This window comes from Pseudomonas cedrina subsp. cedrina (assembly GCF_001983175.1).
In the GTDB taxonomy this organism is placed as follows: Bacteria; Pseudomonadota; Gammaproteobacteria; order Pseudomonadales; family Pseudomonadaceae; genus Aquipseudomonas; species Aquipseudomonas cedrina.
Genome location: NZ_MNPW01000011.1, coordinates 112,428 through 167,056 on the forward strand (window position 1 = coordinate 112,428; position 54,629 = coordinate 167,056).

Genomic DNA, 54,629 nt, shown 5'->3' on the forward strand with positions numbered 1-54,629 from the left:
CGATTCCTCGGCATGGTCTTCGGCGCCGCGCGTGGCGCCTTGCTGGTCGTCGTGACGGTCGGGTTGTTGAGCCTGGGGCCGGTACAGCAGGATGCATGGTGGCAAGAGTCGGTACTCGTGCCAAAATTTCTATTGGTTGCAGATTGGTCCAAGAACCTCATTCTGGGGTGGAGCAGTCAGTGGCTGGCCAGCGGAATCAGCGTACCCGCTGATCTTCCGTTCAAGGAGCACCTCTTACCGGCCAAAACGCCTCAGTAAGCTGTGTTCAGTCAAGATTCATTAAGTAGGGGTTGCGTCGCATGTGTGGCATCGTCGGTATCGTCGGTAAGTCGAACGTCAATCAGGCGCTGTATGACGCGCTAACCGTCCTCCAGCACCGCGGCCAGGACGCTGCCGGTATTGTGACCAGCCACGACGGCCGGTTATTCCTGCGCAAGGACAACGGGCTGGTACGTGACGTGTTCCATCAACGTCACATGCAGCGCCTGGTCGGGCACATGGGCATTGGCCATGTGCGTTACCCGACTGCCGGTAGCTCTACATCGGCCGAAGCTCAACCGTTTTACGTCAACTCGCCTTACGGCATTACTCTGGCGCACAACGGTAACCTGACCAACGTTGAACAGCTGGCCAAGGAGATTTACGAATCCGACCTGCGCCACGTCAACACCAACTCCGACTCGGAAGTGCTGCTCAACGTGTTCGCTCACGAGCTGGCCCAGCGCGGCAAGCTGCAGCCGACCGAAGAAGATGTGTTCGCCGCCGTCACCGACGTGCACAACCGTTGCGTGGGTGGTTATGCCGTGGTGGCCATGATCACCGGTTATGGCATCGTTGGTTTCCGTGACCCGCACGGTATTCGCCCGATCGTGTTCGGCCAGCGTCACACCGACGAAGGCGTCGAGTACATGATCGCCTCCGAAAGCGTGTCCCTGGACGTGCTGGGCTTTACCCTGATCCGCGACCTCGCGCCGGGCGAAGCGGTGTACATCACCGAAGACGGCAAGCTGCACACGCGCCAGTGCGCTGTCGCGCCGAAACTCACCCCATGCATCTTCGAACACGTCTACCTGGCGCGTCCGGATTCGATCATCGACGGGGTTTCGGTGTACAAGGCGCGCCTGCGCATGGGTGAAAAACTGGCCGATAAGATCCTGCGCGAGCGTCCCGAGCACGATATCGACGTCGTGATCCCGATTCCCGACACCAGCCGTACCGCTGCGCTGGAACTGGCCAACCACCTGGGCGTCAAGTTCCGCGAAGGCTTCGTGAAGAACCGCTACATCGGGCGTACCTTCATCATGCCGGGCCAGGCTGCACGCAAGAAATCGGTGCGCCAGAAGCTCAACGCCATCGAGCTGGAATTTCGCGGCAAGAACGTGATGCTGGTGGATGACTCCATCGTGCGTGGCACCACCTGCAAGCAGATCATCCAGATGGCCCGCGAAGCCGGTGCGAAGAACGTGTATTTCTGTTCCGCGGCGCCTGCGGTGCGTTACCCGAACGTGTACGGTATCGACATGCCGAGCGCCCACGAGCTGATCGCTCACAACCGCTCGACCCAGGACGTTGCCGACCTGATCGGCGCTGACTGGCTGATCTACCAGGACCTGCCGGACCTGATCGAAGCGGTCGGCGGTGGCAAGATCAAGATCGACCAGTTCGACTGCGCCGTGTTCGACGGCAAGTACGTGACCGGTGATGTCGACGAGGCCTACCTGAACAAGATCGAGCAGGCGCGCAATGACTCGTCCAAGATCAAGACCCAGGCGGTCAGTGCGATCATCGATCTGTATAACAACTGAGTGACAACCGGCCCTGAGGGGCCGGTTTTGTATCTTAAATAAAGAATTGAGTAAGGAGGGGCAGCATGAGTCAGGAATGGGATGCCGGTCGGTTGGACAGCGACCTCGATGGCGTAGCTTTCGATACCCTGGCTGTGCGCGCCGGCCAGCACCGCACCCCGGAGGGTGAGCACGGTGACCCGATGTTCTTCACCTCCAGCTATGTGTTCCGCACGGCCGCCGATGCGGCTGCGCGCTTTGCCGGTGAAGTGCCGGGCAACGTCTATTCGCGCTACACCAACCCGACCGTGCGCGCGTTCGAAGAGCGTATCGCGGCGCTGGAAGGCGCCGAGCAGGCGGTCGCTACGGCGACCGGCATGGCGGCCATCCTGGCGGTGGTGATGAGTCTGTGCAGCGCCGGCGACCATGTACTGGTGTCGCGCAGCGTGTTCGGCTCGACCATCAGCCTGTTCGAGAAATACTTCAAGCGCTTTGGCATTGAAGTGGACTACGTGCCGCTGGCAGACCTGTCCGGTTGGGATGCCGCGATCAAGACCAACACCCGCTTGCTGTTCGTCGAATCGCCGTCCAACCCGTTGGCCGAGCTGGTGGATATCGCCGCGTTGGCCGAAGTGGCCCATGCCAAGGGCACTATGCTGGTGGTCGACAACTGCTTCTGCACCCCGGCGCTGCAACAACCGCTGAAGCTGGGCGCGGACATCGTCGTGCACTCGGCCACCAAGTTCATCGACGGCCAGGGTCGCTGCATGGGCGGCGTGGTCGCGGGGCGCAGCGAGCAGATGAAGGAAGTCGTTGGCTTCCTGCGCACGGCTGGCCCGACCTTGAGCCCGTTCAACGCCTGGATCTTCCTCAAGGGCCTGGAAACCCTCAGCCTGCGCATGAAAGCCCATTGCGCCAATGCCCAGGCCCTGGCCGAGTGGCTGGAGCAGCAGGACGGTATCGAGAAGGTGCATTACGCCGGCCTCAAGAGCCACCCGCAACACGCATTGGCCCAGCGCCAGCAGCGTGGTTTCGGTGCCGTGGTGAGCTTCGAAGTGAAGGGCGGCAAAGAGGGTGCCTGGCGCTTTATCGATGCGACGCGCCTGATCTCCATCACCGCCAACCTGGGCGACAGCAAGACCACCATTACCCACCCGAGCACCACCTCCCACGGGCGCCTGGCGCCTCAGGAGCGTGAGGCGGCGGGTATTCGTGACAGCCTGATCCGCGTTGCAGTGGGCCTGGAAGACGTGGCTGACTTGCAGGCTGACCTGGCTCGCGGGCTGGCCGCCTTGTGATCGAGTGGTCCATGGAAGCCGCGGCAGCCAGTAACGGGCGTGTCGCGCTGGTGACCGGCGCGGCGCGGGGCATTGGCCTCGGGATCGCGGCGTGGCTGATCAGCGAAGGCTGGCAGGTGGTGTTGACCGACCTGGACCGCGAGCGCGGCGCCAAGGTGTCCAAGGTGCTGGGCGAAAACGCCTGGTTTATCACCATGGACGTGGCCGACGAGAAACAAGTGGCTCAAGGTGTCGCCGAGGTATTGGGGCAGTTTGGCCGCCTCGACGCCTTGGTGTGCAATGCGGCGGTGGCCGACCCGCATAACATCACCCTGGAAAGTCTGGACCTGGCTTACTGGAACCGGGTGATGGCGGTAAATCTCAGCGGGCCGATGTTATTGGCCAAGCACTGCGCGCCGTACCTGCGTGCTCATGGTGGTGCCATCGTCAACCTGGCGTCGACCCGGGCACGCCAGTCGGAGCCGGACACCGAAGCCTATGCGGCGAGCAAAGGTGGCTTGCTGGCCCTCACGCATGCCTTGGCGATGAGTCTTGGGCCCGAAGTGCGGGTCAATGCCGTCAGCCCCGGCTGGATCGACGCACGTGATCCTGCAGCCCGTCGCGCCGAGCCGTTGAGCGACACCGATCATGCCCAGCATCCGGCAGGCAGGGTAGGTACCGTGGAGGACGTGGCGGCGATGGTGGCGTGGCTGCTGTCGCGCCAGGCGGGGTTTGTCACCGGGCAGGAGTTTGTCGTGGACGGCGGCATGAGCAAGAAGATGATTTACAGCGAGTAGGGCAGGGAGCGGTGCCGAAGCAATTTTGTCTTTTTCAGAAAAACTTCAAGCGGGCTATTGACTTAGGTCCGGTACCTGCGTAAATTTCGCGGCCTCAACGAAGCAAAGGGTGATTAGCTCAGCTGGGAGAGCATCTGCCTTACAAGCAGAGGGTCGGCGGTTCGATCCCGTCATCACCCACCACTTCTTGAGAGTTTTGCCTCAGGGCAAGACGCAACGTTAAAGGTTGCACCGACGCGCAGCGGTAGTTCAGTCGGTTAGAATACCGGCCTGTCACGCCGGGGGTCGCGGGTTCGAGTCCCGTCCGCTGCGCCATATTTCCAGGTTCGATTTTTCGGGCTTGAGATCGAACAGCAAAAGCTGATCGATCAGATGTTCAAGACGGTTGAGAGTTTAGGCTCAGCCGGTCAAGCGATACGCAGCGGTAGTTCAGTCGGTTAGAATACCGGCCTGTCACGCCGGGGGTCGCGGGTTCGAGTCCCGTCCGCTGCGCCATATCTGCCTCAAGGCCCGCTGAACGCCTTGAAGCACAAAGAAAGCCATTGGCTACTTTGATCCGATAGCAAATACCCTGGTCGAGAGACCGGGGTTTTTTGTGTCCGCGATTTGAGTACAAATCAGGCGCGGTCAATGTGGGAGCTGGCTTGCCTGCGATAGCATCGACGCGGTCTCATTGGGATTCGCGTCTGCGCATCGTAGGCAAGCCCTTGCACCATCAGAACCCGAGTTTATCCCGCAACCCGTAATACCAGGCGCCCAGCGCCGCAAACGGCGTACGCAGCATTTGTCCACCCGGGAACGGGTAGTGCGGCAGGTCGGCAAACGCATCAAAGCGTTCCGCCTGCCCTCTGAGCGCCTCCGCCAGTACCTTGCCCGCCAAGTGCGTATACGTCACGCCATGGCCGCTGCAGCCTTGCGAATAGTAGATGTTGTCGCCCAGACGGCCCACTTGCGGCAAGCGCGACAGGGTCAGCAGGAAATTGCCAGTCCAGGCGTAGTCAATCTTCACGTCCTTGAGCTGCGGGAAAGCCTTGAGCATTTTCGGGCGGATGATCGCCTCGATGTTCGCCGGGTCGCGCGCGCCGTACACCACGCCACCGCCGAAGATCAGGCGCTTGTCGCGGGTGAGGCGGTAGTAGTCGAGCAGGTAATTACAATCCTCGACGCAGTAATCCTGCGGCAGCAGTGTCTTCGCCAGCTCATCGCCCAGGGGCGCCGTCGTGATCACTTGCGTGCCGCAGGGCATCGACTTGGCCGCCAGCTCTGGCACCAGGTTGCCCAGGTACGCATTGCCCGCGACGATGATGAACTTGGCCCTGACCCGGCCCTCGGCGGTGTGCACCACCGGGTTGGCGCCGCGCTCGATACGCACCGCCGCCGATTGCTCGTAGATCGTACCGCCCAGGGATTCCACGGCTGCCGCTTCGCCGAGCGCCAGGTTAAGCGGGTGGATATGCCCGCCGCTCATGTCCAGCAAGCCGCCGACGTAATTGTCGCAGGCAACCACCTCGCGAATACGGCGTTCGTCCAGCAACTCCAGCTGCGTATGGCCGTAGCGTTCCCACAGGCGTTTCTGCGATTCCAGGTGGCCCATGTGCTTGCTGTTGAGGGCGGCGAATACACCGCCGTCCTTCAAGTCGCACTGGATCTGATACTTGGCCACTCGCTCGCGAATGATCCGGCCGCCTTCAAATGCCATCTGCCCCAATAATTGCGCCTGCTGGGGGCCGACACTGCGCTCGATCACATCGATATCACGGCTGTAGCTATTGACGATCTGCCCGCCATTGCGGCCCGAGGCGCCAAACCCCACCTTGGCGGCCTCCAGTACCGTCACGCGAAAACCGTTCTCCAGCAGGAACAGCGCGCTGGAGAGACCGGTATAACCGGCGCCTATCACGCACACGTCGGTTTCAACCTCGCCTTGCAACACCGGCCGAGGTGGAACGGCATTCGCGGAAGCGGCGTAATACGACTGGGGGTAGGGGGTGTTCGCCATCCTGGAACCTCTGTTTTATATTTTTTACGAGTGCGCCGATCCTACCTGAGTTGAAAATTGCCTGCCAGCCGCCCGAAATCCACGGGCCCTCCCCACGCAAATAAAAAATTCGCATATTCATAGGGTTAGCTGCAAAAAAGATGTTGACACCCCTTCGGAATTCCGTAGAATGCCGCCTCACAGCAGGCACGTAGCTCAGTTGGTTAGAGCACCACCTTGACATGGTGGGGGTCGTTGGTTCGAGTCCAATCGCGCCTACCAAACAAAATCCGCTCTGCTGGGCGGTCTAGAAGGGCTCACCGAAAGGTGGGCCCTTTTTTGTTACCTGCGATTTGCAAAACTTTTGCAAATCGCTCATTTGGTAAATAGCGCCGATCCCAAGGGGAAGCTTCAGCCCCCGCCGCCAAAAAATACCTGCAGCAGCACCCATTCAACCACCGCCACCAACAGCAAGAACATGACGAACCCAAATGAGAACACACGTTTTCGCCGGGGTGGGGTGTAGTCGCTGGCGACCTCCAGAAACCTGAGTACCACGTCGATCAGCTTCCAGATCAGCTCGAAAAATTCGCTCATCAGAACGATTTACTTGGCTTTGGCGCTCTTGATATCGCTGATCATCTGCTTGGCAATCGCCTGCACCTGTTTCTGCGTCATGGCCGAGGCAATGCCTTCCCAGGCGGACGATGAGGTGTCGTAGGTGCGCGAGCCAAGCGGTGCGCCGGATTTGAGGTCGGAGTAGTCGGCGCGGGAGAACACCCAGGCATTACCGACCAGCGCGCCGGCCACGTACCGCGAGCCTGGCTCGATGTAGCGGAACTTGCTGACGTTGATGCTGATGCCCACGCCGTCTTCACCGCTTGGGTTCACTGCGGGACTTTCCGTGACGTTGAAGCCCGCTTGGCGCGCTTCGACCTGGAGCGCGTTGTTCCAGTCGCGCTTGAGCAGGTTCCAATCCGGATTCTGCTCCACCTGTCCTTCGCCTTTGATGCTGACCACCAGGTTGTGTTTGGCTGAGTCCGGGATGGCCAGCGCGGCGCTGCCCCCGCTTTTTACCTTGGCGGCGCAGCCACCGAGCATGGACAAAGCAACGGCGCAGGAGAGAGCGATCAGGACCTTTTGGGTTTTCATTGAATTTCCATATCCACAACAGTATTGAAGGAGGCGTGCTCAAGTCACCCGCGCACGCCTGATAAACGGGCGGCACTAAGATGCGTGAATCCCCTTTGATCTGTCCACATCTTGTTACGTGCGCACAGTGCAATCGCCGACAAAATTTATTGGTTCGCAGCAACAATTTTTCTTGTTGGACACCTCCCGCCCCCAGGCAGCAAAGTTGCCGCCACTGACGCTCGACCTTTCGGGTCAACAATAAAAAACCGAGCCGACTGCACGCCACTTCCTGCTGTGAACCCTTTGTTCACATCCTGCTGTAATGGCGCCGCAGCGCGCACTAAAGGACCTCACCGCCATGCAAACTGTTGTGAACTTATGGCCGTTGATCGGCGTACTCGTGATCGTGGTTGGCTTTGTTCTACGCATCAACCCTTTGTTGGTGGTCACCGCCGCCGCTATCGCCACCGGATTCGCCGCTCATTTTTCCTTGGAAAAAATCCTCGCCACCATGGGCGATGGTTTCCTTCAGACCCGTGCCCTGCAATTGATCTTGTTGTTGCCCCTCGCGGTCATCGGCCTGCTGGAACGCCATGGGCTGCGCCTGCATGCGCAGAACTGGATCGCACGGTTCGAGCGCGCCACGGTCGGGCGCTTGTTGATCATGTATCTGTTTGTGCGCGAGTCCACGGCCGCCATGGGCTTGACCAGCCTGGGCGGGCACCCGCAGATGGTGCGCCCGCTGCTGGCACCGATGGCTGAGGGCGCTGCGGAAAAACGCTACGGCAAACTGCCGGACAAGTTGCGCCATAAAGTATTGGCCATGTGCGCCGCGACGGATAACGTCGGTCTGTTTTTTGGTGAAGATATCTTCGTGGCCTTTGGTGCGATCGCATTGATGCACACCTTCCTGCTTGGCTCGGGGATTGATGTGGAACCGCTGCACATTGCGGTGTGGGGGATTCCGACGGCAATTTGCGCGTTTATCATTCATGCGATCCGCCTGCATCGATTTGACCGAAGACTCACCCGCGAGATGACGCCTGCCGCCGCCCGTGGGGAGATCGCGCAATGATCATTTCGATTCAATACCTGTACTGGCTGGCCGGGGTCCTGCTGCTGATCACCGCGGGCATGATCTTGCTGGACCGAACCCATCCCAAGCGCTGGTCGAGTGCACTGTTCTGGCTGTTGTTCGCCATTCCGTTCCTGATCGGTGAGCGGCTGCCGTCGGTGGCCATTGGGGCTGGCCTCGTGGTGATGGCATTGATCGCCGGTATGGGCGGTGTCGGTCGTGGCAAGCATGCCGAGCTGCATGACAAGGATTCCCGTGCCAGTGCCGGTCGGCTGGGCCATAAGTTGTTTATCCCGGCGTTGGCCATTCCCTTGGCTACCGTGATCGGCTCGGTATTGCTCAAGCACACCGAGATCGGCGGCGTACCGCTGCTGGACCCGAAGAACACCACCTTTGTCTCCCTTGGTATCGGCTGCCTGATCGCCCTGGGCCTGGCCTGTTGGCTGACCCGTGACACGCCGGTACAAGCCTTGCGCGAATCCCGTCGCCTTACCGAAGCCCTGGGCTGGGCCATGGTGCTTCCGCAGATGCTGGCAATGCTTGGCTTGTTGTTTAACGAAGCCGGGGTCGGCACGGCCGTTGCCCATGTCACTACCACCTATATCAACCTGGATTTCAAGTTGGTGGCGGTGATGGTCTATGTGCTGGGCATGGCGCTCTTTACCGTGATCATGGGGAACGGTTTCGCGGCGTTCCCGGTGATGACCGGCGGCGTCGGCGTGCCGGTGCTGGTGGGTATCTACGGCGGCAACCCGGCGGTAATGGCGGCGATCGGCATGTTCTCGGGCTACTGCGGGACCTTGATGACCCCGATGGCTGCCAACTTCAATATCGTGCCGGCGGCGTTGCTGGAGCTGCCGGACAAAAACGCAGTGATCAAGGCCCAACTGCCGACGGCTTTGATGATGCTGGTGGTTAATATTGTCCTGCTTTACCTGTTGATGTGAGGCCGAGAGTGCGCACTGTACTGCTGACGGGCTTCGAGCCCTTTGATCAAGATTCGGTGAACCCGTCCTGGGAAGCGGTGCGCCAACTGGACGGTGTGCAGTTGGACGATGATGTGCGAATTGTTGCGCATCGACTGCCTTGCGCGTTTGCCACCGCGGGTGAGTGCCTGGCCCGACTGATCGATGAATTGCACCCGGCCATGGTAATTGCTACCGGGCTGGGCCCGGGGCGTAGCGATATCTCGTTCGAGCGGGTGGCGATCAATATCAACGATGCCCGGATTCCGGATAATCTGGGCGAGCAGCCCATTGATACGGCAGTCGTGACGGGCGGCCCGGCGGCGTACTTCACGACACTGCCGATCAAGGCGATGGTCAAGGCCGTGCGCGAAGCGGGCATCGCGGCCTCGGTATCGCAGACGGCGGGGACGTTTGTGTGCAACCAAGTGTTTTATCTGTTGCAGCATGCCCTGACCGGGACCTCCGTGCGCAGTGGGTTCATCCACGTACCGCTTCTGCCGGAGCAGGTGACGGAGGCGCAGCGGCCCTCGATGGAACTGAATACGTTGGTGACGGGATTGCAGGCGGCCGTACTGGCCGCGTGGCATACAACCGTGGATGCAAAAGAGGCGGGCGGGCAGGTCAGTTGACCTGCCCGATTCACCTCAGGTTGCGAACAGGCGGGTAAGCCCGAAGGTAATGGCGCAGGCCAGACCTGTCATCGCGAATGCGGTTGCCACGTACCACTTGATGAGATTCAGTTCAGTGGTGGCCAGGTCTGCCCTGGAAGCGAAGTGCTTATCCATGGAGTCTGCCCTGCTCGAAACGGTGATCAGCTTTTCGTTCATTTCAGCCAGCCCCTTTTCCAGTAAACCTAATCGTATTTCCATTCTCGAACCTCCATTATTCCCGTTACCGGCTCTGCCTTGAACCGCTTGGGGACCGAGAATAGTGTGGCCTCAGCCCAACGTTAAGAGACAAACCTTTGCAAAATAACACCAGGCGTCTGGTGCCGCCTGTTCAGTCCTCCCGCTGCGGAAAGAACAATTCAAAACACGTCACCCCCGCGTCACTGCTCACGCTGTACCGCCCGTTATGCAACTGCATGATGGTCGCTACAATCGACAGCCCCAGCCCATTTGACTGCGCCGAGCGTTCCCGCGACTCATCGACCCGGTAAAACCGTTCGAACAGGCGCGGCAGATGCTCGGCAGCAATGGTTCCGCCGCGATTGCTGACCCTGAGGTTGATGCCGTCCGTCGTGGGCACCGCCTGGATCATCAACTCGGTGCCCGGCGCACCATATTTGATGGCATTGGCACACAGGTTGGCCAGGGCCCGGCGCAGCAGCATCGGCTCGGCCCAGATCACGCCCTCTCCGCTGGCATGAATGCGGATGTCCACATCGCCCGCCAAGCCTTCAAAGTACTCGGCGATTCGTTCCACCTCATCCGCCGCACTGAGCGCCTGGCGTTGACGCAGCGCGCTGGCCGGGTCGGTGCGGGCCAGGAACAGCATGTTGTCGAGCATCCGTGCCAGGCGTTCAAGCTCTTCGACATTCGACGCCAGCAGCTGCTGGTAACTCTCGATGCTGCGGCTCTGTTGCAGGGCGACCTGGGTTTCTCCCAGCAGGTTATTGATAGGCGTGCGCAGTTCGTGGGCCATGTCGGTGGACACCTGGCCCAGCTGTACAAAACCCTTGGCCAGTCGTTCGAGCATGGTGTTGAACGAATCAATCATCGGCAGCAGTTCTTTTGGCGCGCCTTGGCTGTCGAGGCGTTCGGCGAGGTTGCCGACGCCGATACCTTGGGCGTGGCGGGCCAGGCGTCGCAACGGCAGAAGCCCGCGATAGACGAGCAGGTAGCCGACCACGGCCAGCATGATTGCGGCGATGCCTGCCAGGATATAAACGCTCAACCGATAGCTGGCGAGCACCGCGGTGCGTTCGGTCATCAGGCGGCCGCTGGTGACTTGGAGGCTGCCAAGGTCACCGGAGTCGATGGAGGCGGCGACGGTGGAGAAGGGCACGCCGTTCACGCCAGGCAGATGGTGCACGTCGGCAAGGCTCAGCGCATGGTCTTTCGCGACGGGTGGCACGGACGGCAGGTCGATGTTGCCCGGGTTCACCAGCAGCAGGGGTGTCTGCCCCGGCGCCGCGATGCTCAAGACCGACTCGTGGTTGCCCAGCATATTCTGGAACAACTCCGGCTTGGTCTTGATCAGGTCGAGGGTGTTGCTGTCGTTGAGCAAGTTGCGCAGTTGATCGACGCGGGAAATCAAGGCGGCATCGTCACGCATGACCAATTCCCGCTCCAGCTCGCGGTACAGCGCCACGCCCAAGGTGGCCAGCAGAGTGAAAGCGAGCAAGGCGAAAATCAGCGCCAGGCGCAGGGTCATCGAATAGTGACGGCGTTTGTTCATGGCTGGGTATCGAAGCGGTAGCCGATGCCACGCACGCTGTGGATCAGTTTGAGCTGGAACGGGTCGTCGATTTTCAGGCGCAGGCGCCGCACGGCCACGTCCACCACGTTGGTGTCGCTGTCAAAATTCATGTCCCATACCCGTGACGCGATCAATGAACGGGACAGCACCTGGCCCTGATGGGTCGCGAACAAATGCAGCAGGGCGAACTCTTTGTTGGTCAGGGTGATACGGGCGCCCGCGCGGGTTACGCGGCGCTTGAGGACATCGATCTGCAGGTCGGCGATCTGCAGCTGTTCTTCTTCCCGGCTGGGGCCGCGGCGGGTCAGGGTACGCAAGCGTGCCACCAACTCGGCGAAGGAGAACGGTTTGATCAGGTAGTCATCGGCACCCAATTCAAGGCCCTTGATACGGTCGGCAATATCATCGCGGGCCGTCAGGAAAAGTACCGGTGTGTCGGCTTCCTTGCGCAGGCGGCGCAGCACTTCCCAGCCATCCATTTTCGGCATCATCACATCCAGCACGATCACATCGAATGGTGTTTCCAGCGCCTGGTGCAGGCCATCCACGCCGTCACGGGCGAGGCTGACGGAGTAACCCAGTTCCTGAAGGCCGTTGAGCAGGTAATTGCCGGCCTTGGGTTCGTCTTCGACTACGAGAATGTTCATGGCAAGTGCTCTGTCTCAATGCGTGGCGCAAGTGTAGCCCGATCAATTGTCACTGGCGCAACCGGTGTCCAGGACCTGGTAGTCCAACACATGTTCACGGCCCTGGCTGTCCAGGTAGTCGAGTCGCGCCGGGACGACGCCGCATTCGCCATAGGTGTCAGTGCTCGACAGCACTTTAGCCACGTCCAGGTGGACGAAGAAGCCGGTTTTGTCGTGGACCACGGGTTCGGCGGCAAACACGGAACCGGTAGCGAGCAAAGCGGCAAAGCCGAGGGTAAACAGTTTCATGGTGGTACCTCTCTTTATGGGTTGGCTGCCAGGTGTTGGCGGTGAGTTCACAGTAACGAGGCGCCACTAACAGCCGACCAACAGAATGATTACAAGTGTGTAATGCAGTGCTTTTGCATCGCAGGGCTCAGGGCCTGGCGGCCGGAGGCTTCAAGGATCAGGTCGGTGATCGCCTGGGCGTGGGTCACTGGCGACAAGTGGCTCAAAGGCAGCTCGATGGCGGTGGCGTTTACAAGCAGCGAGGTGATCCGTAGATTGCAACGGGCTAATTACTTGTTACCGCCCAAGAGGAAGCCTCGCAGTGTCCATCCCAGGTCCAGCCGTATTCAACCGCCGTTATCGCGCCTTTCTGTTTGATATGGACGGGACGCTGCTCAACTCCATTGCCGCCGCCGAGCGGGTGTGGAGTGTCTGGGCGGAACGCCATGGCCTGGAGGTAGAAGCGTTTTTGAAGACCATTCACGGCGCTCGCGCGATCGACACCATTACCCGGCAAGCGCTGCCCGGCGTTGATCCCGAGGTCGAGGCGCAGTGGATCACCGAGGCTGAAATCGAGGATGTGAGAGGGGTTGTCGCGATTCCCGGCGCCGTCACGTTTCTGAACAGTCTGCCGGGTGATCAATGGGCACTGGTCACCTCGGCGCCCAGGGAACTGGCGTTGCGTCGATTGCAGGCTGCCGGGATTGCGCCGCCGACGGTGCTGGTCACGGCTGAAGATGTTGCCATCGGTAAGCCGAACCCCGCCTGTTACCTGCTGGGTGCGCAACGCCTGGGCGTCCCGGTGCAGGACTGCCTGGTGTTTGAAGATGCAACGGTAGGCATACGCGCGGGCGAGGCGGCAGGGGCGGATGTAATGGTTGTGACGACGACGCATCACGCGCCTATGGTCACCGAACACCCTTCGGTTGACGGGTACCAACAGCTAAGCGTACAGCGCGACGCGCAAGGCTTGTTGTACCTGCAGAACACGGCGGGCTGAAGGGCTGAGCCCGTTACCGGTCTCGGCCTTGTCCGGAGCGGACTGGGGTGGGCGGTTGCATTCGATGATTCCTCATGCCTTGGCGTGACAGCACCATCTCCCTGAGAATTTCATTGGCCAGCCGCGCGATGGCTTCGGCGCCACGATAGTGTGCACGCACGATCCCTGTCACTGCGAAATGGTCGGTTTCCGGGCCGCTGAGCACTGCCGAAAGCGTGCCGTCGGCGTGTAATGTGCAGGTCACGCTATAGCTGGGCAGACGGGCGGCCAGCGCAGACTCGATCTGGGATTTGGTCAGGGTATCCATCGTGCTCAGTGCCTTTAACTGATAGTGCAGGCCCAAGCATAGGTCGTGTCGCAGCGGTGTAAATACCGGCGATCTGATATCGAGGAACGCAGTCTCAGCGTGTCATTTGCCGGCACAGGCGACGCTGAACGGCTTTCTGGATAGGTTTGAGGCAAAACAGAAACAGGTATCCACTCAGCAGTAGCGCCAAATCCAGCCCGGAATGGGAATCCGCCGGGCCAGTGCCTTCGATTGTAAACCTCAAAGCATAGGCCAGCCCCACGAAGATCAGCCCTATCAGTAGGGCGATCATCCAAGACATGTAGGCAAATGGTGGTGCGGTCGTAGGCCTCATCGTCGTGCTCCTGAATGCACACGGATGGCTGAGTGTCAGTCAGGAGATTTCGGCCTTAAATGAAACGACAAGTTCCTGGCGAGAACACAGTTTCATCTTTGCATGAAGATCAACGCACTGGCGACGTCCGCCACGCAATAACGGTCAGAGCAATTCGAAGGAGTTTTCGCCAGCCGTTACAGTCAACGAAAAGGCTGGCTACTGAAGGCGCTTCAAGGTGTCTGGTTTTTATCCGGGGCAGTCAGGCCTGCCTGGATGCGCTGGTAGATTTCCTCGCGATGCACGGCCACATCCTTGGGCGCGTTGATGCCGATTCGTACTTGCTGGCCGCTGACGCCCAGGATGGTGATCGTAATGTCATCACCGATGTTTATGCTTTCACCAACTTTTCGGGTGAGTATCAGCATGGACTTCTCCTTGATTACTTTTAAGGACACATGTTTCAGACAGGGCAGGTGTCGGATGTGTGTAGCTTACTGCTAAGCGCTTCCCTGTGACTGCCTCTTTTAGGACGCATAGAGGCGACATTAATTCCCATGGCGGCATCATACAGGTCTGCGATACATGATTCGCATTGTTTAAGCTAACGTTTATGACGGCCAGAATAGACAGTGGATGATAAAGTCGCCTCTTTATCTTTAGAGGAGCAGGGCAGTGCGTAAAGTAGCGATGGCAATTGCGGTGTTGGCATTGGCCGGTTGCGGTGAAGGCAAAAGCGTCGAGACACCCGCGCCCAAGCCTGCCGTGACCGAAAGCCAGCCCCAGACCGGCGCAGTTGCCGCCCAGGAATGGGACGTGCGCGTCGGCTCGCCGGACCACAAGCTGCAGGCGATCACCGACCTGACGGCCTGGTTGCTGGAGCATGGTTTTAATTTTTATATTGTGAAGGTGGACGGCAAGGACGAAGTGCTGCTGGGGCCGTTTGCGACCAAAGCTGAAGCTGAAGCCAAGCAGACGCTGCTTAATGAAAAAATGGCCCGCGCCAAGAAAACCGACACCGTGTCTGAGGTCATTGAGCACAAGGCCACGCAGTAAGCGCAAAGTGGGCGGCGGTTGCGCCCGCTTTCAGCCGCAGGCTTTCAGGTTCACCGGGCCGACAAACTCATTGCCCCGCCCCATCACGCAGGCCACGGTCTGATTGCGTTGACGCTCCCAGGCCTGCACCGGGTAGGTCTTGTTCCAGGCTTCGTACAGTTGACGATCCTGTTTCGACAGGCGCAAGCCGTATCGCTTGCTCATGTAAAAGTACGTGCGGGCGATCATGCCCCGAATGGACGGGCGCGGCATGACCTTCTTGGCCTTGAAATCCACCTGGGTCAGGCATGAGCCGTATTGTCCGCTTTGCACCGGCAGCCAGCCGAAACTGAAGTTGTTACGGTCGCCATTGACCTCGCCAATGCTCGGCACCAAGTTATGCAGGTCCGCTTCGGCGCGCTTGAACACGTCATCGTGCCGGGTGCAGTTCTTGCGCCCTCCGTTCTGCCAGCACTGGCGTTGATGCCCGATCTGCCAGGCCGGAACGATGTGCTCCCACTCGATGCGTGCCGCACGGTTGGCGTTTTTGCGTGGGATGTAGCCACAGGCTTTCAGATCCACGCGATTGCCCGTGTATTTGCACCCGCAATAGAACTCGGTGGATTGTGGGGCGTAAAGTTTCCAGGCAACTTTCTTGGCTTCGCTGAAGGTTCGGGGCGCTTGGGCCTGGGCCGCGACGGCGAAAAACAGGCTAAGCACAGCGATAAAACGGACACCCATTGACTCAATCTTCCTTCGGCACAACCCAGAAAATCTGTACGCCACCGTCGTCCCGATAGGCGAGGGTGACGTTGTCGTTCTCCGCAATTTCCTCCAGCAAACGTGCCCATTCTTCCTCTGGTTCGTCGGGCAGACGGAAGATCAAGGCCGCCTTGGCTTTTTGGGCGCCGGTTGAATTGATGATCTTTTGCACACGAATGGCCAGACGTTCGTAGGCACCAGGCGGGGTTGGCACTGCGGGAGAGGACTTTGCCACGGAGTATTCCTTAGTTAGCTGTACGCACATACAGTATTTAACTGTAGGTAATTTCGCAACTGCTTAAATTCCAAGCAGTTCGTTTGACAGCCGTTCAGGAATTTTTGTGTAAGGCGGCGTAGGAAGTGCAGAAGCGAGCTTGCCGGAAAAGGAAGCTCGCTCCTGCGGACAGTTTCAGGAATCAGTATTCCCAGAACATCCGTTGCAGCTCTTTGCTGTCCTGGGTCTTGGTCAGGGCGACCATCGCCAGGATGCGGGCTTTCTGTGGGTTCAGATCGAGTGCGGCAACCCAGTCGTATTTGTCGTCAGGTTGTTCGGCATTGCGCAGCACCATGCCGCCGGCATTGACGTGGGAAGAACGAATGATCTGTACACCTTGCTTGCGCAGTTCCACCAGTGCGGGCACCACTTTGGAGGACACCGAGCCGTTGCCGGTGCCGGCATGGATGATGGCTTTTGCGCCCGCTTGAGCCAGGGCCTTGTAGGCCGTATCGCTCACGTTGCCATAGCCATAGGCGATTTCAACATCGGGCAGGCTCTTGATGTTCTTGATGTCGAATTCCGAATCCATGGTGTGGCGCTTGGCTGGCAAGCGGAACCAGTAGGATTTGCCTTCAACCACCATGCCCAGTGGGCCCCAAGGGCTCTTGAACGCTTCGGTCTTGATATTGATCATCTTGCTGACGTCGCGACCCGACTGGATCTCGTCGTTCATGGTGACCAGCACGCCCTTGCCGCGCGCCTCTTTGCTGCCGGCCACCGCAACGGCGTTGTAGAGGTTGAGCATGCCGTCCGCCGACATGGCAGTGCCTGGGCGCATGGAGCCGACCACCACGATTGGCTTGTCGGTCTTTTCCACCAGGTTCAGGAAGTAGGCGGTTTCTTCGAGGGTGTCGGTACCGTGGGTGATCACGATGCCATCCACGTCCTTGCTGTCGGCCAGTTCGGCGACGCGGCGGCCCAGTTGCAGCAGGTTTTCGTTATTGATGCTTTCGGACGCAATTTGCATCACTTGCTCGCCGCGTACATTGGCGATCTGGCTAAGCTCAGGAACACCGGCGATCAATTGCTCGATGCCGACCTTGGCCGCCTGGTAAGTGGCACTGTTGGCCGCACTGGCGCCGGCGCCGGCGATCGTGCCGCCGGTGGCGAGTATGACCACGTTGGACAGCTTGGCCTTGGTTTCGACTTCCTTCGCCTGGACGGCAACGGGGAACAGCAGCAGGAGGGCTAACGCGCCCGGAACAAAAGTCTTCAATGCAGATTTCATTATTTTTCTCTCTGGTTTTTGATGAGTGCTGTAGCCGGTTCATCTAGAACACCCGGGCGGTTCTGAATGCCACGGGGTGAGGGGGTAGAGCAGGATCTGTACCAGGCTGTAAGTGTTTGTGGATATAAAATAACTTTCTGATTTATAAGAAATTAATTCGTTTTTATGAGCTGTTGCAGCAGGTGTATGTCCGGCTTTCCGAACAGATGGACGTATTACGTTCGGTTGTCCGAAAACCTGGTGGTTAATCCATCGAGATGCATGAGGCACGGGACGCAATCTGTCGTTTTAGAGAACGACTGAGAGTGGACGATGTTTAAGCGGGCCGTTGTTGCGGGACGAGCGAGGGACTTGGATGAAAGACTGTTTTATACCGTTGACAAATCTCGACAAGGTTCTCATAGTTTGAACAACGCAAACGTTTGCGAGATGTTTCACGGACGCTTCTTAAGTCCCGTGGCAGCTCGTATCAGCCACCCAGGTGGGAAGGCTGCCGAAGGGCTCTTCGGTGCAAGCGTTGCTCACAATAATCATAAGATCGGAGTGAACCCATGAAGCTGCCATTTGCTGGACGTCTTCTTGCTGTCGCTGTGCTTGCCGCCGCATCCGCTGCCCTGCCTCTCTCTTCTGCATTCGCTGATGACGCTGCCGCCAAACCCAAGGTTGGCCTGGTCATGAAATCCCTTGCCAACGAATTCTTCGTGACCATGCAAGAGGGCGCCAAGGACTACCAGAAATCCCACGCCGCTGATTTCGACATGATCACCAACGGTATCAAGAACGAGACCGACACCAGCGCGCAGATCGATATCGTCAACCAGATGATCCTCGCCAAAGTGAACGCCATCGTGATCGCACCCGCCGACTCCAAGGCGCTGGTCACCGTGCTTAAGAAAGCCTCCGATGCCGGTATCAAGGTCGTCAACATCGACAACCGTCTTGATCCGGACGTGCTCAAAAGTAAAAACCTCGATATACCTTTCGTTGGCCCGGACAACCGCAAGGGCTCCAAGCTGGTGGGCGACTACCTGGCCAAGCAACTGGCGGCCGGCGATGAAGTCGGCATCATTGAAGGCGTGCCGACCACCACCAATGCCCAGCAGCGCACCGCTGGCTTCAAGGACGCGATGGATGCCGCAGGCATGAAAATCGTCTCCACCCAATCCGGCAACTGGGAGATCGACCAGGGCCAGAAGGTGGCCTCCGCGATGCTGAGCGAGTACCCGAAAATCAAGGCGCTGTTGGCGGGTAACGACAACATGGCGTTGGGTGCCGTGTCCGCAATCCGCGCCGCAGGCAAGGCTGGCAAGGTCCAGGTCGTCGGCTACGACAACATCGAAGCCATCAAGCCGATGCTGCAGGACGGCCGCGTCCTCGCGACCGCGGACCAGGCCGCTGCCCAGCAAGCCGTGTTCGGTATCCAGAACGCGCTCAAGCTGGTCAAGGGTGAGAAAGTCGAGTCCAAGGACGGCGTGATCGAAACCCCGGTCGAACTCGTTCTCAAGAAGTAATCCTGGCAATGCCCAACAGCGTCCGCTCGTCCTGAGCGGGCGCCTGGAGATTTTCCTATGTCATCTTCCGCCCCGAACGCTGTCCTCTCGGTCAGCGGTATCGGCAAGACCTATGCCCAACCGGTTCTGTCCGACATCACCCTGACGCTCAATCGCGGGGAAGTGCTGGCGCTGACCGGTGAGAACGGCGCAGGCAAGAGCACCTTGTCGAAGATCATCGGCGGGCTGGTTACGCCGACCACCGGGCACATGCAGTTCAATGGCCAGGACTTCCGCCCTGGCAGCCGCACTCAGGCCGAAGAGCTGGGCGTGCGTATGGTCATGCAGGAACTCAACCTGCTGCCAACACTGACCGTGGCTGAAAACCTGTTCCTGGATAACCTGCCCAGCCATTGCGGCTGGATCGACCGCAAGCACCTGCGCAAGGCCGCGATCGAGGCCATGGCCCAGGTCGGGCTGGACGCCATCGACCCCGACACCCTGGTTGGCAGCCTGGGCATTGGCCATCAGCAGATGGTCGAAATCGCCCGTAACCTGATCGGTGATTGCCATGTACTGATCCTCGACGAACCCACGGCCATGCTGACCGCCCGTGAAGTCGAGATGCTGTTCGAACAGATCACTCGTCTGCAGGCTCGGGGCGTGGCGATCATTTACATTTCACACCGGCTGGAAGAGCTGGCCCGTGTCGCCCAGCGCATTGCGGTGTTGCGCGACGGCAAGCTGGTCTGTGTCGAGCCGATGGCCAACTACAACAGCGAGCAACTGGTCACCTTGATGGTCGGTCGCGAGCTGGGCGAGCACATTGACCTGGGGCCCCGCACCATCGGTGGCCCGGCCCTGACGGTGAAAGGCCTGACGCGTTCGGACAAAGTCCGCGACGTGTCCTTCGAAGTGCGCGCCGGTGAGATCTACGGCATCTCCGGCCTGATCGGCGCGGGCCGTACTGAATTGTTGCGCCTGATCTTCGGCGCCGACCTGGCCGACAGCGGCACCGTGGCGCTCGGTTCGCCTGCCCAGGTGGTGAGCATCCGCTCGCCGGTGGACGCGGTGGGCCACGGTATTGCCCTGATCACCGAGGACCGCAAGGGCGAGGGCCTTCTGCTGACCCAGTCCATCAGTGCCAACATCGCCCTGGGCAACATGCCGGAAATATCCGGCGGCGGCGTGGTCAACAGCCGCGACGAAACCGCCTTGGCCAAACGCCAGATCGATGCCATGCGCATCCGCAGTTCCGGCCCGGCGCAGCTGGTGTCCGAGCTGTCCGGCGGCAACCAGCAGAAAGTCGTCATCGGCCGCTGGCTGGAGCGCGACTGTTCGGTAATGTTGTTCGATGAGCCGACCCGAGGCATCGACGTTGGCGCCAAATTCGACATTTATGCCTTGCTCGGCGAATTGACCCGCCAGGGCAAAGCGCTGGTGGTGGTGTCCAGCGACCTGCGTGAACTCATGCTGATCTGCGACCGCATCGGCGTGTTGTCGGCCGGGCGCTTGATCGAAACCTTCGAGCGCGACAGCTGGACCCAGGATGAATTGCTTGCCGCCGCTTTCGCCGGCTATCAGAAACGTGATGCGCTGCTCAACGACGCAGTGCTTAGGGAAACCCCATGAAAACTTCAACTTCCCCCGGCAAGACCGGCGGCAACTTCTACGGCCTGGGCACTTACCTGGGCCTGGCAGGCGCCTTGCTGGCGATGATTGCGCTGTTCTCGGTGCTCAGCGATCACTTCCTGTCCTACGACACGTTCAGCACCCTGGCCAACCAGATTCCAGACCTGATGGTGCTGGCGGTGGGCATGACGTTTATCTTGATCATCGGCGGCATCGACCTGTCAGTAGGCTCGGTACTGGCGCTGGCGGCATCGGCGGTCAGCGTGGCGATCCTCAGCTGGGGCTGGAGCGTGTTGCCGGCTGCCGTGCTGGGCATGGGCTGCGCGGCATTGGCCGGTACCATCACCGGCTCTATCACCGTGGCCTGGCGCATCCCGTCGTTTATCGTGTCCCTCGGCGTGCTGGAAATGGCGCGTGGCGTGGCGTACCAGATGACCGGTTCGCGCACCGCTTACATCGGTGATTCGTTCGCCTGGCTGTCCAATCCGATTGCCTTTGGTATTTCGCCGTCGTTCATCATTGCTTTACTGGTGATCGTCGCCGCGCAGCTTGTACTGACGCGTACCGTGTTTGGTCGTTACCTGATCGGCATCGGCACCAACGAAGAGGCTGTACGCCTGGCGGGGATCAATCCCAAGCCCTACAAGATCCTGGTGTTCAGCCTCATGGGCCTGTTGGCCGGTGTGGCGGCGCTGTTCCAGATTTCGCGCCTGGAGGCGGCAGACCCGAACGCCGGTTCCGGCCTGGAACTGCAAGTGATCGCGGCAGTGGTCATTGGCGGCACCAGCTTGATGGGTGGGCGCGGCTCGGTGATCAGTACCTTTTTTGGTGTGTTGATTATTTCGGTCCTGGCCGCCGGCCTGGCGCAGATCGGCGCCACGGAACCCACGAAGCGCATCATCACCGGTGCAGTGATCGTGATCGCCGTGGTCCTCGACACCTACCGCAGCCAGCGCGCCAGTCGGCGGGGCTGAACCATGGCAACGATCAAGGATGTGGCAGCGCTTGCAGGTATTTCCTACACCACCGTATCCCATGTGGTGAACAAGACGCGCCCGGTCAGCGAGCCGGTTCGCATCAAGGTAGAGGCAGCGATCAAGCAGCTCGACTATGTACCCAGTGCCGTCGCGCGTTCGCTCAAGGCCAAGACCACGGCCACCATCGGTTTGCTGGTGCCCAACAGCCTCAACCCGTATTTTGCGGAATTGGCACGGGGCATCGAGGATTACTGCGAGCGTAACGGCTATTGCGTGATCCTCTGCAACTCCGACGATAACGCGCAAAAGCAGCGCAGCTACCTGCGTGTGTTGCTGGAGAAGCGTATCGACGGCTTGATCGTGACCTCGGTGGGCGGCGATGACAGTGGGCTTGCCGCAGGCTTGAACGCGGTGCGTACGCCCATGGTGATTGTCGACCGGGCGCTGGATGGCATTGACGTGGACCTGGTCCGTATCGACCACGAGGAGGGCGCCTACCTGGCAACCCGGCACTTGCTTGAACTGGGCCACCGCGACATCGCCTGTATCGGCGGCCCGGTCCATACCCGGGTTGCGCAAATGCGTCTGGCGGGTTACCACCGCGCGCTACGGGAGGCCGGCGTGGAAGTGGCTGCCGATCGCACCCAGGAAAGCGACTTCACCAGTACTGGCGGTTATGCTGCTGCCGTGAAATTACTCGCACAGAACCCGCCCAGTGCGATCTTTGCCAGCAACGACATGATTGGTTTCGGCGTGCTGCGTGCAGCCGCCGAGCGCAACATCCGCGTGCCGGGCGAGCTGTCGGTGATCGGTTTCGATGACATTCAAATGGGTCGTTACGTCTACCCGGCGTTGACCACGGTCGGACAGTCGATCGTCCAATTGGGCGAGACGGCGGCCGAGCTTTTACTGCGAAGAATTGCAACCCCCCAACTGCCGATCGATCAACGCATCGTGACGCCGAGCATCGTGTTGCGCGAGTCGACGGCGCCTGTCGCGGGTACGTTCGCCCAATACCGCTGAACCGAATTGATGAGTACTGATGTATGCCAGCAAAAGTAGTGGTAGTAGGCAGCTTGAACATGGACCTGGTTACCCGTGCCAGTCGGCTGCCGCGCGCCGGGGAAACCTTGATTGGCCAGACGTTTTCCACCGTGCCCGGCGGCAAGGGCGCGAACCAGGCGGTCGCCTGCGCGCGCCTGGGCGCCGACGTTTCGATGGTGGGTTGCGTCGGCACCGATGCCTATGGCACCCAATTGCGTGAGGCGTTGCAGGTGGAGGGCATCGATTGCCGGGCCGTCAGTACCGTCGATGGCTCAAGCGGCGTGGCCTTGATCGTGGTCGATGACAGCAGCCAGAACGCCATTGTGATCGTGGCAGGCAGCAACGGTGAACTGACGCCGGCCTCGTTGCAGGCGTTTGACGCTGTGCTGCAGGCGGCCGACGTGATCGTCTGCCAGCTGGAAGTGCCGATGGACACTGTAGGGCATGCCCTTGCGCGCGGCCGTGAACTGGGCAAAACGGTGATCCTCAACCCGGCGCCAGCCAGCGGCCCATTGCCGGCCGAGTGGTACGCCTCGATCGACTACCTGATCCCCAATGAAAGCGAAGCCACCGCACTCAGCGGCGTGACGGTCGATTCCATTGAAAGTGCCAAGGTGGCGGCGACCCAACTGATCCGGGCGGGCGCCGGTAAAGTCATCATCACCCTGGGCTCGAAGGGCGCGCTGTTTGCCGACGGCCAGGGCTTTGAGCATCTGTCGGCGCCGAAGGTCAAGGCCGTGGATACCACGGCGGCGGGCGATACCTTTGTCGGTGGCTTCGCCGCGGCACTGGCCAATGGCAAAAGCGAAGCCGAGGCCATCCGCTTTGGCCAGGTCGCGGCGGCGTTGTCGGTCACCCGTGCCGGCGCGCAGCCTTCTATTCCAACGCTGCACGACGTACAAGGTTTTGTGCCCTCATGAAAAAGACACCTCTGCTCAATATCGCGTTGTCCCGTGTGATCGCCTCCCTGGGCCACGGTGACATCCTGGTGATCGGTGATGCCGGCCTGCCGGTGCCGCCGGGTGTCGAGCTGATCGACCTGGCGTTGACCCAAGGCATTCCGGACTTCATCAGTACCTTGCGCATCGTGCTCAGCGAAATGCAGGTGGAAAGCCACGTGCTCGCCGAAGAAATCCTGCTCAAGCAACCGCCGGCGCTGGCCGACCTCAACACGCTCACCGAGCAGGCCGCCCTCGGTGAACGGCGCCTGCTCAGCCATGAAGCATTCAAACAGTTGAGCCGCAAGGCCCGCGCCGTAGTGCGCACCGGTGAATGCCAGCCTTACTGCAATATCGCGCTGGTGTCCGGCGTCACCTTTTAGAGTTCCCAACGACAAGGAGTGTTTTTATGCAACATGGTCTTCCAACCCTGAAAAATCTGTTCCGGAGTGTCCTGCTTTTGTCCGCACTCATTGCTGCAAGCGCCCAGGCGGCGGAAAAGATCGACCTGATCATCGACACCGACCCAGGCGCCGATGATGTGGTGGCCTTGCTGTTCGCCATGGCTTCGCCGGATGAGCTGAACATCCGCGCGCTGACCACTGTTGCCGGCAATGTGCGGCTGGACAAGACTTCCCGCAACGCGCGCCTGGCCCGCGAATGGGCCGGGCGCGAGGACATCCCGGTGTACGCCGGTGCGCCGGCGCCACTGCTGCGCAAGCCCATCTACGCCGAGAATATCCATGGCAAGGAAGGTATTTCCGGCGTCACGGTACATGAGCCTCAAAAGGCCCTGGCCGAGGGCAATGCCGTTGATTACCTGATCAAGACCTTGAGCACTGCCAAGCCTCACAGCATCACCATCGCCATGCTCGGTCCGCAGACCAACCTGGCGCTGGCGTTGACCCAGGCGCCGCAGATTACCCAAGGCATCAAGGAAGTGGTGGTGATGGGCGGTGCGCACTTCAACGGCGGCAATATCACGCCGGTAGCGGAGTTCAACCTGTTTGCCGACCCGGTCGCCGCCGAGATCGTGCTCAAGAGCGGCGTCAAGCTGACCTACCTGCCGCTGGACGTGACCCACAAGGTCCTGACCAGCGAAGCGCGCCTGAAGAAGATCGCCGACATCAACAACAAAGCCAGCAAAATTGTCGGCGACATTCTCAACGAGTACGTCAAGGGTGACATGGAGCACTACGGCATACCGGGTGGCCCGGTGCATGACGCCACCGTGATCGCCTACCTGCTCAAGCCTTCGCTGTTCAGCGGCCGTCAGGCCAATATGGTGGTGGACAGCCGTGAAGGCCCGACCTTCGGCCAGACCATCGTTGACTGGTACGACGGCCTGAAGCAGGAAAAGAACGTGTTCTGGGTTGAGAACGGCGATGCCCAGGGCTTCTTCGATCTGCTGACCGAGCGCCTGGCGCGTCTGAAGTAACGTGTTGACCGGCCGGCATTCATCGGCCGGCTCCTATTCGCGCTCGGGGTCTTGTGCCCCCATATGGTCGGCCGGGTATTTCTCGAATATCTGGCCGATAAACGCCTGCGCTGCTTGTGTGCCCAATTCCTTGACCAGCAGGTCGATACCGATGATCGCCAATTCCTCTGGGCTGCCGGGGCTATAGGAGCTCTGTCCCAGGGGCCACTTGGCTTTGATGTCGGCTTGGAGCGTTACGGTGGTCATGGATATCTCGCGGGGCTGAAAGTGCTGTGCAGTGCGCTGGAACGCGGTTCTAACCCAGGGAGTTAACCATTTTGCGTCGGGTTTGGCACTGATACTTAGGCATGAGGTGCTTCGGCATGGTGCCCGCGCTGTGCGACACTGTTGCCCTTTGATTGCAGGGGACACCACGTGCAGATCGACTTGAACAACCCCGAGAACCTTACCCTGGCAGCGGTGCGTCAGCTGATCGCCAGTGCCAGTGACGACGAACATACCCAGTTGCGCGTGACCAAGGCCGGCATCGCCTATATCTCTTCAGGGAAGGTGGTAGGCGGTGTAGATATCGACGGGCTGCTGTTTCGCCTGGAGACCTGGGCAAAGGGATCTGGGTATGTAGGAAATGTGGCTGCCAGTGACGAAGTCTGGGTGACGCAGATTTTCAATGCGCTGAAGCAGAACTGGCCGAGGCCGGCGTTCGACTACATCGACATCTACTGATTTCGTTCATATCTGGTCACGATTGATCGGGCGATTGCCCGCAGAGACTCAGGCAGACTGGGCCGTCAGCGGTTTACGTCTTGAAACCAATCTGCCCAATCGCTGTCGCACCATCTCTGTCCATTTTTTATCATAGGAGGCTTCATGCCTTGGAAGCTCGCATCATTCGGTACTTTGTTGGCAGCACTCGCGTTGACGGGTTGCAGCACCCCGGGTACCTCTGAGCCAGCCAAAGACGCCGCCGTGACCGACGCAGGTCATAGCCGCTGTGAGGCGAAGGCCGCCGAATTCACTCTAGGCCAGAAGGCGTCGCCCCAGTTGCTGGAGCAGGCGCGTACCCGTGCCGGTGCGCAGAACGCGCGAATCCTCAAGCCCAACGACATGATCACCTTGGAATACCGCTCTGACCGCTTGAACCTCAACACCGACGACAACCTGGTGATCACGCGCGTCAATTGCGGCTAAGCTTCCCGCGCTTTTGCAACGCCCATAAAAAACCCCGTCACATGGACGGGGTTTTTTTAGCTCAGCGGAGAATTACTCGCCGCGAACCTGTGCAGCTTGCATACCCTTTTGGCCTTTCTCAGCCACGAAGGAAACGGTTTGGCCTTCTTTCAGGCTTTTGAAACCGTCGCTTTCGATAGCTTTGAAGTGTACGAACAGGTCGTCACCGCCACCTTGAGGAGTGATGAAGCCGAAGCCTTTTTCATCGTTGAACCATTTAACGGTGCCGGTTTGGCGATTAGACATGGTGTATCTCCAAGAAACATATATTTTCAGTAGTGCTGTGCTGCTCAGGCCAACTGGGCACACCGGGCTATCATAGTCGAAATGTTCGGCTTGGGAGCCCCCCCAGGGCATTGTTTGCTAATCAATAGCGTTGCGTTTAGCGCTTTGATCGGCTGAAAGCCCCGATCTACGGGGCTTTGGCTCGAAATATCAGCTGATAAAAAAAGCCGTAAAAGCTGTGTAATTTGTATGAATTGGCAGTTTTTTGGCTGTTTTTTCAGCGAAAAAGCTGTGAGGTCAGACGCAAATCCTACTTTTTCTTCACGACTTTGCAGGACGAAATAGCGGCGACCGCCTTGTTCTTGAGGTCTGCGCTGGCGTTCTGGTTGGTCATCAGTTCCTTGATTTCGGCAGTGCTCAATTCGGCGTTGATTTTGTCAGCGCCACACTCGCAGTGGGCTTTGGCGGTCTTGGCGTCTACGTTCTGGCTGGCGGCTGCGCTGCAGTCGCTGACGAAGCTGTCGCGGGCACCGGCTGGCCAGTTCGACGGGGCTGCCGCCTGCGCGCCGAGGGAAAGGAGGGTCAGGGAAGCGGCGAGAGCGAGGGTAGAAGTAAAACGCATCATGAGGATGCTCCTTTGGGTCGAGGACGAACGGCGATTCTCAGTGGGTTTGAGGCAGTGCGTACAGCTCAAGTTCACTTTTGCGGCTATAAAGGCCGGAATTTGTGTTTACACCCGAAGGCGGCGGCGCGATGACCGTTCATCTGTGCTAGGATCGTGCGCTTGGCTATTTCCAGGCGTGCCATTGCCGCCTTGCCAGGCTCTTTTTAGCTCACTCCAGTCACTCTGGTTCGATTATCGGTTGGCCGAAAGGCTCCTGCCGCTGTAAGGCAGGCGTTCATCATTGAACGGCCTGGTGTTGGATCTTGTACTGGCTCATCCCAACCCACGTGACCTTTGGTAGGGGTCACCACTAGGAGAGGAGGCGCCATGCCAACTATTACTCTTCCCGACGGCAGTCAACGTTCATTCGATCATTCGGTTTCCGTAGCCGAGGTCGCCGCATCCATTGGTGCCGGCCTGGCCAAGGCCACCGTGGCCGGTAAGGTCGACGGCAAGCTGGTCGATGCCAGCGACCTGATCACCTCCGATGCCAGCCTGCAGATCATCACGCCCAAGGATCAAGAGGGGTTGGAGATCATTCGCCACTCTTGCGCGCACCTGATTGGCCATGCGGTCAAGCAGCTGTACCCCACCGCGAAAATGGTGATCGGCCCGGTCATTGAAGAAGGCTTCTATTACGACATCGCCTACGAGCGTCCTTTCACTCCGGACGACCTGGCCGCCATCGAACAGCGCATGCACGCACTGATCGAAAAAGACTACGACGTGATCAAGAAGGTCACGCCGCGCGCCGAAGTGATCGACGTGTTCACCGCCCGTGGCGAAGACTACAAGCTGCGCCTGGTGGAAGACATGCCGGACGAGCAGGCCATGGGCCTGTACTACCACGAAGAATACGTCGACATGTGCCGCGGCCCGCACGTGCCGAACACGCGCTTCCTCAAGTCGTTCAAGCTGACCAAGTTGTCCGGCGCCTACTGGCGTGGCGACGCGAAGAACGAGCAACTGCAACGGATCTACGGCACCGCCTGGGCCGACAAGAAGCAGTTGGCTGCCTACATCCAGCGCATTGAAGAAGCCGAGAAGCGCGACCACCGCAAGATCGGCAAGCGCCTGAACCTGTTCCACCTGCAAGAAGAAGCGCCGGGCATGGTGTTCTGGCACCCGAACGGCTGGACCCTGTATCAGGTGCTCGAGCAGTACATGCGCAAAGTGCAGCGCGAGAACGGCTACCTGGAAATCAAGACGCCTCAGGTTGTCGATCGCAGCCTCTGGGAGAAATCCGGACACTGGGCCAACTACGCCGACAACATGTTCACCACTCAGTCGGAAAACCGCGACTACGCCATCAAGCCGATGAACTGCCCTTGCCACGTGCAAGTGTTCAACCAGGGCCTGAAAAGCTACCGCGAGTTGCCGCTGCGCCTGGCCGAGTTCGGTGCCTGCCATCGCAATGAGCCGTCGGGTGCGCTGCACGGCATCATGCGTGTGCGCGGCTTTACCCAGGACGACGCGCATATCTTCTGCACCGAAGAGCAGATGCAGGCCGAATCCGCCGCGTTCATCAAATTGACCATGGACGTTTATCGCGATTTCGGCTTTACCGAAGTCGAGATGAAGCTGTCCACTCGTCCGGAAAAACGCGTGGGCTCCGACGAACTGTGGGATCGCGCCGAAGCTGCATTGGCCGCTGCGCTCGACAGTGCGGGCCTTGCGTACGATCTGCAGCCGGGTGAGGGCGCGTTTTACGGTCCGAAAATCGAGTTCTCACTGAAAGATTGCCTTGGCCGCGTCTGGCAGTGTGGTACCCTGCAGCTCGATTTTAACCTGCCGATCCGTCTGGGAGCCGAATACGTCTCCGAAGACAACAGCCGTAAACACCCGGTTATGCTGCACCGGGCGATCCTTGGCTCGTTCGAACGGTTCGTCGGGATCCTGATCGAGCACTACGAGGGTGCATTCCCTGCATGGTTGGCTCCGACCCAGGCAGTGATCATGAATATCACTGATAAACAGGCAGATTTTGCCGCTGAAGTTGAAAAAACTCTCAACGAAAGCGGGTTTCGTGCCAAGTCCGACTTGAGAAATGAAAAGATCGGCTTTAAAATCCGCGAGCATACCTTGCTCAAGGTTCCCTATCTCTTGGTTATCGGAGATCGGGAAGTCGAGATGCAGACTGTCGCTGTGCGTACTCGTGAAGGTGCTGACCTGGGCTCGATGCCCGTCGCCCAGTTCGCTGAGTTCCTCGCGCAAGCGGTTTCCCGGCGTGGTCGCCCAGATTCGGAGTAATTATTATTAAGCGTGAAATGAGACAAGATAAACGAGCTGCACCGAAAGCCCCGATCAACGAGAATATCTCGGCACGCGAGGTTCGGTTAATTGGCGCTGATGGCGAGCAGATTGGCATCGTCTCGATTGATGAAGCGCTTCGTATTGCAGAAGAGTCCAAGCTGGACCTGGTGGAAATCTCCGCCGATGCAATCCCACCTGTTTGTCGGGTGATGGACTACGGCAAATCTATCTTCGAAAAGAAGAAGCAGGTTGCCGCAGCGAAGAAGAACCAGAAGCAGATTCAAGTAAAAGAAATCAAGTTTCGTCCAGGGACGGAGGAAGGGGATTACCAGGTAAAACTGCGCAACCTGGTACGTTTCCTGAGTGATGGGGACAGGGCCAAGGTATCCTTGCGATTCCGCGGCCGTGAGATGGCCCACCAGGAGCTGGGGATGGAACTCCTCAAGCGGGTTGAAGCTGACCTGCTCGAGTACGGTTCGGTCGAACAGCATCCTAAGATGGAAGGACGCCAGCTTATTATGGTCATCGCCCCGAAAAAGAAGAAGTAATCAACAGGGCACGGCAGGCCTTCTGATTATGTTTATCAACTGAATGCGGAGTACCGAACATGCCAAAGATGAAAACTAAAAGTGGTGCTGCTAAGCGGTTTCTGAAAACTGCTAACGGCATCAAGCATAAGCACGCTTTCAAGAGCCACATCCTGACCAAAATGTCGACCAAGCGTAAGCGTCAACTGCGCGGTAGCAGCTTGCTGCATCCGTCTGACGTGGCAAAAGTCGAGCGCATGCTGCGCCTTCGTTAATTTTGGTTCAAGAATAGAGGAAGTAACTCATGGCTCGTGTAAAGCGTGGCGTCATGGCCCGTAAGCGTCACAAAAAAATTCTGAAACTTGCTAAAGGCTACTACGGCGCGCGTTCACGCGTATTCCGTGTTGCCAAGCAAGCGGTAATCAAGGCAGGCCAATACGCCTACCGCGACCGTCGTCAGAAAAAACGTCAGTTCCGCGCTCTGTGGATCGCTCGTATCAATGCTGGTGCACGTGTTAACGGTCTGTCCTACAGCCGTTTCATCGCTGGCCTGAAAAAAGCGTCCATCGAAATCGACCGTAAGGTTCTGGCTGAACTGGCCGTGAACGAAAAAGCGGTGTTTGCTGCGATTGTCGAGAAAGCTAAAGCCACCTTGGCTTAAGTACCCCCGACAGTCATCCTGGGCTGCTGCTGCAGCCCACGGTGGTAAACGTCATAAATAGGGGAAGAGCCTTCAAGCTCTTCCCCTATTTTGTATCTGGAGTCTGTACATGGAAAACCTGGACGCGCTCGTTGCCCAAGCTCTTGAGGCTGTGCAAAGCGCTGAAGATATCAATGCCCTGGAGCAAATCCGGGTTCACTACCTTGGCAAGAAGGGCGAATTGACTCAGGTGATGAAGACCCTGGGGAATTTGCCGCCTGAAGAGCGTCCGCAAGTCGGTGCGCTGATCAACGTCGCCAAGGAGCGTGTCACAGAGGTGCTCAATGCGCGCAAGGCGTCGCTCGAGGAGGCTGATCTTGCGGCCAAGCTCGCCGCCGAGTCCATTGACGTAACCCTGCCTGGCCGTGGCCAGGCCTCGGGCGGCCTGCATCCGATTACCCGGACTCTGGAACGTATCGAGCAGTTCTTCACCCATATCGGCTACGGCATTGCCGAAGGCCCTGAGGTCGAAGACGACTACCACAACTTCGAGGCGCTCAACATCCCAGGCCACCACCCGGCCCGGTCGATGCACGACACCTTCTATTTCAACGCGAACATGTTGTTGCGCACCCATACCTCGCCGGTACAGGTCCGCACCATGGAAGCGAACAAGCCGCCGATCCGCATTGTCTGCCCAGGCCGTGTGTACCGCAGCGACTCCGATATCACCCACTCGCCGATGTTCCATCAGGTGGAAGGCCTGCTGGTGGATCGCGATATCAACTTCGCCGACCTCAAGGGCACCATCGAGGAATTCCTGCGGGTGTTCTTCGAGAAGGAGCTGGCGGTGCGTTTCCGTCCATCGTTCTTCCCGTTCACCGAGCCGTCCGCTGAAGTCGACATGGAATGCGTGATGTGCAGCGGTAAAGGCTGCCGCGTCTGCAAACAGACCGGCTGGCTGGAAGTGATGGGCTGCGGCATGGTTCACCCCAACGTACTGCGCATGTCCGGCATCGATCCGGAAGAGTTCTCGGGCTTTGCCTTCGGCATGGGCGTTGAGCGTCTGGCCATGCTGCGTTACGGCGTGAACGACTTGCGTCTGTTCTTCGACAACGACTTGCGGTTCCTCGCGCAATTTCGCTAGTCGTAACGAATCTTTAGGAGAGCAGGATGAAATTCAGTGAACAATGGCTGCGTGGCTGGGTAAGCCCGCAGGTAGGTCGCGACGAGCTGGTTGCTCGTCTGTCGATGGCCGGTCTTGAGGTCGATAGCGTCACGCCGGCCGCCGGTGTTTTCAGTGGCGTTGTGGTGGGCGAGGTGCTGAGCACCGAACAGCACCCGGATGCCGATAAATTGCGTGTGTGCCAAGTCAGCAACGGCGCCGAAACCTTCCAGGTCGTATGCGGAGCACCAAATGTGCGCCCGGGCCTGAAGATCCCGTTCGCCATGATCGGTGCCGAGCTGCCGGGCGACTTCAAGATCAAGAAGGCCAAGCTGCGTGGCGTCGAGTCCAACGGCATGTTGTGCTCCCAGGCTGAACTGCAGGTGGGCGAGGGCAATGATGGCCTGATGGAGCTGCCGGCCGACGCGCCAGTGGGCCAGGACATCCGCGTCTACTTGGAGCTGGAAGACGCCAGCATCGAGGTCGACCTGACCCCGAACCGTGGCGACTGCCTGTCCCTGGCCGGACTGGCCCGTGAAGTGGGCGCGCTGTACAACGTCCCGGTCAGCCGTCCTGTCGTCGCTGCCGTGCCCGCGGCGCACGACGAAGTACGCCCGATTGAAGTCCTGGCGCCACACGCCTGCCCGCGTTACCTGGGCCGTGTGATCCGCAACGTCGACCTGTCCAAGCCAGCGCCGCTGTGGATGGTCGAGCGCCTGCGTCGCGCCGATGTGCGCAGCATCGACGCCGCCGTCGACATCACCAACTACGTGATGCTGGAGCTGGGGCAGCCGTTGCACGCGTTCGACCTTGCCGAGATCAACGGCGGCATCCGCGTGCGCATGGCTGAAGAAGGCGAAAAGCTGGTGCTGCTCGATGGTCAGGAGGTCAGCCTGCGTGCCGACACCCTGGTCATCGCCGACCACTCCCGCGCCCTGGCGATTGCGGGCGTGATGGGGGGCGAGCACAGCGGTGTGTCCGCGACCACCCGCGACGTATTCCTTGAAAGCGCGTTCTTCGACCAGATCGCCATCGCCGGCAAGGCCCGTTCCTACGGCCTGCACACCGATGCCTCGCACCGCTACGAGCGTGGCGTGGACTGGAAGCTCGCCCGTGAAGCCATGGAGCGTGCCACCGGCCTGTTGCTGGAAATCACCGGCGGCGAAGCCGGGCCGATCACCGAGACTGTCAACGAGCAGTACTTGCCGTCCATTGCGCCGATCACTTTGCGTGCCAAAAGCGTTGAGCAAATGCTCGGACTGGTGATCGAGCCGGCTGAAATCGAGCAACTGTTGTCGGCCCTCGGTTTGGGTATTACCGCAGCCGGGGAAGGGCAATGGAGCGTTGCAGTACCCAGCCATCGCTTCGACATCAGCCTGGAAGTCGACCTGATCGAAGAGCTGGCGCGCCTCTACGGCTACAACCGTCTGCCGGTTCGTTACCCGCAAGCGCGCCTGGCGCCACAGCCAAAGGCCGAGGCGCGTGCGCATCTGCCTGAGCTGCGTCGTCTGCTGGTGGCCCGTGGTTACCAGGAAGCCGTGACTTACAGCTTCATCGATCCCAAGCAGTTCGAACTGTTCAACCCTGGCGTCGAGCCGCTGTTGCTGGCCAACCCGATTTCGAACGACATGGCCGCCATGCGCTCGTCGTTGTGGCCTGGCCTGGTGAAAGCGCTTTCCCACAACTTGAACCGCCAGCAAGACCGCGTGCGCATGTTTGAAAGCGGCCTGCGTTTTGTCGGCCAGCTTGGCGACCTGAAGCAAGAGCCGATGCTGGCCGGCGTGGTCTGCGGCAGCCGCCTGCCTGAAGGTTGGGCGCAGGGTCGCGACGCCGTCGACTTCTTCGACGTCAAGGCCGACGTGGAAGCGGTACTGGGTTTTGCCGGTGCGCTGGATGCCTTCACTTTCGTGCCGGGCACTCACCCGGCATTGCATCCAGGCCAGACGGCGCGCATTGAGCGCGAAGGTCGCCTGGTTGGCTTCGTCGGTGCTATTCACCCTGAGCTGTCGAAAACCCTCGGCCTTGACCGTCCGGTCTTTGTGTTCGAACTGGTCCTGGCCGAAGTGGCTTCTGGCAAAATGCCAAAATTCAGCGAGCTGTCGCGCTTCCCTGAAGTGCGCCGCGACCTGGCCCTGATCGCCGACCGTGAAGTGGCCGCCACTGCCGTTCTGGATGTAATCCGTGAAAATGCAGGGGAATGGCTGACAGACCTCAGGCTATTTGACGTCTATCAGGGTAAAGGCATTGATCCGCATAGAAAAAGCCTTGCAGTTGGCTTGACCTGGCAGCATCCATCGCGCACTCTTAATGACGATGAGGTGAACACTACGACACAAAATATCCTCACCTCGCTCGAACAAAGGTTAAACGCCACGTTAAGGAAGTGACGTATGGGGGCTTTGACGAAAGCTGAGATGGCGGAACGTCTGTACGAAGAGTTGGGTCTGAACAAACGCGAGGCCAAGGAATTGGTCGAGCTGTTTTTTGAAGAGATCAGACACGCTCTGGAAGACAACGAACAGGTCAAATTGTCCGGTTTCGGCAATTTTGACCTGCGGGACAAACGCCAGCGGCCGGGCCGCAATCCAAAAACGGGAGAAGAAATCCCGATCACGGCTCGCCGTGTGGTCACCTTTCGTCCAGGGCAGAAGTTGAAGGCCCGAGTTGAGGCTTATGCTGGAACCAAGTCATAACGACGAGCTACCCGTCATCCCAGGCAAACGCTACTTCACCATTGGTGAAGTCAGCGAGCTCTGTGCGGTAAAACCGCACGTGCTGCGCTATTGGGAGCAGGAGTTTCCTCAACTCAACCCCGTCAAACGCACCGGGAACCGTCGGTATTATCAGCGCCAGGATGTGCTGATGATCCGACAGATCCGCGCATTGCTGTACGACCAGGGGTTCACCATCAGCGGCGCGCGCCAGCGCATGTCCGGTGATGAAGCCAGAGACGACACCACCCAATACAAGCAAATGATCCGCCAGATGATCTCCGAACTCGAAGATGTGCTGGTGGTTTTGAAGAAATAACTTCGGCTTTAAAAATACTTCCACATTTCAAAAGCTTGCGGTATATTCCGGTTCGCTTCGTTAAGAAGCGAACCCAGTAACACGCCTAGTCGGGGCGTAGCGCAGTCCGGTAGCGCACTAGCATGGGGTGCTAGGGGTCGAGTGTTCGAATCACTCCGTCCCGACCATATTTTTCAATGACTTGGCCCAATCTTCACCGGTTGGGCTTTTTCATGTATGAAAAAATACTCCCACATTTACTCCCACGGATACTCTGGATCTAGGTAGCTTCGAGTGAGCTAGCGATATCTTTGGCACTCCTTCGCGTGAGTTTTGGTGTAAGTAAGAAGATGACCCGCCTCGAAACCCTCACCGACATCCAACGCGCCGCGCGATTTTTCTACCTGCAGCATCATACCTTCGCCGGCCAAGGTCACCGGGCACACATTCGGCACCGCCACCACCGGCCTGGCCATTAACCTATTGCGTATCGAGGAAATCCTCTCGGCTGCCTGGCAGCGCCAGTCCGGCATCTACGTCGAAAACTTATTCTGGCTTGAATGCGCCGAACGATACGACCACGCCTATACCTTCCACTACATGGACCCTCCTTACAGGCAGACTGCCGGTTAGGGGGGGGCTTTTAGTTTGAGAACGACGAGCGGATGACCAACGAAGATCGCTGGCGAATACGCCAGGAAAAAGCGGCACCCATCCTCAGCGCACTGCATATCTGGATGTTGGCCCCGCGCGATCTTGTGCCCTAAGGTTCGGCTATCGCCAAAGCTCTGGATTACAGCCTCAAGCGCTGGGCTGCACTGACTCGCTATGCCGAGGATGGCGCTGTGCCCATAGATAACAACGCAGTCGAAGTGCGACACGAAGTCGCTTAATGAAGTTGTTCTCCTCTGCGGGAACCACCCGTGTCACCGGGTGAATCTAGAAGGCTGAATCAAGAGCGCTTTCGACAATGTAACAAGGCACCGCAAGGTGCGGGGTACCAATCGTGAGAGGCGTACCCTTCTGGCAGCCATAGCCGGACAAGGGCTAGATAGCCGGTATGGTGAACGCATGTGAATCTGCGCAACGATCGTTAAGTTGAGCGAGCGGAAATGGCTTACACGCTCGAACCAAAATGGTGATGGAGGTAGGAATTGCGTCTTTCGACTACGCACTCGTGACCTACATGCCTCCCGGTTTCATTAGACCACTACCCCATTCGTCATATGGACAGCCGGCGCTACCCAAGGTACCGTTCAATCGCCGTGGCGATGCGCCATCACGACGATGTCTAGAGGGATTTAGAGTGCACGTTAAATCGATCAAGCTGATCAACTTCAAAAAATTCCGCGACGAACTTCTAGAGTTCAATGACGACGTCAATATTTTCGTCGGCGACAACAATGCCGGTAAAAGCACAATCCTGGAAGCAATGGAAATTGTGCTCAATTACAACCATCGCGGACGGCCCTTCAACGGCGAATTCTCCCCTGATCTTTTCAATCAAGACGCAGTCACTCGGTTTCTCGCCTCCGACTTGAGCTCCAAGCACCTGCCCAGTCTGGTCATTGAGGCCTACATTGACGGTGTGCCTGAGTACCGAGGCTCGAACAACAGCCTCAAGGCTGACGCCCAGGGCGTCGTGGTACAAGCCTGTTTCGACCCGTCGCTGGAGGCTGTGTACGAGAGCCACCTGCTGACCAAGCCGAACATCACCAGCATTCCGATCGAGTTCTATAAGGTGGAATGGCTCGATTTCGGCTGGAACCCGATAAAGCCGATAGCCAAGAAGTTCAAGGCGCTGTACATCGACCCCACACGCATCCACCCCACCATGGGGAAGAACCAGTACATATCGAGCATCCTCAACACTGCGTTGGCGAAGGAAGAGCTCGTCAAGCTGACCCTCAATTATCGTGAAAACCTGCAGGTGTTCAACAACTCCGGGGAGGTCAAGACGATTAACGCCAGCCTTGATTCGGATCACCTCATCACTGATAGCAAGCTCACCATTGCAGCAAGTACGTTACCAGCAGGTTCCATCCAGACCGGCCTGCAGCTTGAGGTCGATGATGTGCCGTTTCACTTCATCGGCAAGGGTGAACAGAGCAATGTGCAGATCAAACTGGCCATTCAGAACAAATCCCACGACATCGATCTGGTGATGATGGAGGAGCCCGAAAACCATCTGTCTCACACCAATCTGAACAAGCTGGTGCACTACATCGAAACCCAGCGGGGCGACAAGCAGCTGTTCCTGACCACCCACAGCTCGTATGTGTTGAACAAGCTGAGTATCGACAAGATTTGCCTTGTGCAGTCAGGGTACAAAAGGCTGCACACGCTAGACCCCAAAGTGGTAAAGACCCTCAAGCGTCTCCCTGGCTACGACACCTTGCGGGTGGCACTGTCGGGCAAGGTCATCCTGGTCGAGGGGCCGTCAGATGAACTGGTGCTCAAGAAAATCTACCAGCGAAAACATAACCGACTGCCTGAGCAGGACGGGATCGATATCATCGTGGTGCGCGGTGTGGGGTTCAAGACGTTCATCGAGGTGGGCAAGGAGATCGGCACCAAGATCCATGTGCTCAGGGATAATGATGGCGACTATAACGGTAACGTTGTGCAAGGACGTCTGGAATACGCGGCGTTCCCTAACATCCAGCTGTTCTCGTCGATGAACAACGCCGAATTTTCGCTTGAGCCTGCGATGATTTATGCCAACGCAATTGACATCAAGACCCTTGACGCTTTCGCGAAGGAAGTCTTGTCGACGGAAACCTTCAATATTTACAATACAGAGGTCACTCTGGAGGATCGAAGGGAGAATCTGATCCGTTGGTTCAAAAGCGTAAAGGGCAACGGTAAAGGCGCTCGAAAGGTCGATTCGGCGGTCAAACTGTTCGATGGCGCCCTGGACTTCAAGTACCCAGTCTTCCTGGACGAGGTGCTCGATTTTGCCTAACGAACTCTGGGTTGCTGGCGCCGGGTCAGGGAAAACGCACAAGATCATTACTGACGCCATTGAGGTTATCAAGGGTGGTGGGCGGGTGCTTGTAGTCACCTACACGACCAATAATCAGGCAGAGCTGCGCGCTCGTTTTGTCGAACTGTACGGTGCCAGCTGTGAGCACTTCGTCGTCAAGGGGCTGTTCTCTTTTTACCTGGAAGATATGGTACGTCCCTATCAGAGCGAGGTATTTCCAGATCGGATCACGACCATCTCGTTCACTGAGAACAACCCTCACTTGATACCAGGTACAACCTACTACATTGATGGCAGAGCTGAAAAATCAGAAGACGGCACGATTAATCCGCTGCATTACCTGACGTCCTGCAAAACCAAGGCGTACTCCGGATTGTTGGCAAAGCTTGCGGCCCTCATTGCGAAGCTATCCAAAAATGCCCCGGCTAAGCGGTTAAAGGAAATTTATCAAAGGGTCTTTTTTGATGAAGTACAGGATTTGGTCGGTTGGGACTACGACGTGATCAAATCACTCAACAAGGTCATGGTCGACTCGATCTGTTGTGTGGGCGACTTTCGACAGACAATCTACACCACGACGTTCGGCCATAAGGCTCCGCAGACGCCTCAGCAGAAGGTCGATTACTTCGTCGAGAAAATGAAGTTCGAAAAGCATTCGATGCCGAAAAATCGCAGGTGCGTCCAGGAAATCTGCGACCTCTCCGACACGATCCACCCGGGGCTGTATGACAAAACAGTATCGGGCGTCGAGAAAGTGCCAGACGAGATATCGCACCACCATGGCACCTTCATCGTGAAGCAGTCTCAGGTGAGCGATTACCTAGCAGCCTTTCAGCCCCAAGTACTGCGCTGGTCGTCAACTACCGGCGCTGGATATCTCCCGGGCAACCTTATCTGTTACACGTTCGGTTCCTGCAAGGGCTTAGGCTTTGATCGAGTGCTCGTGATCCTGCCAGATAAACATCTGAAGTTCGTTGGCGGGAATGCCAAGGTGTTCGACAAGGATAAAACGGAGGAGTCGCGAAACAAGCTATACGTCGCGATCACCCGCGCGCGCTATAGCCTGGCCTTCCTCGTCGAGGACAAGAAGGTGAAAGGGCTCCCTTACCCCGTGTGGGATGGCGCTGGCGCGCTCGCTGCAGCAATTGAGATGTAAGGCGCGCTAATTGGATCCGCTATCGAGCCGGCGGCAGGGGGACAGAGCAACTCGCACCACACCTACACCAGAAGTCACGGGCTACTTGAGCTCAAGCGGGCATACTTTCTCGCACGAGCTTTCCGCGCATGATGTACTGGTTCTTCACCTGGAGTCCTTCGTCGCCGGGCGCTTTGTCGACGATGATCAGGCCATGAGTGGCGAGGATCGAAAGCGGTCGGGTAATTTGAATCGTTTCATTAAGTTATTGATTTATAACGCTAATAACTATTTGAGTTTTTTTGGAATACCAATTGGAATACTGCACTCCACTTAACGCCCGCTTGCCTTCGATCTGACCAGCACGATTCGTGACCATGATTGGCAATGAATGGACTCATGGCAGCATTGACAGTGCGACAGGGTTGGAAAGTTTTCGTCGTACGCTTGTGGCAGTTAGGCGCTGACCACTCATCAGTTTCTTAAGGTTGACCGCTCAAATCTGCTCCGCCTTAAGGTCGTTTGAAATCCATATACCAAATCCCAGCTCCGGCGATCCAGACACTTCGGCGGCCTACTCAGCACCTGCGCCTTTTGATTGCCTCAGGTCCGCGTTATACATCAGATAAGTCTCGCTTGTTATGTTTACAAAACGTCCGGATATGGATAATCTGTAAGAAATCTAGCTCAATACCGTTTGCAGGACCTTACAACAATGCAGAAGCACAGCGTTTTGAAGCTTTTGGACAGGGATCATGTTGATAACCTCATTCGCCCTGATCGGATCCTGGAGGCGGTAAAAGAGGCGTTCATCCTGCACAGCAAGGATGAAGGTCAGGTGTTTCCCGTGGTCAGACAGGCTTTGTCCACTGGCGGTATTTTCGGAATCAAGTCGGGCGGGATCAGTGGTGAGGGAGTCTTGGGTTTCAAGGCTGCCGGCTTTTGGCCTGCCAATAGAAATCAGGATGGTGAGCCGCACCAGGCAACGATCATGTTGATAGACCCGGTAACGGGGCGTCCGCTCTGTGTAATCGACGGCAACACTGTAACCACCCTGCGTACAGGGGCCGCAGGTGCTGTCGGTTTGGAGCTGTTAGCTCGGCCCGATAGTCATCGTGTATGCGTATTCGGTACCGGCGTTCAGGCATCTATTCAACTGGACTATGCGCTGAAAGTGTTACCGAGCTTGCGCGAGGTGATCTACCTCACGGCGAACGGCAGCACAGATGCTCACTTCGAGTCGCGATTCTGCGACCGATACCGCATCACTCACAGCACACACGCTGACGGCGCGGTGAAGATCAGTGATGTCGTAATCACTGCAACGCCTGGTGGTGGTTCATTGTTCGATGCGGCATCCGTTCGACCGGGTACGCATCTGAACTGCGTTGGTGCAGATACTAAGGGCAAAAGGGAGTTGCCGGCGGGGTTATTGAATGTCGCCAGGGTGGTCGTCGACGACTACTCGCAAGCAACTCAAATTGGTGAATGCCAATGGCATGAAGGGATCGTGGTCACGGAAATTGGTGACCTGCTAACTGGTAAGGCAACCGTTTCACGGCGCACTGATGAAATCACGGTATTCGACATGACGGGCCTGGCGTTGCAGGACCTGACTGTTGCGCGCTTGTTGTATCAGCAAGCGAAGCTACAAAGTGTTGGACACGATATTTCGTGGCCTTGGTAACCATACAAGAGGACAGCGTCGTGGAATCTCTCACCCTCCCATCCTATAGCGATGTACAGGCGGCAGCCGAACGCATCAAGCCAGTCGCGAACCTTACCCCTGTTCTCACTTCCCGCAGCTTCAATGAAGAAGTAGGGGCAGAGGTCTTTTTCAAATGCGAAAACTTTCAGCGGACAGGCTCCTTCAAGTTCCGCGGTGCTTACAACTCGTTGGCCAAATTCAGCGAAGCACAGCGCAAAGCGGGTGTGGTCGCCTTCTCATCTGGCAACCATGCTCAAGGCATCGCCTTGGCTGCGAAATTGCTCAACATGCCTGCGACCATTGTCATGCCGACTGACGCGCCGGCAGCGAAGGTTGCGGCAACCCAAGGCTACGGGGCCACTGTAGTATTTTACGATCGCTACACTCAGGACCGCGAAGCCATTGGGCGGGCCTTGGCCGAAGAAAAGGGCATGACGCTTATTCCGTCCTACGATCACCCCGATGTCCTGTCCGGTCAGGGTACTGCAGCTAAGGAACTGATCGAATCAGTTGGCAACCTGGATGCATTGTTTGTGGGGCTTGGTGGTGGGGGCATGCTTTCCGGTACCAGCCTCTCCGTGCGTGCGCTCTCCCCAGATTGCGTGATCTATGGTGTAGAACCGGAGGCTGGTAATGACGGTCAGCGCTCTTTCCAGTCCGGAGAGCTCGTGCATATCGATACTCCAGACACGATCGCAGACGGTGCCCAGACCCAGCATCTGGGCAAGTACACCTTCCCGATCATTCTGGATGGTGTCAACGAAATCGTAACGGTCACGGATGAAGAACTCATTGAAGGCATGAAGTTCTTTGCTCAACGCATGAAAATTGTCGTTGAACCGACTGGCTGTTTGGGTATTGCTGCCGTGCGCAAGCTTAAGGAAAAAATCAAAGGTTTGAAAGTTGGAGTCATCATCACTGGCGGTAATGTAGATACCGAGAAGTACGCAAGGCTGATTCTGACCTGACTGCCAATAAGCGATCGAATAACTAGTACGCACTAGTTATAGCCGGGCGACGCAAAGTTGCCTGGCTGGGATTCCTGCGTTCAATTTTTACGATTACTACCTAACAACATGCCAGATAAAAACAATTCTGGTTTTATAAAAATGAGGTGGATATGAAAAGCCGCATCCTGCTCCGCGCCATTATTTCCGCAATGGTTATCGGCCTAGCGCTAGGCGCTGTATTGCATTCGCAACTTGATTCTGACTCGATTAAAACCTTGTCGGGATACCTGAACATGGTCACTGACGTATTTCTGCGCCTGATCAAAATGGTTATCGCACCGCTGGTCCTGGCCACATTGGCAGGAGGTGTAGCCAGTATGGCTGGTGGTGGCTCTGTCGGCCGGGTTGGCTTCAAGGCAATCAGCTGGTTTCTCGTAGCCTCGGTAGCATCCTTGGGCATTGGCTTGGTGTTGGCTAATATTTTCGAGCCAGGCGTTGGCCTTAACATGAGGGTGGATAATCAGCCTACAGGCTCGACAGGCCTCAATACTGCGGCATTCAGCCTCGCTGGCTTCCTTTCGCACGTTTTCCCCAAGAGCATCATCGAAGCGATGGGCAACAACGAAGTGCTCCAGATCGTTGTGTTCTCAATTTTCTTCGGTTGCGCCTTGGCATTCGTGAAGCGGCAAACCGGCAATACCAAGATTATTGAAATCCTGGATGAAGTGGCCAGCGTGATGTTCCGAGTGACCGACTACGTTATGTGCGTAGCTCCTCTGGCTGTGGCAGCCGCCATCACGTCGACTATTGCCGTACACGGCCTGGACATGGTTGTAAGCTTCGGCAAGTTGGTGGCCGAGTTTTTCCTCGGACTCGCCATTCTCTGGTCGCTGATCTGCACTGCCGGTTACATCGGTCTGGGTCAACGCTTCAAGGTATTGCTCAAACACTTGCGTGAACCAGTGCTGATCGCATTTTCCACCGCGAGCAGCGAAGCCGCCTATCCTCGCAACATTGCTGCCCTGGAAGCCTTTGGTACTAACAAGCGAGTTAGCAGCTTCGTCCTGCCTTTGGGTTACTCATTCAACCTCGACGGCTCGATGATGTATCAGGCCTTCATCGTCATGTTCTTAGCCCAGGCCTACAACATCGAAATGACCTTCATGCACCAGGTACTGGTTCTTCTGACGTTCCTCGTCATCAGCAAAGGTACTGCTGGCGTAGCTCGTGGATCGCTGGTGGTGCTGGCTGCCGGGCTTCCCATGGTCGGCCTGCCTGAGTCCGGCCTGCTCCTGATCCTGGCAATTGATCCCATTCTGGACATGGCTCGTACAGCAACCAACGTATTCGGTTGCGGTGTCGCAGCAGCTGTCATTGGCAAACATAGTGAAGTCGCGGAGCTCTCTGAAGAGCACAGCACTGTAACTCAAGCAGCTTGATCAATAACAATAAAGAGGATCAATTTTCATGCGTGCTAACCAATTGCAAGGTGTGAACAACAACTCGTTGTACGCTCGTACCTTCCGAGTCTCGCTACTGGCAGCATTGATTTTTGGTAGTTTCGCATATCCGCATTATGCGGGTGCGCAGGAGAAAGGCATGAATAACCCATCTACGGTGAGCCAGGCCAGCTTGCCGCGAGTACTGATTTTGACTACCGGTGGAACAATTGCCGGTGCCGCAACCGGACGGAATGAAGGGGCTTATACCTCCGGTGTAATTACTCCGCAGCAACTGGTCGACTCGGTAAAAGGTATTGGTGATTTGGCCCGTATTTCCACTGAGCAAGTCTCCAATATCGGTTCGCAAGATATGAATGATGTTATCTGGTTCAAACTCGCGAAACGTATCAAGCAGGCCTTCGATCATAAGGAGGCCGATGCGGTGGTAATCACTCATGGCACGGACACCATGGAGGAAACCGCATTCTTCCTCAACCAAGTACTTGCTTCTGACAAGCCTGTGGTACTGGTCGGCTCGATGCGTCCGTCGACCGCGCTGGGTGCTGATGGCCCCGCCAATATTTACCAGGCTGTGAAGGTTGCAACGGACAAGCAGTCCGCAGGGCGCGGGGTATTGGTGGCGATGAATGACACCATCGAGAGCGCACGGGACGTCACAAAGACCGACACAACCAGTCTTCAGACTATGCAATCGCCACACATTGGCACGGTAGGTTATGTGGACATGGGACATGTTCGGTTCATTCAGCGTCCTGTGGAACTGAGTAAACCACTGAGCTTGCCTCAAGACGGCAATCTGCCACGGGTGGAGATCATCTATGGCCACAGCAACATGGACACCAATCAAATAGAACATGCCATAGCTGACAAGGCCAAGGGCATTGTTCTGGCCGGCCTGGGTGATGGCAACGCCTCAAAGGAAGCACTAGTTGCGCTTGAGAAGGCTGCCGCGAAAGGCATTGTGGTAGTGCGTTCGACACGGGTAGCTCATGGATATGTGAACCGTGACGTTGAGATCGATGATCAGAAGAGCGGCTTTGTTGCTTCGATGGATCTGAGTCCACAGAAGTCGCGCATTCTCGTCCAACTGCTAGTTGCAAATAGCATCACCGATCCTGCCCAAGTCCAGCAGGCATTTTCCTCCATCAAGTAAATTCAAATCGGGGCCGGCCTCTGCATGGCTGGCTTCCGTTCGCTGTCGAGGCTAGACCCCTATGAATATCATCAAGACGGAACGTGCCTCTCAACCTGCCGGGCACTATTCGCAGGCTATCGCCCATCAGGGCACGCTCTATATCTCGGGCCAATTGCCTGTCAGTCCTGACGGCACTCACAACCTGCAAGCCGATTTCACCGAGCAGACGCGAATCACCTTGAACAATCTCCTGGCAATTCTGAGTGCTGCAGACTGCACGACGGATGACCTGGTGAAAGTCACCGTGTATGTCGCGGGAGTCAAGCATTGGCCCGCCTTTGACAAGCTCTACGCAGAAGTCCTCGGCGATCACCGTCCGGCTCGAGCCGTAGTGCCGGTTCCTGAACTTCACCACGGATACCTGGTGGAAATCGAGGCAGTAGCGAAGGACGCGAATCGGTCGTAAGTGATCGCTGATAGGTGTAAAGCTTTTTCCAACTTGGAGCGCCGAATGTTAACTGTGTCCTCAACCAAAGGTTGGCCATCAGGCTACGCAATCAACACGATCCCTAGTCGAGTCGAAGCCCGCTGGATCGATGCGTTCAGCAACATACCCACTGCCATTATCAGCGATTGCCTTGGCCGCAATGTGGGAGGCTTGGGACTTCGACCTTATCACGGTCGCGGCACAATGATCGGCTCCGCAGTGACCGTTCGGGTTCGCCCCGGCGACAACCTGATGACCTTGAAAGCGATTCAGCTCGTTCAGCCGGGAGACATCCTGGTGATTGACGGAAGTGGCGACCAGACCCGAGCTCTCATCGGTGGAATCATGCGGGCCATGGCAATTAAAGCAGGCATCGCTGGCATCATCGTCAATGGCGCACTGCGCGATAGTGATGACTGGCTGGACGGCCGCATGCCAGTTTATGCACTCGGTTGCGTTCATCGGGGACCGAGTACCGATGGCCCAGGGGAAATCAACGTCCCCGTATCTTGCGCAGGCCTGGTGGTCAATCCGGGCGATTTGGTGGTTGGGGATTCAGACGGCGTAGTGAGCTTATCCGCCAATCAGTTCGAAACGGTGCATCAGCGCAGCGTTGAGCTGCTTGAGCGCGAGGCTTCAATCATCAAGGCTATTGAGGACAATACCCTCGATCCTGACCGCTTCAACGCGATTCTGCGCAGCAAGGGATGTCCCCTTTGATCCCTTGCTACTTGATGTCGGCATAGACAGTGGTACGCGAAACGCCAAGATAGGACGCTATCGTTTCCATGGACTTTCGAACCTCCAACTGGCCTGCATCCTTCAGCTCCTGCAGCAATGCACGGCGCTCAGCAGTTTTGAGCGCCCTCGGGGTCGTTGAGATCCTGGCCGCAAATTGATCGATCCGGGCACGAATTGCGTCCGCGGTAGCTGCTTCCAGAGACTCATCTGGCCGATCACCGCCAAAGGATGCGAACTGCTCAAGCGTTACCTGCAAACCACGGAAGACAGTCAGGTCGATGTTCATGCATAGGGCCGCGACGTAACGCCCCGTCGAATCCTTGATACCGATGGATGTGCTTTTAGCTGCCCGACCATCCTTGAACTGGTTCGGGTAGTTGGCAATGACTTGGGGGTAGGCAGGATCGGCGATCCTGGCCAGCCCCAATTCGGTTGCAGGGTCACCTTCTTGCCGGCCGGAGAGGTTGTTGTGAATCGCAAGAATGGCATGGCTGGGATCGCGAAGATCATGAAGCACAACTTCGCAGAACGGACTGAAGGTTTTACTAAGCCCTTCGGCGATTTGTTCGAGTTGGCTGATTAGCGCTTGTTGCTCAGGGGTACTTTTTTTCATGTTTCAGATCATCCAGCCTTTCATTGAAGCGGTGGTTGAGAGAACAGAGAAGGCTCAGCTACGGAGACGTCGGCCTGCTGCGCCCATTGAATCGCTTAGGAACGAGCAAAGCGCTTGCAGCTTTCTGGCACGTTGTTTTCGGGTTGGAACGAGCAACAGGATCGGGGCTGATTCGAATTGCCAGTCAGCCAGTACCCGCACTAGAGCGCCGCTGGCAACTGCATCAGCGACGTCCCATTCAGACCGAAGCACGAGCCCTAAGTCTTGCTCTGCCCACCTGCGGGCCACACTTCCATCATTGGTCACCATAACAGGCGATATGCGCAAAGTGACCTTCTGGCTCCCCTTACGCGTATACCAGGCCGTAGCAAGTTCATCATTCTCGCGAATCGAGATGCAGCGGTGCCTGCCAAGATCATCGGGGTGCCGAGGTATTCCTTGCTGCTTCAAGTATGAGGGGGAAGCGCATAGCCAGCGCTCATTAGCCGCCAATGTTTGGGCTATCCAGGAGCTGTCGCTGATAGGGCCGATTTGTATTACGGCATCACAGTTCTGGCGAGCAGTCCAAGGCGACTCACGCAGATCAAGTTCCAGTTTCAACAACGGGTGCAGTTTTGCGAAACGGGCCATCAGTGGTGCTATGCGTAGCCTGCCGAATCCAAAAGGCGCGGCAAGTCTGATGTTGCCTCGGAGGTCACCATCCGATGACTCCATCGAATCCGACAGTTCTTCCAACTGTTCAAGCAGCCGCAGACCTTCATCGGCGAGCCGCTCACCTTCTTCTGTCAGGCGTAAACAGCGGGCATCTCGACTCGCCAGTCGAACGCCAAGATCCGCCTCGAGCCTTCTTAGCCGCATGGAGAGCGCAGGTGGTGACACCTGGAGATTTCGAGCTGCATCACTCAGCGATTTCGAGCGAGAAATCGTGGCGATCAATTGAAGGTCTGGGAAGGTAATCATGTAGTAAATCTTAACGTAAGAGTTACCAAGCGTTAATCAATAATTTTCGAATGCACGTAGATTCCTAGATCCATTCACCTAGTTGGAGATCAGACTGTGAGCCCGATGCTCGAAACTCTCAACACCCCAGCAGCACTCATCGATATTGCCCGTATGCAAAGCAACATAACTCGCATGCAACTCCAGGCAGATCAGCTCGGGGTCCGCTTGCGTCCTCATGTGAAGACTTCGAAATGCCTGCAAGTGGTACAAGCGCAGATAGCCGCGGGAGCGGCAGGCATCGCGGTATCAACGCTCAAGGAGGCTGAAACATTTTTTAAAGAGGGCATATCGGACATCCTTTATGCAGTTGCTATCGCTCCCTCAAAGCTAAGCAAAGCCTGGGCATTACGCAGCGCCGGCTGCTCACTCAAGATCATCATTGATAGCCTCGTTGGTGCCCAGGCCATCGTAGAGTTTGCTCGAAGCCGAGACTGCAGTTTCGACGTGTACATCGAAATTGACAGTGACCATCACCGTTCGGGAGTCCGTAGTGACGCCCCCGCCTTGGTTGAAATAGCTAGTGCGCTACACCATGGCGGAATCGCTCTGTTAGGCGTAATGACGCATGCCGGAGAAAGCTACAAGCTCAATACCCCAGAGGCACTGCGGGCAATCGCAGAAGTAGAGCGCCGTGAATGCGTTGCAGCGGCCGAAGCCATTCGCGCAGCCGGGCTGCCGTGCCCGGAGGTCAGCGTGGGTTCAACGCCAACTGCGCTGAATGCCGTTGATCTAAATGGTGTGACCGAGTTGCGCGCAGGTGTGTACGTGTTTTTCGATTTGGTCATGCACAACACTGGGGTATGCACTCTTTCTGAGCTGGCGTTGAGCGTACTGACAACCGTTATTGGCCACCAGCGAGAAAAAGGCTGGATCATCACGGATTCGGGATGGATGGCGATGAGCCGTGACCGCGGTACCCAATCCCAGACGAAGGATTTCGGGTATGGGGTGGTCTGTACCCTGGAGGACGAGCCGGTTGAAGGGTTGCTGCTGCGAAGCGCAAACCAGGAGCACGGCATCGCGTCTTTTGATTTGCCTGGCATTGATGTCGTGTCGGAATACCCAATCGGTACACGCCTGCGCATCTTGCCGAACCATGCCTGCGCAACAGGTGCGCAATTCCCTAACTATGACGCCGTGCATCGAGACGGAAGCATTGAACAGTGGGCCCGCCTGTATGGCTGGTAACAAAAGCTTTTTCGAAGACCAACGCCGGTAATCGGCCTCGGTTCCTTTTTGAGGAAGACTTGGCGGGCCCACGCACCCACCAGTCTTCCTCTTTTTTTACAACCCACTTGGGTGTCGCCATGGAGTTCGATTTGAATGAGCAAGCAGCTTAAATTCAGCCATAAGATACTGCTGGTTGCGGCCGTAATTGTCAGCCTTGCCCTTGCGGCGTTTGCAGTGTTCAACGCCTATCTGCAGCGCAACGCAATCGATCAGAGTTTGCGCGCTACGCTGAGCGAGACGGGGAAGGTCACGGCGAGCAATATCGCCTATTGGCTCGACGCCCGTGTCAAACTGATCGAAAGCGAAGTCCAAGTCCTGGCTCGAGACAGCTCACCAGCGGTGCTTGTCGAAGTACTTGGCCAGACGGTCTACACGAATAATTTCGACCGGACCTTCTTGGGTGAAACGAATGGCACCTACACTGCCCGACCCGCGTACACTCCTGCCGCAGGTTATGACCCGCGCAAACGACCTTGGTACATCGCGGCCACTTCAGCCGGCGCGACGGCTATCACACCCCCCTATGTATTCGCCTCGACGGGCAAGTCGGGATTGACCATCTCGACACCATTGCAACGAGATGGCCACCAGGTTGGGGTTGTAGCAGGTGATCTGAATCTGACCACGTTGATCGATATGCTCGCCTCCCTGGATGTAGGTGGTTTGGGAGAAGCATTTCTGGTCGACTCAGATGGCAAGATCCTGGTCAGCAGCCATCCATAGTGGGCGCTCAAGGATCTTAAAAGCGTTTTCCCAGAAGGACACCACAACGCTAGCACCTGGATTCAGCACAACGCGCCAAGCCGGGATTGAACGCATGGTGAGCTTTATTCCCGTGACAGGCCTGCCGTCGGTCAAATGGTTTCTCGGCCTGAGCATCGATCAGCAAAAAGACTACCCCCAGTTACCAAATCACGGAACCTGGTGTTCATCGCGACCATCTTGGCGGTAGCCATCATCCTCGTGTTGTTGGGGTTGCTCATTCAAGTGTTGCTCAAACCATTGCGCGAACTGACCGCAACGATGGACGACATTGCAGAGGGGGAGGGGATTTAACACGCCGACTTCCGTTCGATGCCTATGATGAGTTTGGGGCCCTGGCTAGCGCATTTAACAGGTTTGTCGCTCGCGTGCAATCATCAATCTGCGGCGTTGCCAGCAGCACTGCTGGGTTGAATGACAGCACTGTGCGAGTCGTGGATGCCTCTCAAGCTTCAATGCAGCAATCCGATGTTCAAGTCCAACGCACCAACGGTGTAGCTGCGGCGATTAATCAACTGCGTACTGCAGCTCAAGAAATCGCCCATAATGCTGCCCATGCTTCAGGAGAAGTGAGCCAAGCGCGTGCGCAAGGAGAAGAAGGCCAAGCGGTGCTTGCCCAGGCACTGTTGTCCATGCAGGCGCTCTCTACAAAGATCGGTATCAGCTGCTCGCATATCGAAGCGCTGAATGGAAAAGCAGCGAACATAGGGCAAATTCTGGAGGTAATCAGGGGCATTTCTGAGCAAACAAATCTACTCGCCCTGAATGCCGCGATCGAGGCCGCAAGAGCTGGGGAAGCGGGCCGCGGATTCGCAGTCGTGGCTTACGAAGTACGTTCGTTGGCGAGCAGGACATAAAGCTCGGCCCAGCAGATTCAGCAGATGATCGAGGAGCTGCAGACAATGATGCTGTCGCACTGATTCAGGAAAGCCAGCTGCAGAGTAGGCAAAGTGTTACGGTAGCTGAGCAGGCAGGCATGAGATTAGGAAGCGTCACTCACCTCATGAGCGGAATCGATAGCCAGATTCAGTCGGTGGCCGCGGCCACGAAGGAACAGACTGCAGTGGTAGAGACGCTGAACAAGGAAATCTTCGAGATCAATTCCCTCAATCAGCAGAGCGTCAACAATCTCGCTGCTGCGCTTTTGGCATGTCGGGCTTTCGAGCAGGAAGCTGCACGACTACAAGAATTGGTGCGTGGCTTTCAGTATTAGTGGTTGAGTAACGTCTTCCATCAACAGAAAAGCCACTGTGAATAAAACTCACAGCGGCGAGCGATGTCATTTTCGAAAGAGGCTTCAGCCAACACTCGATCTTGTAATCAACTTCTGTGCGAGAACTGATGTCTGAGCTTTGTTGAAAGAGCCCAAGGAAGTTCATTCATAGACTGCACGACAATGTTTGCTCCGGCGCCATTGAGCAGCGCGTAGCTGCTCTGCGCTGACAGCCCGATGGTGAAGAGCCCGGCTGCCTTTGCGGAAAGTACGCCTGGTACGGAATCCTCCACAACGACGCACTCTATGGGGCTCAGACGCAACGTCCCCATTGCATTGAGGTATACGTCAGGTTTTGGTTTAGGCGCGTGCTTCCCTTGGTCTGCACTGAATACACGGGAAAAACAATGATCGATACCTGCCTTGCCCAGCACGAAGTCAACATGTGCCTGGCTCGCATTCGAGACAATATATTTGGGGTATGGAATGTCTCGAAGGGCGTCTACAGCACAGGCAATGGGTTGAAGCTCCGTCTCCAACGCCGTGCGCAGCGTACGAGCGAGTAGTTGCGCGAACTCTACAGGCAAGCTATCTCCGTACCATTGTTCGAGAAATTCCAAACAATGACTCCGACTATGACCCAATAGCTGCTCGCACCAAATATCGAGGCTAACGTACAGGCCCAGATGCTGCGCAGCGATCGCTTGAAAGGTTCTGTACGCCAGGGATTCGCTATCCACAAGCGTTCCATCACAATCGAAGAATATATGCACGTCAGGCTTGCTCAATCATCTTCACAAGAAATGGTTTCGCTACCCGGATGTAGTCTTCGGAACTGAGCACCATCGACGTTTCCAGGCTTCCAGCATTGAATGCAATCTCCGAGTATCGGATGAGCAGTTCCGGATCCACTACTAGTTCGAGGCTGGGAGCAAAGTAAAACGGCGGGATGGCGCCAATCTGACAACCAGTGACGTCTTCAGCTACTGACCGCTCTGCTATCTTGACCTTCTTCATACCTAAGCCCAGGGCCAGCCGCTTGTAGTCGAGCTTTTGATCAGCTGGCATCACTGCCAGCAGCAGGCTCCGATCGCCTTCGGATGAAATAGCTGAACACACCAAGGCTTTGGCACCTTGTCCGACTTCTGTACCCCTCGCGGCGGCCACTTCGAATGACTTACCTGCGGCTGAATGGTTGTTAAGCCGGAATCGGCAGGAGGTCTCGTTGAGTAGGTCAATAAGTCGCGTATGAGTGTTCATTACGGCACACCGGAAATGAGGATCTTGCATAAGTACGAAATGTAGGGCTTATAATGACATTTTGTCAACTTATGGACATAGTGTCCGTATCATGAGCAAGAGCGATGCGGGCTATGACTATTGAGTCTCATTAGTCCCTTTGCAAGTCATTACTGCACTACTCGGCAGCCATAGCTGCAGCCGGAGAGATGCGATGGTTTCAGAAGAGACCGCTGACACAGCACATACAATCCGCTGGGCTTTTGCATCTGACGCCGAAACCCGTGTAGAAGCTGTGGTCTGAGTCGCCCGAGGTTTAATGAGATGGTCAGCCTGACCGAGAAGCCCTGCAGGTTTACGCTTGCAGGGCTTTTCTCGTTTTCGGCGGAGGATCTCTCATGAACACGATGACGTTTCTCGGTATCGACATCGGCAAACACAGTTTCCACCTGCATGGCCAGGACGCCAAAGGTCATCAGGTGTTGCGCAAAAAAACCAACCGCGGCTAATTGCTCAGCACATTGGCCCAACTGCCGGCCTGCACGGTGGTGATGGAGTCTTGCGGCGGCGCCCTCTGGCTGGCTCGACAGATCGGTGCGTTGGGCCATGAGGTGAAGCTGATTGCCTCGCAGTACGGCAAACCCTTCGTCAAAGGCAACAAAAACGACTTCATTGATGCCGAAGCGATTTGCGAGGCGGCGAGCCGCCCCACCATGCGCTTCTGCTCGATCAAAACCGCAGAGCAGCAAACGCTTTCAGCCCTGCATTGTGTCCGCGATTCATTGATTAGCCAGCGCACCGTCGCGACCACCCAGATTCATGGTTTTCTGCTGGAATTCGGGATCAGCCTGCCTGTTGGTGTCGCTGCGCTACACTGTGTACCGACATTGCTCGACAATCCGCCGCAACCGGTTCCATTGCGTTTCAAGAGATTGGTGATGCGTCTCTACCGCCAGATTCAACGCTTTGACCGTGGCGAAGTGGCCGCCGGCAAACAGATCCTTGAGTGCTTGTGGGACGGCGTAGCTCAGCTGGCGGCCATAGCCAAAGTTGCGACCCTCACGCAGACCGACCAAGGCCATCATCATCACCGTTTTCGTTTGTTTGCAGAAAGAGCAGCAAGGCTTTCCAGTGGGGGCTGAGCCTGTCCATCTGCTGCCAGTGTGTCGGGCGGATCAGGAGGACGTTCTCCCGGTGTTGCAGCAGCGCCCCTTCCTCACGCAGTTGCTCGATCAGCAGGGCGATGTTGGCAGGCTCCAGGTGTGGTGTGGCGATAGCGGCGACAGTGGCGACAACCCGCGTCGTTTCTGGCCTGGGGCGTGGCGACAGGGTGGCGACAGAGGTGGCGACACGCCGCGATTCTGGCTGCGGTTGATGTTGCGCTTGGTAGCGGCGCACCGCGTCATTGAGGCGGAACATGGCGTACCTCGAAGGTTCTTCCATCGCGACTGCTCAGCCAGCGATGCGTGATCAGTACGACCAATAAAGAGGCGGTATGGTCAGCGCTCTTGCGGGCAAAACGAGGACCGTTGCGATTGACGTCGCGGATGCTGAAGTGGGTCCAGCCTTTCTGCACCAGCCAGCGCAACAGCCGATCCGCCTCTTCGCGTCGGCTATTGTCTGGCTCCTGTTCGGTCAGGCGCTGGATCTCGGCCAGGTAGTAATCCATCAACGTGGAGGCGCGCTGGATGTGTCCTTTGTCCAACGCACTGGCCTCTTCAACCATGGCCAATACACCCGCGATGCGCAGTACGTTCGCCGCGGCCTTGAGCGCTCACCGTATCGGCACGACGTTGTGGCCCCTGGTTTGATTGATCGCAGATGCCGACAGGTTGCCAGTGGCCGCTTTCTGGATGTGCTCACTCCACCAAGCCATCATCGGACGCCGACGCTCGATGTAGTCAGCTCGGTTGTAAGCGCTTCGGACGAATACCACTGAGGGGGTTAGCGAAAATCAGCCCGGAGTTTACCCCGTAGGTCATGATTTCGTTGAGCCGTTGGCTCAGTCACTTCACTGTATCGAGGCTGCCTTTGGCCTCGATTGGGCGAAGCAGTTCGATGACCATCGGTGCGGTAATTTTCGAGAGCGGCGTTGTTTTTAGATCTGGAAATACATGCAGCGTGAGCGAACGCCAAATGTCTTCGGTGTACGCCGGCGTGACGGAGTCCTTCTTCAATTCGAACCAGGCGGTGGCCACGTTCTCGAACGTATGTTCCGTCTCCGCTCGTTTGGCTTCGTCCTGTGCGTTGCATTGCACCTTGGGATCAATGCCTTGTGCAAGCAGCTCGCGCGCTTCAACCACTTTTTTCCTGGCGTTCGCTAGTGACAGCTCTGGGTACGTGCCCAGCCCCATATTGATACGGTTTTTGGTTACCGGCTCGCGGTAGTTGAAATTCCACAGCATCGTCGAACCGCTGGTAGCCTCTCAATCTTCGACATATGGGCCACTTCGAAAATTTAATTTTTTTTGATTTTAAGAAAAGGATTATCGGGAGGGGGCAATTCAAAAAATAGCTTTGGCACCTCAATCAGATACCCCTTCAAGGTGGTTTTCTTCCTCGGGCCTTGCACTTGGCATACCCAGATGTTCTGACCGTTGTCTCGCTTTTTGTGAACCTTCAGCTTCTCAAACTGCTTCTGCACCCAACGCCATTCTTCAATCTCTCGATCGGCCCCTTGAGAGATACCAGGAAACTCCTGCGCGTAGCGTTGGAAAAGTCCCGGTGTTACCAGAAACACCAAACCGCTCACGGTGTGCACCTTGGCCTTGCTCTCGTTGATGATCAGCTTGTGGCTTAGGATGCCTTCCTTGACCCAATTCAGGAATGCCTGGCCAGGGTTGTCCGAAGTGGGATTTGAAATTCCGAGAGCGCTTTCTGACGGTTCTTCACGAACCTCAGGTTCTGCCGAGTCGAACATATCCAGTAGCGTTCCGAGATAGTCGGCATCTTCCATCGCTATGGGATCTGGTAAAAAGGAGCTTTGACGCGATCCTGTACTAGCAGTCTTAGCCCCTGGTGGTGATGCCGGAGCGTCAGTCGAGTGGTCATCGGCTGCCACGCTCAACGTTCCGCTGAAAGCCTCGGGGCGGTCTTCGTTCCCCCATATCAACGCCGGCTGAAGGCGCAGAAAGGTAAAGCTCTGCTTCCAGTTTCCCTGTGTCACGAGAGCGGTCCAGATGGCTTTGCCTTCCGGGGTAGACTCGACTAACCCATGCGACTGCAGTTCGTCGAACACCGCGATATTGGACGAGGGAATGCCCTCAATCGATTGCGACAGCAGATAGGCTCGCAGCTTGTCCGTGACCGTCTTGCTGACGAGCCACAGCGCGTCCTGGGTCAGCCATGCTGCGGCACCTGGCTGGTTGAGTTTCAGTTCGTGCTGAACCAGATGACGCAGTCCGCTGATCAAGTGATGTTGCAGCGAATGAATCGGCGCTTGCAGCGCCTTGTTCGGGTTGCCACC

The 54,629-nt window shown here is 57.4% G+C and carries 60 protein-coding genes, 5 tRNA genes and 7 pseudogenes (2 of these 72 cut by a window edge); 47 read left to right on the top strand and 25 right to left on the bottom strand.

Translation table 11 applies throughout. The features are described from left to right. From BLL36_RS22130 to BLL36_RS22160, 7 genes are all read left to right on the top strand, one after another. On the top strand, window positions 1-258 hold the final stretch of the coding sequence (locus BLL36_RS22130; RefSeq protein ID WP_076953549.1) for a CvpA family protein. 300 nt of this gene lie to the left of the window's left edge; 258 of the gene's 558 nt are visible here — the last part of the coding sequence; its start codon lies off the left edge, out of view; the stop codon is at window positions 256-258. Window positions 259-299: 41 nt separating this feature from the next. Further along, complete coding sequence (purF, locus tag BLL36_RS22135) at window positions 300-1,805, top strand: amidophosphoribosyltransferase (protein ID WP_076953551.1); 1,506 nt, start codon at window positions 300-302, stop codon at window positions 1,803-1,805. Between the two features lie 65 nt (window positions 1,806-1,870). Further along, the gene (locus tag BLL36_RS22140) at window positions 1,871-3,082 is read left to right on the top strand and encodes an O-succinylhomoserine sulfhydrylase (RefSeq protein ID WP_076953553.1); all 1,212 of its coding nucleotides are present in this window, start codon (window positions 1,871-1,873) and stop codon (window positions 3,080-3,082) included. Window positions 3,083-3,093: 11 nt separating this feature from the next. Next, window positions 3,094-3,858 (top strand): SDR family oxidoreductase, encoded by a 765-nt coding sequence (locus tag BLL36_RS22145; protein ID WP_076953555.1) that lies wholly within the window; start codon window positions 3,094-3,096, stop codon window positions 3,856-3,858. A 107-nt stretch (window positions 3,859-3,965) separates the two neighbouring features. After that, a tRNA-Val gene (locus BLL36_RS22150) sits at window positions 3,966-4,041 on the top strand. Window positions 4,042-4,096: 55 nt separating this feature from the next. Next, window positions 4,097-4,173 (top strand) — tRNA-Asp (locus BLL36_RS22155). 103 nt (window positions 4,174-4,276) lie between these two features. Next, a tRNA-Asp gene (locus tag BLL36_RS22160) sits at window positions 4,277-4,353 on the top strand. 220 nt (window positions 4,354-4,573) lie between these two features. Here BLL36_RS22160 and BLL36_RS22165 read toward each other — a convergent pair. Beyond that, on the bottom strand, window positions 4,574-5,857 hold the full coding sequence (locus tag BLL36_RS22165) for an NAD(P)/FAD-dependent oxidoreductase (protein WP_076953556.1): 1,284 nt from the start codon (window positions 5,855-5,857) through the stop codon (window positions 4,574-4,576). A 184-nt stretch (window positions 5,858-6,041) separates the two neighbouring features. Between BLL36_RS22165 and BLL36_RS22170 the strand changes: the two genes are divergently transcribed. Continuing rightward, window positions 6,042-6,118, top strand: a tRNA-Val gene (locus BLL36_RS22170). 129 nt (window positions 6,119-6,247) lie between these two features. On the opposite strand, the gene BLL36_RS22175 is transcribed toward BLL36_RS22170, so the two are convergent. Together BLL36_RS22175 and BLL36_RS22180 are read right to left on the bottom strand one after the other, a co-directional pair. Beyond that, window positions 6,248-6,433, bottom strand: a complete 186-nt coding sequence (locus BLL36_RS22175; protein WP_076953558.1) for a hypothetical protein — start codon at window positions 6,431-6,433, stop codon at window positions 6,248-6,250. Window positions 6,434-6,442: 9 nt separating this feature from the next. After that, complete coding sequence (locus BLL36_RS22180; RefSeq protein ID WP_076953560.1) at window positions 6,443-6,988, bottom strand: DUF4410 domain-containing protein; 546 nt, start codon at window positions 6,986-6,988, stop codon at window positions 6,443-6,445. 340 nt (window positions 6,989-7,328) lie between these two features. On the opposite strand from BLL36_RS22180, the gene BLL36_RS22185 reads away from it, so the two are divergent. Genes BLL36_RS22185 through pcp form a run of 3 tightly spaced genes read left to right on the top strand, consistent with a single transcriptional unit; the run spans window position 7,329 to window position 9,642 of the window. Further along, window positions 7,329-8,045, top strand: a complete 717-nt coding sequence (locus tag BLL36_RS22185) for a DUF969 domain-containing protein (RefSeq protein ID WP_076953563.1) — start codon at window positions 7,329-7,331, stop codon at window positions 8,043-8,045. Beyond that, the gene (locus BLL36_RS22190) at window positions 8,042-8,992 is read left to right on the top strand and encodes a DUF979 domain-containing protein (RefSeq protein ID WP_076953565.1); all 951 of its coding nucleotides are present in this window, start codon (window positions 8,042-8,044) and stop codon (window positions 8,990-8,992) included. Before BLL36_RS22185 ends, BLL36_RS22190 begins: the two co-directional genes overlap by 4 nt. A gap of 8 nt (window positions 8,993-9,000) precedes the next feature. Continuing rightward, window positions 9,001-9,642 (top strand): pyroglutamyl-peptidase I, encoded by a 642-nt coding sequence (gene pcp, locus BLL36_RS22195; RefSeq protein WP_076953567.1) that lies wholly within the window; start codon window positions 9,001-9,003, stop codon window positions 9,640-9,642. Between the two features lie 15 nt (window positions 9,643-9,657). Here pcp and BLL36_RS22200 read toward each other — a convergent pair whose 3' ends face one another. From BLL36_RS22200 to BLL36_RS22215, 4 genes are all read right to left on the bottom strand, one after another. Continuing rightward, window positions 9,658-9,882 (bottom strand): hypothetical protein, encoded by a 225-nt coding sequence (locus tag BLL36_RS22200; RefSeq protein WP_076953569.1) that lies wholly within the window; start codon window positions 9,880-9,882, stop codon window positions 9,658-9,660. A 130-nt stretch (window positions 9,883-10,012) separates the two neighbouring features. Next, a complete protein-coding gene (locus BLL36_RS22205) occupies window positions 10,013-11,413 on the bottom strand; it encodes a heavy metal sensor histidine kinase (RefSeq protein ID WP_076953570.1) in 1,401 nt (466 codons plus the stop codon). Next, window positions 11,410-12,081: a heavy metal response regulator transcription factor gene (locus BLL36_RS22210; protein ID WP_076953572.1), complete on the bottom strand. Its 672-nt coding sequence runs from the start codon at window positions 12,079-12,081 to the stop codon at window positions 11,410-11,412. Before BLL36_RS22210 ends, BLL36_RS22205 begins: the two co-directional genes overlap by 4 nt. Before the next feature lie 42 nt (window positions 12,082-12,123). Further along, entirely contained in the window at window positions 12,124-12,369 is a 246-nt protein-coding gene (locus BLL36_RS22215) for a DUF2790 domain-containing protein (protein WP_076953574.1), read from the bottom strand. Between the two features lie 301 nt (window positions 12,370-12,670). Between BLL36_RS22215 and BLL36_RS22220 the strand changes: the two genes are divergently transcribed. After that, entirely contained in the window at window positions 12,671-13,348 is a 678-nt protein-coding gene (locus BLL36_RS22220) for an HAD family hydrolase (RefSeq protein WP_076953576.1), read from the top strand. A 13-nt stretch (window positions 13,349-13,361) separates the two neighbouring features. Here BLL36_RS22220 and BLL36_RS22225 read toward each other — a convergent pair whose 3' ends face one another. The 3 genes from BLL36_RS22225 to csrA all read right to left on the bottom strand — a co-directional run bounded on the left by BLL36_RS22225 (window position 13,362) and on the right by csrA (window position 14,396). Next, entirely contained in the window at window positions 13,362-13,655 is a 294-nt protein-coding gene (locus tag BLL36_RS22225; protein ID WP_076953578.1) for a hypothetical protein, read from the bottom strand. Between the two features lie 94 nt (window positions 13,656-13,749). Further along, window positions 13,750-13,989 carry a hypothetical protein gene (locus tag BLL36_RS31330; RefSeq protein ID WP_076953580.1) on the bottom strand — a complete coding sequence of 80 codons (240 nt, stop codon included), beginning with the start codon at window positions 13,987-13,989 and terminating at the stop codon, window positions 13,750-13,752. A 212-nt stretch (window positions 13,990-14,201) separates the two neighbouring features. Beyond that, entirely contained in the window at window positions 14,202-14,396 is a 195-nt protein-coding gene (csrA, locus tag BLL36_RS22235) for a carbon storage regulator CsrA (RefSeq protein WP_003192511.1), read from the bottom strand. 262 nt (window positions 14,397-14,658) lie between these two features. On the opposite strand from csrA, the gene BLL36_RS22240 reads away from it, so the two are divergent. Then, window positions 14,659-15,024, top strand: a complete 366-nt coding sequence (locus tag BLL36_RS22240) for an SPOR domain-containing protein (protein WP_076953582.1) — start codon at window positions 14,659-14,661, stop codon at window positions 15,022-15,024. A gap of 30 nt (window positions 15,025-15,054) precedes the next feature. Here the strand turns inward: BLL36_RS22240 and BLL36_RS22245 are convergent, their stop codons facing one another. The 3 genes from BLL36_RS22245 to BLL36_RS22255 form a co-directional block, all read right to left on the bottom strand. Then, window positions 15,055-15,744 (bottom strand): endonuclease, encoded by a 690-nt coding sequence (locus BLL36_RS22245; RefSeq protein ID WP_076953584.1) that lies wholly within the window; start codon window positions 15,742-15,744, stop codon window positions 15,055-15,057. A 4-nt stretch (window positions 15,745-15,748) separates the two neighbouring features. Then, window positions 15,749-16,000, bottom strand: coding sequence for a DUF1654 domain-containing protein (locus BLL36_RS22250; protein ID WP_083735309.1), 252 nt, complete (start codon window positions 15,998-16,000; stop codon window positions 15,749-15,751). Window positions 16,001-16,181: 181 nt separating this feature from the next. Next, the gene (locus tag BLL36_RS22255) at window positions 16,182-17,270 is read right to left on the bottom strand and encodes an asparaginase (protein ID WP_076953587.1); all 1,089 of its coding nucleotides are present in this window, start codon (window positions 17,268-17,270) and stop codon (window positions 16,182-16,184) included. Between the two features lie 551 nt (window positions 17,271-17,821). On the opposite strand from BLL36_RS22255, the gene BLL36_RS22260 reads away from it, so the two are divergent. From BLL36_RS22260 to BLL36_RS22290, 7 genes are read left to right on the top strand one after another with little or no spacing between them, the layout of a single operon-like run. After that, window positions 17,822-18,781 (top strand): sugar ABC transporter substrate-binding protein, encoded by a 960-nt coding sequence (locus BLL36_RS22260; RefSeq protein WP_076953589.1) that lies wholly within the window; start codon window positions 17,822-17,824, stop codon window positions 18,779-18,781. Window positions 18,782-18,838: 57 nt separating this feature from the next. Then, window positions 18,839-20,392, top strand: coding sequence for a sugar ABC transporter ATP-binding protein (locus BLL36_RS22265; protein WP_076953591.1), 1,554 nt, complete (start codon window positions 18,839-18,841; stop codon window positions 20,390-20,392). Further along, window positions 20,389-21,366, top strand: coding sequence for an ABC transporter permease (locus BLL36_RS22270; protein WP_076953593.1), 978 nt, complete (start codon window positions 20,389-20,391; stop codon window positions 21,364-21,366). The genes BLL36_RS22265 and BLL36_RS22270 overlap by 4 nt, the downstream gene beginning before the upstream one ends. A 3-nt stretch (window positions 21,367-21,369) precedes the next feature. Beyond that, complete coding sequence (locus BLL36_RS22275; RefSeq protein ID WP_076953595.1) at window positions 21,370-22,392, top strand: LacI family DNA-binding transcriptional regulator; 1,023 nt, start codon at window positions 21,370-21,372, stop codon at window positions 22,390-22,392. Window positions 22,393-22,415: 23 nt separating this feature from the next. Beyond that, entirely contained in the window at window positions 22,416-23,333 is a 918-nt protein-coding gene (gene rbsK / locus BLL36_RS22280; protein WP_076953597.1) for a ribokinase, read from the top strand. Further along, the gene (rbsD, locus tag BLL36_RS22285; RefSeq protein WP_076953599.1) at window positions 23,330-23,734 is read left to right on the top strand and encodes a D-ribose pyranase; all 405 of its coding nucleotides are present in this window, start codon (window positions 23,330-23,332) and stop codon (window positions 23,732-23,734) included. The genes rbsK and rbsD overlap by 4 nt, the downstream gene beginning before the upstream one ends. A 26-nt stretch (window positions 23,735-23,760) precedes the next feature. Continuing rightward, window positions 23,761-24,789, top strand: coding sequence for a nucleoside hydrolase (locus BLL36_RS22290; RefSeq protein WP_076953601.1), 1,029 nt, complete (start codon window positions 23,761-23,763; stop codon window positions 24,787-24,789). Between the two features lie 33 nt (window positions 24,790-24,822). Here the strand turns inward: BLL36_RS22290 and BLL36_RS22295 are convergent, their stop codons facing one another. Then, window positions 24,823-25,035 (bottom strand): hypothetical protein, encoded by a 213-nt coding sequence (locus BLL36_RS22295; protein WP_076953603.1) that lies wholly within the window; start codon window positions 25,033-25,035, stop codon window positions 24,823-24,825. Between the two features lie 168 nt (window positions 25,036-25,203). On the opposite strand from BLL36_RS22295, the gene BLL36_RS22300 reads away from it, so the two are divergent. Continuing rightward, the gene (locus BLL36_RS22300) at window positions 25,204-25,512 is read left to right on the top strand and encodes a hypothetical protein (RefSeq protein ID WP_076953605.1); all 309 of its coding nucleotides are present in this window, start codon (window positions 25,204-25,206) and stop codon (window positions 25,510-25,512) included. A 144-nt stretch (window positions 25,513-25,656) separates the two neighbouring features. After that, window positions 25,657-25,977 (top strand): I78 family peptidase inhibitor, encoded by a 321-nt coding sequence (locus BLL36_RS22305; protein WP_076953607.1) that lies wholly within the window; start codon window positions 25,657-25,659, stop codon window positions 25,975-25,977. 72 nt (window positions 25,978-26,049) lie between these two features. Here BLL36_RS22305 and BLL36_RS22310 read toward each other — a convergent pair whose 3' ends face one another. Further along, window positions 26,050-26,262 (bottom strand): cold-shock protein, encoded by a 213-nt coding sequence (locus tag BLL36_RS22310; protein ID WP_003234260.1) that lies wholly within the window; start codon window positions 26,260-26,262, stop codon window positions 26,050-26,052. A 289-nt stretch (window positions 26,263-26,551) separates the two neighbouring features. Continuing rightward, window positions 26,552-26,866: a hypothetical protein gene (locus BLL36_RS22315; protein WP_083735310.1), complete on the bottom strand. Its 315-nt coding sequence runs from the start codon at window positions 26,864-26,866 to the stop codon at window positions 26,552-26,554. A 366-nt stretch (window positions 26,867-27,232) separates the two neighbouring features. Here BLL36_RS22315 and thrS point away from each other — a divergent pair, with 366 nt between their 5' ends. The 19 genes and pseudogenes from thrS to BLL36_RS22410 all read left to right on the top strand — a co-directional run bounded on the left by thrS (window position 27,233) and on the right by BLL36_RS22410 (window position 45,083). Further along, window positions 27,233-29,155 carry a threonine--tRNA ligase gene (thrS, locus tag BLL36_RS22320; RefSeq protein ID WP_076953609.1) on the top strand — a complete coding sequence of 641 codons (1,923 nt, stop codon included), beginning with the start codon at window positions 27,233-27,235 and terminating at the stop codon, window positions 29,153-29,155. Continuing rightward, window positions 29,155-29,706 carry a translation initiation factor IF-3 gene (infC, locus tag BLL36_RS22325; protein WP_015884933.1) on the top strand — a complete coding sequence of 184 codons (552 nt, stop codon included), beginning with the start codon at window positions 29,155-29,157 and terminating at the stop codon, window positions 29,704-29,706. Before thrS ends, infC begins: the two co-directional genes overlap by 1 nt. Before the next feature lie 59 nt (window positions 29,707-29,765). Further along, a complete protein-coding gene (rpmI, locus tag BLL36_RS22330) occupies window positions 29,766-29,960 on the top strand; it encodes a 50S ribosomal protein L35 (protein ID WP_002553160.1) in 195 nt (64 codons plus the stop codon). Between the two features lie 29 nt (window positions 29,961-29,989). Next, on the top strand, window positions 29,990-30,346 hold the full coding sequence (rplT, locus tag BLL36_RS22335; RefSeq protein WP_003234252.1) for a 50S ribosomal protein L20: 357 nt from the start codon (window positions 29,990-29,992) through the stop codon (window positions 30,344-30,346). Between the two features lie 109 nt (window positions 30,347-30,455). Beyond that, window positions 30,456-31,472, top strand: a complete 1,017-nt coding sequence (gene pheS / locus BLL36_RS22340) for a phenylalanine--tRNA ligase subunit alpha (RefSeq protein ID WP_076953611.1) — start codon at window positions 30,456-30,458, stop codon at window positions 31,470-31,472. 26 nt (window positions 31,473-31,498) lie between these two features. Further along, window positions 31,499-33,877: a phenylalanine--tRNA ligase subunit beta gene (gene pheT / locus BLL36_RS22345; protein WP_076953613.1), complete on the top strand. Its 2,379-nt coding sequence runs from the start codon at window positions 31,499-31,501 to the stop codon at window positions 33,875-33,877. A gap of 3 nt (window positions 33,878-33,880) precedes the next feature. Then, window positions 33,881-34,183 (top strand): integration host factor subunit alpha, encoded by a 303-nt coding sequence (gene ihfA / locus BLL36_RS22350; RefSeq protein WP_002553164.1) that lies wholly within the window; start codon window positions 33,881-33,883, stop codon window positions 34,181-34,183. Beyond that, window positions 34,164-34,520, top strand: a complete 357-nt coding sequence (locus BLL36_RS22355) for a MerR family transcriptional regulator (protein WP_076953615.1) — start codon at window positions 34,164-34,166, stop codon at window positions 34,518-34,520. Before ihfA ends, BLL36_RS22355 begins: the two co-directional genes overlap by 20 nt. A 90-nt stretch (window positions 34,521-34,610) precedes the next feature. Then, window positions 34,611-34,687: transfer RNA gene (locus tag BLL36_RS22360), tRNA-Pro, on the top strand. 156 nt (window positions 34,688-34,843) lie between these two features. Next, window positions 34,844-35,129: pseudogene (locus BLL36_RS22365) on the top strand (DNA adenine methylase); the annotation flags it as partial. 35 nt (window positions 35,130-35,164) lie between these two features. After that, window positions 35,165-35,371 (top strand): annotated as a pseudogene (locus BLL36_RS22370) (IS66 family transposase); the annotation flags it as partial. Between the two features lie 434 nt (window positions 35,372-35,805). Then, window positions 35,806-37,464, top strand: a complete 1,659-nt coding sequence (locus BLL36_RS22375) for an ATP-dependent nuclease (protein WP_076953617.1) — start codon at window positions 35,806-35,808, stop codon at window positions 37,462-37,464. Next, window positions 37,457-38,641 carry a UvrD-helicase domain-containing protein gene (locus tag BLL36_RS22380; RefSeq protein WP_076953619.1) on the top strand — a complete coding sequence of 395 codons (1,185 nt, stop codon included), beginning with the start codon at window positions 37,457-37,459 and terminating at the stop codon, window positions 38,639-38,641. The genes BLL36_RS22375 and BLL36_RS22380 overlap by 8 nt, the downstream gene beginning before the upstream one ends. Window positions 38,642-39,335: 694 nt before the next feature. Next, complete coding sequence (locus BLL36_RS22385) at window positions 39,336-40,307, top strand: ornithine cyclodeaminase family protein (protein ID WP_076953621.1); 972 nt, start codon at window positions 39,336-39,338, stop codon at window positions 40,305-40,307. Between the two features lie 20 nt (window positions 40,308-40,327). Continuing rightward, window positions 40,328-41,296: a threo-3-hydroxy-L-aspartate ammonia-lyase gene (locus BLL36_RS22390; RefSeq protein WP_076953789.1), complete on the top strand. Its 969-nt coding sequence runs from the start codon at window positions 40,328-40,330 to the stop codon at window positions 41,294-41,296. Window positions 41,297-41,448: 152 nt separating this feature from the next. Beyond that, window positions 41,449-42,717 (top strand): dicarboxylate/amino acid:cation symporter, encoded by a 1,269-nt coding sequence (locus tag BLL36_RS22395; protein ID WP_076953623.1) that lies wholly within the window; start codon window positions 41,449-41,451, stop codon window positions 42,715-42,717. A 28-nt stretch (window positions 42,718-42,745) separates the two neighbouring features. Next, window positions 42,746-43,894 carry an asparaginase gene (locus tag BLL36_RS22400; RefSeq protein WP_076953625.1) on the top strand — a complete coding sequence of 383 codons (1,149 nt, stop codon included), beginning with the start codon at window positions 42,746-42,748 and terminating at the stop codon, window positions 43,892-43,894. Window positions 43,895-43,955: 61 nt separating this feature from the next. After that, window positions 43,956-44,342 carry a RidA family protein gene (locus BLL36_RS22405; protein WP_076953627.1) on the top strand — a complete coding sequence of 129 codons (387 nt, stop codon included), beginning with the start codon at window positions 43,956-43,958 and terminating at the stop codon, window positions 44,340-44,342. 45 nt (window positions 44,343-44,387) lie between these two features. Further along, window positions 44,388-45,083 carry an RraA family protein gene (locus BLL36_RS22410; RefSeq protein WP_076953629.1) on the top strand — a complete coding sequence of 232 codons (696 nt, stop codon included), beginning with the start codon at window positions 44,388-44,390 and terminating at the stop codon, window positions 45,081-45,083. Between the two features lie 7 nt (window positions 45,084-45,090). On the opposite strand, the gene BLL36_RS22415 is transcribed toward BLL36_RS22410, so the two are convergent. Together BLL36_RS22415 and BLL36_RS22420 are read right to left on the bottom strand one after the other, a co-directional pair. Continuing rightward, on the bottom strand, window positions 45,091-45,717 hold the full coding sequence (locus tag BLL36_RS22415) for a helix-turn-helix transcriptional regulator (protein ID WP_076953631.1): 627 nt from the start codon (window positions 45,715-45,717) through the stop codon (window positions 45,091-45,093). 54 nt (window positions 45,718-45,771) lie between these two features. After that, window positions 45,772-46,677 (bottom strand): LysR family transcriptional regulator, encoded by a 906-nt coding sequence (locus BLL36_RS22420; protein ID WP_076953632.1) that lies wholly within the window; start codon window positions 46,675-46,677, stop codon window positions 45,772-45,774. A 96-nt stretch (window positions 46,678-46,773) separates the two neighbouring features. On the opposite strand from BLL36_RS22420, the gene BLL36_RS22425 reads away from it, so the two are divergent. From BLL36_RS22425 to BLL36_RS31745, 5 genes and pseudogenes are all read left to right on the top strand, one after another. Next, entirely contained in the window at window positions 46,774-47,907 is a 1,134-nt protein-coding gene (locus BLL36_RS22425) for an alanine racemase (RefSeq protein WP_076953633.1), read from the top strand. Window positions 47,908-48,042: 135 nt separating this feature from the next. Then, window positions 48,043-48,672 (top strand): cache domain-containing protein, encoded by a 630-nt coding sequence (locus BLL36_RS31730; protein ID WP_165448121.1) that lies wholly within the window; start codon window positions 48,043-48,045, stop codon window positions 48,670-48,672. A gap of 201 nt (window positions 48,673-48,873) precedes the next feature. Next, entirely contained in the window at window positions 48,874-49,005 is a 132-nt protein-coding gene (locus tag BLL36_RS31735) for a hypothetical protein (protein ID WP_267903542.1), read from the top strand. 161 nt (window positions 49,006-49,166) lie between these two features. Next, window positions 49,167-49,565: pseudogene (locus BLL36_RS31740) on the top strand (methyl-accepting chemotaxis protein); the annotation flags it as partial. 149 nt (window positions 49,566-49,714) lie between these two features. Continuing rightward, a complete protein-coding gene (locus BLL36_RS31745; protein ID WP_165448120.1) occupies window positions 49,715-49,924 on the top strand; it encodes a hypothetical protein in 210 nt (69 codons plus the stop codon). Window positions 49,925-50,031: 107 nt separating this feature from the next. Here the strand turns inward: BLL36_RS31745 and BLL36_RS22435 are convergent, their stop codons facing one another. Both BLL36_RS22435 and BLL36_RS22440 read right to left on the bottom strand, forming a co-directional pair. Further along, window positions 50,032-50,697, bottom strand: coding sequence for an HAD family hydrolase (locus tag BLL36_RS22435; protein ID WP_076953635.1), 666 nt, complete (start codon window positions 50,695-50,697; stop codon window positions 50,032-50,034). 1 nt (window position 50,698) lies between these two features. Next, window positions 50,699-51,184: a YbaK/EbsC family protein gene (locus BLL36_RS22440; RefSeq protein WP_076953637.1), complete on the bottom strand. Its 486-nt coding sequence runs from the start codon at window positions 51,182-51,184 to the stop codon at window positions 50,699-50,701. A 377-nt stretch (window positions 51,185-51,561) separates the two neighbouring features. Here BLL36_RS22440 and BLL36_RS31985 point away from each other — a divergent pair. Next, window positions 51,562-52,128 (top strand): annotated as a pseudogene (locus BLL36_RS31985) (IS110 family RNA-guided transposase); the annotation flags it as partial. On the opposite strand, the pseudogene BLL36_RS31340 reads toward BLL36_RS31985, so the two are convergent. From BLL36_RS31340 to mobH, 5 genes and pseudogenes are all read right to left on the bottom strand, one after another. After that, a pseudogene (locus BLL36_RS31340) lies at window positions 52,126-52,245 on the bottom strand (integrase domain-containing protein); the annotation flags it as partial. The pseudogenes BLL36_RS31985 and BLL36_RS31340 sit on opposite strands and share 3 nt — an antisense overlap. Further along, window positions 52,223-52,582 (bottom strand): hypothetical protein, encoded by a 360-nt coding sequence (locus BLL36_RS22450; protein ID WP_076953639.1) that lies wholly within the window; start codon window positions 52,580-52,582, stop codon window positions 52,223-52,225. The pseudogene BLL36_RS31340 and the gene BLL36_RS22450, both read right to left, overlap by 23 nt. After that, window positions 52,566-52,931 (bottom strand): annotated as a pseudogene (locus BLL36_RS22455) (YfjI family protein); the annotation flags it as partial. The pseudogene BLL36_RS22455 and the gene BLL36_RS22450, both read right to left, overlap by 17 nt. A 6-nt stretch (window positions 52,932-52,937) precedes the next feature. Then, window positions 52,938-53,580, bottom strand: a pseudogene (locus tag BLL36_RS22460) (phage integrase central domain-containing protein); the annotation flags it as partial. A gap of 41 nt (window positions 53,581-53,621) precedes the next feature. Continuing rightward, a protein-coding gene (mobH, locus tag BLL36_RS22465) for a MobH family relaxase (RefSeq protein WP_076953641.1) crosses the window boundary here: on the bottom strand, window positions 53,622-54,629 show its 3' portion. Its footprint extends 714 nt past the window's final position; the window shows 1,008 of its 1,722 coding nt (coding positions 715-1,722); its start codon lies beyond the right edge, outside the window; it ends in the stop codon at window positions 53,622-53,624.

Bases quoted from the DNA above. Each gene is read 5' to 3' on its own strand.
- purF (WP_076953551.1), top strand. From the start codon at position 300: ATGTGTGGCATCGTCGGTATCGTCGGTAAGTCGAACGTCAATCAGGCG.
- BLL36_RS22140 (WP_076953553.1), top strand. From the start codon at position 1,871: ATGAGTCAGGAATGGGATGCCGGTCGGTTGGACAGCGACCTCGATGGC.
- BLL36_RS22145 (WP_076953555.1), top strand. From the start codon at position 3,094: ATGGAAGCCGCGGCAGCCAGTAACGGGCGTGTCGCGCTGGTGACCGGC.
- BLL36_RS22165 (WP_076953556.1), bottom strand. From the start codon at position 5,857: ATGGCGAACACCCCCTACCCCCAGTCGTATTACGCCGCTTCCGCGAAT.
- BLL36_RS22175 (WP_076953558.1), bottom strand. From the start codon at position 6,433: ATGAGCGAATTTTTCGAGCTGATCTGGAAGCTGATCGACGTGGTACTC.
- BLL36_RS22180 (WP_076953560.1), bottom strand. From the start codon at position 6,988: ATGAAAACCCAAAAGGTCCTGATCGCTCTCTCCTGCGCCGTTGCTTTG.
- BLL36_RS22185 (WP_076953563.1), top strand. From the start codon at position 7,329: ATGCAAACTGTTGTGAACTTATGGCCGTTGATCGGCGTACTCGTGATC.
- BLL36_RS22190 (WP_076953565.1), top strand. From the start codon at position 8,042: ATGATCATTTCGATTCAATACCTGTACTGGCTGGCCGGGGTCCTGCTG.
- BLL36_RS22200 (WP_076953569.1), bottom strand. From the start codon at position 9,882: ATGGAAATACGATTAGGTTTACTGGAAAAGGGGCTGGCTGAAATGAAC.
- BLL36_RS22205 (WP_076953570.1), bottom strand. From the start codon at position 11,413: ATGAACAAACGCCGTCACTATTCGATGACCCTGCGCCTGGCGCTGATT.
- BLL36_RS22210 (WP_076953572.1), bottom strand. From the start codon at position 12,081: ATGAACATTCTCGTAGTCGAAGACGAACCCAAGGCCGGCAATTACCTG.
- BLL36_RS22215 (WP_076953574.1), bottom strand. From the start codon at position 12,369: ATGAAACTGTTTACCCTCGGCTTTGCCGCTTTGCTCGCTACCGGTTCC.
- BLL36_RS22225 (WP_076953578.1), bottom strand. From the start codon at position 13,655: ATGGATACCCTGACCAAATCCCAGATCGAGTCTGCGCTGGCCGCCCGT.
- BLL36_RS31330 (WP_076953580.1), bottom strand. From the start codon at position 13,989: ATGAGGCCTACGACCGCACCACCATTTGCCTACATGTCTTGGATGATC.
- csrA (WP_003192511.1), bottom strand. From the start codon at position 14,396: ATGCTGATACTCACCCGAAAAGTTGGTGAAAGCATAAACATCGGTGAT.
- BLL36_RS22240 (WP_076953582.1), top strand. From the start codon at position 14,659: ATGGCAATTGCGGTGTTGGCATTGGCCGGTTGCGGTGAAGGCAAAAGC.
- BLL36_RS22245 (WP_076953584.1), bottom strand. From the start codon at position 15,744: ATGGGTGTCCGTTTTATCGCTGTGCTTAGCCTGTTTTTCGCCGTCGCG.
- BLL36_RS22255 (WP_076953587.1), bottom strand. From the start codon at position 17,270: ATGAAATCTGCATTGAAGACTTTTGTTCCGGGCGCGTTAGCCCTCCTG.
- BLL36_RS22260 (WP_076953589.1), top strand. From the start codon at position 17,822: ATGAAGCTGCCATTTGCTGGACGTCTTCTTGCTGTCGCTGTGCTTGCC.
- BLL36_RS22265 (WP_076953591.1), top strand. From the start codon at position 18,839: ATGTCATCTTCCGCCCCGAACGCTGTCCTCTCGGTCAGCGGTATCGGC.
- BLL36_RS22270 (WP_076953593.1), top strand. From the start codon at position 20,389: ATGAAAACTTCAACTTCCCCCGGCAAGACCGGCGGCAACTTCTACGGC.
- BLL36_RS22275 (WP_076953595.1), top strand. From the start codon at position 21,370: ATGGCAACGATCAAGGATGTGGCAGCGCTTGCAGGTATTTCCTACACC.
- rbsK (WP_076953597.1), top strand. From the start codon at position 22,416: ATGCCAGCAAAAGTAGTGGTAGTAGGCAGCTTGAACATGGACCTGGTT.
- rbsD (WP_076953599.1), top strand. From the start codon at position 23,330: ATGAAAAAGACACCTCTGCTCAATATCGCGTTGTCCCGTGTGATCGCC.
- BLL36_RS22290 (WP_076953601.1), top strand. From the start codon at position 23,761: ATGCAACATGGTCTTCCAACCCTGAAAAATCTGTTCCGGAGTGTCCTG.
- BLL36_RS22295 (WP_076953603.1), bottom strand. From the start codon at position 25,035: ATGACCACCGTAACGCTCCAAGCCGACATCAAAGCCAAGTGGCCCCTG.
- BLL36_RS22305 (WP_076953607.1), top strand. From the start codon at position 25,657: ATGCCTTGGAAGCTCGCATCATTCGGTACTTTGTTGGCAGCACTCGCG.
- BLL36_RS22310 (WP_003234260.1), bottom strand. From the start codon at position 26,262: ATGTCTAATCGCCAAACCGGCACCGTTAAATGGTTCAACGATGAAAAA.
- BLL36_RS22315 (WP_083735310.1), bottom strand. From the start codon at position 26,866: ATGATGCGTTTTACTTCTACCCTCGCTCTCGCCGCTTCCCTGACCCTC.
- thrS (WP_076953609.1), top strand. From the start codon at position 27,233: ATGCCAACTATTACTCTTCCCGACGGCAGTCAACGTTCATTCGATCAT.
- rpmI (WP_002553160.1), top strand. From the start codon at position 29,766: ATGCCAAAGATGAAAACTAAAAGTGGTGCTGCTAAGCGGTTTCTGAAA.
- rplT (WP_003234252.1), top strand. From the start codon at position 29,990: ATGGCTCGTGTAAAGCGTGGCGTCATGGCCCGTAAGCGTCACAAAAAA.
- pheS (WP_076953611.1), top strand. From the start codon at position 30,456: ATGGAAAACCTGGACGCGCTCGTTGCCCAAGCTCTTGAGGCTGTGCAA.
- pheT (WP_076953613.1), top strand. From the start codon at position 31,499: ATGAAATTCAGTGAACAATGGCTGCGTGGCTGGGTAAGCCCGCAGGTA.
- ihfA (WP_002553164.1), top strand. From the start codon at position 33,881: ATGGGGGCTTTGACGAAAGCTGAGATGGCGGAACGTCTGTACGAAGAG.
- BLL36_RS22355 (WP_076953615.1), top strand. From the start codon at position 34,164: ATGCTGGAACCAAGTCATAACGACGAGCTACCCGTCATCCCAGGCAAA.
- BLL36_RS22385 (WP_076953621.1), top strand. From the start codon at position 39,336: ATGCAGAAGCACAGCGTTTTGAAGCTTTTGGACAGGGATCATGTTGAT.
- BLL36_RS22395 (WP_076953623.1), top strand. From the start codon at position 41,449: ATGAAAAGCCGCATCCTGCTCCGCGCCATTATTTCCGCAATGGTTATC.
- BLL36_RS22400 (WP_076953625.1), top strand. From the start codon at position 42,746: ATGCGTGCTAACCAATTGCAAGGTGTGAACAACAACTCGTTGTACGCT.
- BLL36_RS22405 (WP_076953627.1), top strand. From the start codon at position 43,956: ATGAATATCATCAAGACGGAACGTGCCTCTCAACCTGCCGGGCACTAT.
- BLL36_RS22410 (WP_076953629.1), top strand. From the start codon at position 44,388: ATGTTAACTGTGTCCTCAACCAAAGGTTGGCCATCAGGCTACGCAATC.
- BLL36_RS22415 (WP_076953631.1), bottom strand. From the start codon at position 45,717: ATGAAAAAAAGTACCCCTGAGCAACAAGCGCTAATCAGCCAACTCGAA.
- BLL36_RS22420 (WP_076953632.1), bottom strand. From the start codon at position 46,677: ATGATTACCTTCCCAGACCTTCAATTGATCGCCACGATTTCTCGCTCG.
- BLL36_RS31730 (WP_165448121.1), top strand. From the start codon at position 48,043: ATGAGCAAGCAGCTTAAATTCAGCCATAAGATACTGCTGGTTGCGGCC.
- BLL36_RS31745 (WP_165448120.1), top strand. From the start codon at position 49,715: ATGAGCGGAATCGATAGCCAGATTCAGTCGGTGGCCGCGGCCACGAAG.
- BLL36_RS22440 (WP_076953637.1), bottom strand. From the start codon at position 51,184: ATGAACACTCATACGCGACTTATTGACCTACTCAACGAGACCTCCTGC.
- BLL36_RS22450 (WP_076953639.1), bottom strand. From the start codon at position 52,582: ATGTTCCGCCTCAATGACGCGGTGCGCCGCTACCAAGCGCAACATCAA.